Origin of the sequence: Aeromonas sp. INTO2 (genome assembly GCF_049860605.1) — a bacterium.
Taxonomy (GTDB): domain Bacteria; phylum Pseudomonadota; class Gammaproteobacteria; order Enterobacterales; family Aeromonadaceae; genus Aeromonas; species Aeromonas caviae.
Genome location: NZ_CP187588.1, coordinates 1,055,983 through 1,112,160, shown reverse-complemented (window position 1 = coordinate 1,112,160; position 56,178 = coordinate 1,055,983). Strand labels below are relative to the sequence as shown.

The 56,178-nt window shown below is 56.2% G+C and carries 57 protein-coding genes, 1 tRNA gene and 3 pseudogenes (2 of these 61 cut by a window edge); 17 read left to right on the top strand and 44 right to left on the bottom strand.

What is annotated here, in order from left to right; all coding sequences use genetic code 11:
- Positions 1-87: the 5' portion of a dTDP-glucose 4,6-dehydratase gene (rfbB, locus tag ACPW74_RS05340; RefSeq protein WP_425858659.1), read on the bottom strand. The gene continues 999 nt to the left of window position 1, outside the view; 87 of the gene's 1,086 nt are visible here — the first part of the coding sequence; its start codon is at positions 85-87; its stop codon lies off the left edge, out of view.
- A gap of 868 nt (positions 88-955) precedes the next feature.
- Here rfbB and ACPW74_RS05335 point away from each other — a divergent pair.
- Both ACPW74_RS05335 and ACPW74_RS05330 read left to right on the top strand, forming a co-directional pair.
- A complete protein-coding gene (locus tag ACPW74_RS05335) occupies positions 956-1,630 on the top strand; it encodes a response regulator transcription factor (RefSeq protein WP_164882942.1) in 675 nt (224 codons plus the stop codon).
- A gap of 23 nt (positions 1,631-1,653) precedes the next feature.
- Entirely contained in the window at positions 1,654-3,012 is a 1,359-nt protein-coding gene (locus ACPW74_RS05330) for an ATP-binding protein (protein WP_425858657.1), read from the top strand.
- A gap of 363 nt (positions 3,013-3,375) precedes the next feature.
- On the opposite strand, the gene glk is transcribed toward ACPW74_RS05330, so the two are convergent.
- Positions 3,376-4,344 carry a glucokinase gene (gene glk, locus ACPW74_RS05325; protein ID WP_039041241.1) on the bottom strand — a complete coding sequence of 323 codons (969 nt, stop codon included), beginning with the start codon at positions 4,342-4,344 and terminating at the stop codon, positions 3,376-3,378.
- 348 nt (positions 4,345-4,692) lie between these two features.
- On the opposite strand from glk, the gene ACPW74_RS05320 reads away from it, so the two are divergent.
- Both ACPW74_RS05320 and pyk read left to right on the top strand, forming a co-directional pair.
- A complete protein-coding gene (locus ACPW74_RS05320; RefSeq protein WP_223953028.1) occupies positions 4,693-5,547 on the top strand; it encodes a MurR/RpiR family transcriptional regulator in 855 nt (284 codons plus the stop codon).
- 160 nt (positions 5,548-5,707) lie between these two features.
- On the top strand, positions 5,708-7,147 hold the full coding sequence (pyk, locus tag ACPW74_RS05315) for a pyruvate kinase (RefSeq protein ID WP_041214849.1): 1,440 nt from the start codon (positions 5,708-5,710) through the stop codon (positions 7,145-7,147).
- Positions 7,148-7,215: 68 nt separating this feature from the next.
- Here the strand turns inward: pyk and ACPW74_RS05310 are convergent, their stop codons facing one another.
- The 4 genes from ACPW74_RS05310 to ACPW74_RS05295 all read right to left on the bottom strand — a co-directional run bounded on the left by ACPW74_RS05310 (position 7,216) and on the right by ACPW74_RS05295 (position 14,524).
- Positions 7,216-8,259 carry an efflux RND transporter periplasmic adaptor subunit gene (locus tag ACPW74_RS05310; RefSeq protein ID WP_425858654.1) on the bottom strand — a complete coding sequence of 348 codons (1,044 nt, stop codon included), beginning with the start codon at positions 8,257-8,259 and terminating at the stop codon, positions 7,216-7,218.
- A gap of 15 nt (positions 8,260-8,274) precedes the next feature.
- A complete protein-coding gene (locus tag ACPW74_RS05305) occupies positions 8,275-11,337 on the bottom strand; it encodes an efflux RND transporter permease subunit (RefSeq protein WP_425858653.1) in 3,063 nt (1,020 codons plus the stop codon).
- 161 nt (positions 11,338-11,498) lie between these two features.
- A complete protein-coding gene (locus ACPW74_RS05300) occupies positions 11,499-13,823 on the bottom strand; it encodes an acyl-CoA dehydrogenase (RefSeq protein WP_425858651.1) in 2,325 nt (774 codons plus the stop codon).
- A gap of 47 nt (positions 13,824-13,870) precedes the next feature.
- Positions 13,871-14,524 (bottom strand): TetR/AcrR family transcriptional regulator, encoded by a 654-nt coding sequence (locus ACPW74_RS05295; protein ID WP_104454427.1) that lies wholly within the window; start codon positions 14,522-14,524, stop codon positions 13,871-13,873.
- Positions 14,525-14,992: 468 nt separating this feature from the next.
- Here ACPW74_RS05295 and ACPW74_RS05290 point away from each other — a divergent pair, with 468 nt between their 5' ends.
- Together ACPW74_RS05290 and ACPW74_RS05285 are read left to right on the top strand one after the other, a co-directional pair.
- Entirely contained in the window at positions 14,993-15,733 is a 741-nt protein-coding gene (locus tag ACPW74_RS05290) for a phosphatase (protein ID WP_104454428.1), read from the top strand.
- A gap of 87 nt (positions 15,734-15,820) precedes the next feature.
- Positions 15,821-15,896, top strand: a tRNA-Thr gene (locus ACPW74_RS05285).
- Between the two features lie 111 nt (positions 15,897-16,007).
- Here the strand turns inward: ACPW74_RS05285 and umuC are convergent.
- The gene (gene umuC, locus ACPW74_RS05280) at positions 16,008-17,267 is read right to left on the bottom strand and encodes a translesion error-prone DNA polymerase V subunit UmuC (protein ID WP_029303585.1); all 1,260 of its coding nucleotides are present in this window, start codon (positions 17,265-17,267) and stop codon (positions 16,008-16,010) included.
- On the bottom strand, positions 17,248-17,691 hold the full coding sequence (umuD, locus tag ACPW74_RS05275; RefSeq protein ID WP_029303586.1) for a translesion error-prone DNA polymerase V autoproteolytic subunit: 444 nt from the start codon (positions 17,689-17,691) through the stop codon (positions 17,248-17,250). The genes umuC and umuD overlap by 20 nt, the downstream gene beginning before the upstream one ends.
- A gap of 115 nt (positions 17,692-17,806) precedes the next feature.
- Between umuD and ACPW74_RS05270 the strand changes: the two genes are divergently transcribed.
- Positions 17,807-17,995, top strand: coding sequence for a DUF3283 family protein (locus ACPW74_RS05270; protein WP_029303587.1), 189 nt, complete (start codon positions 17,807-17,809; stop codon positions 17,993-17,995).
- Between the two features lie 20 nt (positions 17,996-18,015).
- The gene (locus ACPW74_RS05265; RefSeq protein WP_155270316.1) at positions 18,016-18,450 is read left to right on the top strand and encodes a hypothetical protein; all 435 of its coding nucleotides are present in this window, start codon (positions 18,016-18,018) and stop codon (positions 18,448-18,450) included.
- A gap of 54 nt (positions 18,451-18,504) precedes the next feature.
- On the opposite strand, the gene ACPW74_RS05260 is transcribed toward ACPW74_RS05265, so the two are convergent.
- The 22 genes from ACPW74_RS05260 to ACPW74_RS05155 form a co-directional block, all read right to left on the bottom strand.
- Positions 18,505-21,603 carry a type I restriction endonuclease subunit R gene (locus ACPW74_RS05260; RefSeq protein WP_201976382.1) on the bottom strand — a complete coding sequence of 1,033 codons (3,099 nt, stop codon included), beginning with the start codon at positions 21,601-21,603 and terminating at the stop codon, positions 18,505-18,507.
- A 33-nt stretch (positions 21,604-21,636) separates the two neighbouring features.
- A complete protein-coding gene (locus ACPW74_RS05255; RefSeq protein WP_425858648.1) occupies positions 21,637-22,851 on the bottom strand; it encodes an McrC family protein in 1,215 nt (404 codons plus the stop codon).
- Positions 22,852-22,961: 110 nt separating this feature from the next.
- The gene (locus ACPW74_RS05250; RefSeq protein WP_425858647.1) at positions 22,962-25,253 is read right to left on the bottom strand and encodes an AAA family ATPase; all 2,292 of its coding nucleotides are present in this window, start codon (positions 25,251-25,253) and stop codon (positions 22,962-22,964) included.
- Positions 25,244-26,587 (bottom strand): restriction endonuclease subunit S, encoded by a 1,344-nt coding sequence (locus ACPW74_RS05245; RefSeq protein ID WP_425858645.1) that lies wholly within the window; start codon positions 26,585-26,587, stop codon positions 25,244-25,246. The genes ACPW74_RS05250 and ACPW74_RS05245 overlap by 10 nt, the downstream gene beginning before the upstream one ends.
- Positions 26,577-28,427, bottom strand: coding sequence for a type I restriction-modification system subunit M (locus ACPW74_RS05240; RefSeq protein WP_236766436.1), 1,851 nt, complete (start codon positions 28,425-28,427; stop codon positions 26,577-26,579). Before ACPW74_RS05240 ends, ACPW74_RS05245 begins: the two co-directional genes overlap by 11 nt.
- Positions 28,428-28,864: 437 nt before the next feature.
- Complete coding sequence (locus ACPW74_RS05235) at positions 28,865-29,269, bottom strand: type IV toxin-antitoxin system YeeU family antitoxin (protein WP_425858643.1); 405 nt, start codon at positions 29,267-29,269, stop codon at positions 28,865-28,867.
- A gap of 2 nt (positions 29,270-29,271) precedes the next feature.
- On the bottom strand, positions 29,272-29,586 hold the full coding sequence (locus ACPW74_RS05230) for a hypothetical protein (protein WP_099994252.1): 315 nt from the start codon (positions 29,584-29,586) through the stop codon (positions 29,272-29,274).
- Positions 29,587-29,675: 89 nt separating this feature from the next.
- A complete protein-coding gene (locus ACPW74_RS05225) occupies positions 29,676-29,972 on the bottom strand; it encodes a hypothetical protein (protein WP_425858642.1) in 297 nt (98 codons plus the stop codon).
- Between the two features lie 30 nt (positions 29,973-30,002).
- Positions 30,003-30,344 carry a hypothetical protein gene (locus ACPW74_RS05220; RefSeq protein ID WP_124240609.1) on the bottom strand — a complete coding sequence of 114 codons (342 nt, stop codon included), beginning with the start codon at positions 30,342-30,344 and terminating at the stop codon, positions 30,003-30,005.
- A gap of 1 nt (position 30,345) precedes the next feature.
- On the bottom strand, positions 30,346-30,888 hold the full coding sequence (locus ACPW74_RS05215; protein ID WP_335819701.1) for a hypothetical protein: 543 nt from the start codon (positions 30,886-30,888) through the stop codon (positions 30,346-30,348).
- A gap of 79 nt (positions 30,889-30,967) precedes the next feature.
- Entirely contained in the window at positions 30,968-31,330 is a 363-nt protein-coding gene (locus ACPW74_RS05210) for a hypothetical protein (RefSeq protein ID WP_043170869.1), read from the bottom strand.
- Positions 31,327-31,542, bottom strand: a complete 216-nt coding sequence (locus tag ACPW74_RS05205; protein WP_425858639.1) for a hypothetical protein — start codon at positions 31,540-31,542, stop codon at positions 31,327-31,329. Before ACPW74_RS05205 ends, ACPW74_RS05210 begins: the two co-directional genes overlap by 4 nt.
- Positions 31,542-32,036, bottom strand: coding sequence for a hypothetical protein (locus ACPW74_RS05200; RefSeq protein WP_236766430.1), 495 nt, complete (start codon positions 32,034-32,036; stop codon positions 31,542-31,544). Before ACPW74_RS05200 ends, ACPW74_RS05205 begins: the two co-directional genes overlap by 1 nt.
- A 167-nt stretch (positions 32,037-32,203) precedes the next feature.
- A complete protein-coding gene (locus ACPW74_RS05195) occupies positions 32,204-32,542 on the bottom strand; it encodes a hypothetical protein (RefSeq protein ID WP_029303601.1) in 339 nt (112 codons plus the stop codon).
- A 24-nt stretch (positions 32,543-32,566) separates the two neighbouring features.
- On the bottom strand, positions 32,567-32,758 hold the full coding sequence (locus ACPW74_RS05190) for a hypothetical protein (protein WP_425858637.1): 192 nt from the start codon (positions 32,756-32,758) through the stop codon (positions 32,567-32,569).
- Positions 32,755-33,252 carry a RadC family protein gene (radC, locus tag ACPW74_RS05185; RefSeq protein WP_226031091.1) on the bottom strand — a complete coding sequence of 166 codons (498 nt, stop codon included), beginning with the start codon at positions 33,250-33,252 and terminating at the stop codon, positions 32,755-32,757. The genes ACPW74_RS05190 and radC overlap by 4 nt, the downstream gene beginning before the upstream one ends.
- Before the next feature lie 252 nt (positions 33,253-33,504).
- Positions 33,505-33,651 (bottom strand): hypothetical protein, encoded by a 147-nt coding sequence (locus ACPW74_RS05180; RefSeq protein ID WP_225159555.1) that lies wholly within the window; start codon positions 33,649-33,651, stop codon positions 33,505-33,507.
- Positions 33,626-34,054, bottom strand: a complete 429-nt coding sequence (locus ACPW74_RS05175) for a hypothetical protein (protein ID WP_080706231.1) — start codon at positions 34,052-34,054, stop codon at positions 33,626-33,628. The genes ACPW74_RS05180 and ACPW74_RS05175 overlap by 26 nt, the downstream gene beginning before the upstream one ends.
- Before the next feature lie 10 nt (positions 34,055-34,064).
- On the bottom strand, positions 34,065-34,490 hold the full coding sequence (locus ACPW74_RS05170; RefSeq protein WP_425858634.1) for a DUF2787 domain-containing protein: 426 nt from the start codon (positions 34,488-34,490) through the stop codon (positions 34,065-34,067).
- Positions 34,491-34,527: 37 nt separating this feature from the next.
- Entirely contained in the window at positions 34,528-35,088 is a 561-nt protein-coding gene (locus ACPW74_RS05165; protein WP_029303605.1) for a lecithin retinol acyltransferase family protein, read from the bottom strand.
- Positions 35,089-35,172: 84 nt separating this feature from the next.
- Positions 35,173-35,805 (bottom strand): hypothetical protein, encoded by a 633-nt coding sequence (locus ACPW74_RS05160; RefSeq protein WP_226031092.1) that lies wholly within the window; start codon positions 35,803-35,805, stop codon positions 35,173-35,175.
- 96 nt (positions 35,806-35,901) lie between these two features.
- Positions 35,902-36,126, bottom strand: coding sequence for a hypothetical protein (locus tag ACPW74_RS05155; RefSeq protein WP_259583693.1), 225 nt, complete (start codon positions 36,124-36,126; stop codon positions 35,902-35,904).
- Between the two features lie 210 nt (positions 36,127-36,336).
- On the opposite strand from ACPW74_RS05155, the gene ACPW74_RS05150 reads away from it, so the two are divergent.
- From ACPW74_RS05150 to ACPW74_RS05140, 3 genes are all read left to right on the top strand, one after another.
- Positions 36,337-36,651, top strand: coding sequence for a transposase (locus ACPW74_RS05150; protein WP_039026396.1), 315 nt, complete (start codon positions 36,337-36,339; stop codon positions 36,649-36,651).
- A complete protein-coding gene (locus ACPW74_RS05145) occupies positions 36,648-37,469 on the top strand; it encodes an IS3 family transposase (protein ID WP_039026397.1) in 822 nt (273 codons plus the stop codon). Before ACPW74_RS05150 ends, ACPW74_RS05145 begins: the two co-directional genes overlap by 4 nt.
- A gap of 323 nt (positions 37,470-37,792) precedes the next feature.
- A complete protein-coding gene (locus tag ACPW74_RS05140) occupies positions 37,793-38,140 on the top strand; it encodes a helix-turn-helix domain-containing protein (protein ID WP_029303609.1) in 348 nt (115 codons plus the stop codon).
- A 1-nt stretch (position 38,141) separates the two neighbouring features.
- Here ACPW74_RS05140 and ACPW74_RS05135 read toward each other — a convergent pair whose 3' ends face one another.
- From ACPW74_RS05135 to ACPW74_RS05115, 5 genes and pseudogenes are all read right to left on the bottom strand, one after another.
- Positions 38,142-39,080, bottom strand: a complete 939-nt coding sequence (locus ACPW74_RS05135; protein WP_029303610.1) for a hypothetical protein — start codon at positions 39,078-39,080, stop codon at positions 38,142-38,144.
- Positions 39,077-39,937 (bottom strand): YqaJ viral recombinase family protein, encoded by an 861-nt coding sequence (locus ACPW74_RS05130; protein ID WP_425858631.1) that lies wholly within the window; start codon positions 39,935-39,937, stop codon positions 39,077-39,079. The genes ACPW74_RS05135 and ACPW74_RS05130 overlap by 4 nt, the downstream gene beginning before the upstream one ends.
- Positions 39,918-41,255: an IS4-like element ISAeme15 family transposase gene (locus ACPW74_RS05125; protein WP_425858629.1), complete on the bottom strand. Its 1,338-nt coding sequence runs from the start codon at positions 41,253-41,255 to the stop codon at positions 39,918-39,920. Before ACPW74_RS05125 ends, ACPW74_RS05130 begins: the two co-directional genes overlap by 20 nt.
- A gap of 83 nt (positions 41,256-41,338) precedes the next feature.
- Positions 41,339-41,518, bottom strand: a pseudogene (locus ACPW74_RS05120) (YqaJ viral recombinase family protein); the annotation flags it as partial.
- A gap of 96 nt (positions 41,519-41,614) precedes the next feature.
- A pseudogene (locus ACPW74_RS05115) lies at positions 41,615-42,307 on the bottom strand (DUF932 domain-containing protein); the annotation flags it as partial.
- A gap of 76 nt (positions 42,308-42,383) precedes the next feature.
- Between ACPW74_RS05115 and ACPW74_RS05110 the strand changes: the two are divergent.
- Positions 42,384-43,945 (top strand): IS3-like element ISAs20 family transposase gene (locus ACPW74_RS05110; protein WP_185226687.1). Its coding sequence is split into 2 segments (ribosomal slippage): positions 42,384-42,846 and positions 42,846-43,945, totalling 1,563 coding nucleotides; the frame shifts between segments, so codons are not numbered across the junction.
- Between the two features lie 37 nt (positions 43,946-43,982).
- On the opposite strand, the pseudogene ACPW74_RS05105 reads toward ACPW74_RS05110, so the two are convergent.
- Positions 43,983-44,246: pseudogene (locus ACPW74_RS05105) on the bottom strand (DUF932 domain-containing protein); the annotation flags it as partial.
- A 472-nt stretch (positions 44,247-44,718) separates the two neighbouring features.
- A complete protein-coding gene (locus ACPW74_RS05100; RefSeq protein ID WP_201883654.1) occupies positions 44,719-46,761 on the bottom strand; it encodes a hypothetical protein in 2,043 nt (680 codons plus the stop codon).
- Between the two features lie 292 nt (positions 46,762-47,053).
- On the opposite strand from ACPW74_RS05100, the gene ACPW74_RS05095 reads away from it, so the two are divergent.
- From ACPW74_RS05095 to ACPW74_RS05085, 3 genes are all read left to right on the top strand, one after another.
- Positions 47,054-47,305, top strand: coding sequence for a helix-turn-helix transcriptional regulator (locus tag ACPW74_RS05095; RefSeq protein WP_099994259.1), 252 nt, complete (start codon positions 47,054-47,056; stop codon positions 47,303-47,305).
- The gene (locus ACPW74_RS05090) at positions 47,283-48,866 is read left to right on the top strand and encodes a YfjI family protein (protein WP_425858626.1); all 1,584 of its coding nucleotides are present in this window, start codon (positions 47,283-47,285) and stop codon (positions 48,864-48,866) included. The genes ACPW74_RS05095 and ACPW74_RS05090 overlap by 23 nt, the downstream gene beginning before the upstream one ends.
- Before the next feature lie 446 nt (positions 48,867-49,312).
- Complete coding sequence (locus ACPW74_RS05085; protein ID WP_196246057.1) at positions 49,313-49,984, top strand: inovirus Gp2 family protein; 672 nt, start codon at positions 49,313-49,315, stop codon at positions 49,982-49,984.
- 119 nt (positions 49,985-50,103) lie between these two features.
- Here the strand turns inward: ACPW74_RS05085 and ACPW74_RS05080 are convergent, their stop codons facing one another.
- The 4 genes from ACPW74_RS05080 to tnpA form a co-directional block, all read right to left on the bottom strand.
- Positions 50,104-51,393, bottom strand: coding sequence for an ISL3-like element ISPpu12 family transposase (locus ACPW74_RS05080; protein ID WP_425858625.1), 1,290 nt, complete (start codon positions 51,391-51,393; stop codon positions 50,104-50,106).
- A 21-nt stretch (positions 51,394-51,414) separates the two neighbouring features.
- On the bottom strand, positions 51,415-51,606 hold the full coding sequence (locus tag ACPW74_RS05075) for a signal peptidase II (RefSeq protein ID WP_104765089.1): 192 nt from the start codon (positions 51,604-51,606) through the stop codon (positions 51,415-51,417).
- A 154-nt stretch (positions 51,607-51,760) separates the two neighbouring features.
- Positions 51,761-52,126 (bottom strand): IS66 family insertion sequence element accessory protein TnpB, encoded by a 366-nt coding sequence (gene tnpB, locus ACPW74_RS05070; protein WP_029303615.1) that lies wholly within the window; start codon positions 52,124-52,126, stop codon positions 51,761-51,763.
- Positions 52,126-52,428: an IS66 family insertion sequence element accessory protein TnpA gene (gene tnpA / locus ACPW74_RS05065; protein WP_005325174.1), complete on the bottom strand. Its 303-nt coding sequence runs from the start codon at positions 52,426-52,428 to the stop codon at positions 52,126-52,128. Before tnpA ends, tnpB begins: the two co-directional genes overlap by 1 nt.
- Before the next feature lie 228 nt (positions 52,429-52,656).
- On the opposite strand from tnpA, the gene ACPW74_RS05060 reads away from it, so the two are divergent.
- On the top strand, positions 52,657-53,877 hold the full coding sequence (locus tag ACPW74_RS05060; protein WP_425858623.1) for an ABC transporter substrate-binding protein: 1,221 nt from the start codon (positions 52,657-52,659) through the stop codon (positions 53,875-53,877).
- Between the two features lie 257 nt (positions 53,878-54,134).
- Here the strand turns inward: ACPW74_RS05060 and ACPW74_RS05055 are convergent, their stop codons facing one another.
- From ACPW74_RS05055 to ACPW74_RS05045, 3 genes are all read right to left on the bottom strand, one after another.
- Positions 54,135-54,383 (bottom strand): hypothetical protein, encoded by a 249-nt coding sequence (locus ACPW74_RS05055; protein ID WP_042045363.1) that lies wholly within the window; start codon positions 54,381-54,383, stop codon positions 54,135-54,137.
- Positions 54,384-54,566: 183 nt separating this feature from the next.
- Entirely contained in the window at positions 54,567-54,971 is a 405-nt protein-coding gene (locus ACPW74_RS05050) for a signal peptidase II (RefSeq protein ID WP_425524541.1), read from the bottom strand.
- A 3-nt stretch (positions 54,972-54,974) separates the two neighbouring features.
- Entirely contained in the window at positions 54,975-55,871 is an 897-nt protein-coding gene (locus tag ACPW74_RS05045; protein WP_004364974.1) for a cation transporter, read from the bottom strand.
- Positions 55,872-55,966: 95 nt separating this feature from the next.
- Between ACPW74_RS05045 and cadR the strand changes: the two genes are divergently transcribed.
- Positions 55,967-56,178, top strand: partial view of a Cd(II)/Pb(II)-responsive transcriptional regulator gene (cadR, locus tag ACPW74_RS05040; protein WP_004364961.1) — the 5' portion only. Its footprint extends 196 nt past the window's final position; 212 of the gene's 408 nt are visible here — the first part of the coding sequence; the start codon lies at positions 55,967-55,969; its stop codon lies off the right edge, out of view.

Here is a 56,178-nt window from a genome sequence, read left to right as displayed (position 1 = left end):
GATAACGACGTCTTGGGTGTCACGAATGATGTGGCGAACAACAGCCGAACCGATAAAACCGGCACCGCCGGTTACAAGGATCTTCATTGAAAGGTTCCTGATTGAATCGAACGAAAAGGATAGATTTTTGGTTTGCAGCGGTGCTGCATACTAGTTTAGGGGAGAGTCTTTAACCCCCTCCATGCTCCCCGATGGAAAGGGGATGAGATATTTGAGCTGGTAAATGATTAGGCTACCGCCCCTGAGTTACAGCTCCCAACATGCTGCTTTTAACCTGATTGTGCGCGCTGTTGGTCATCACATCCTCCAGCTTCTTGTTTTGGTTGATGTCTCACAATGGCGTTACATCACATTACTCGGCCAGGGATTCCTGACGGCAGCATTGTACACATCCTAGACAACCGAGAGCCCCAAACCCGATTTTGGGCGAGATTCTATCTCGTTTGGCCCGGGGATGAATAGTCACAATCGCATAAAACCTCTCTTACGGTAGGGATTCAAAATAGACACTCATTCAGCCTTCCGACCTTTCCCGCTCAACATCCCTCTTTGCACATCCCCAGAAGTTGATCCAGATCACCAGCGCCAAGCGATAAAACTGAAATTATTCAGTTGATTACACCCGCATGCCTGTAGTCCAGGATGACCAGAATGCCTTGTGCCAAGTTGTAACGGCGAGCACTGCTGCAACAGCACAGCGAGTCTCCGCCCCCACAGCTGCGATCAGAACAGTCGTAACAAGTCACCAATGGAACTCCAAGAGTCCCCCCCTCTGATTCGATGGATTGATCACGATGACACTCGAAAGGCATGGCTGCCGATGCAAGGACGGGGGATGTAAACAAAGGCAGGCATGATTCAGTCCCAATACAGGGGGATCAGGTAGGATCCGCATTGACTCTCCTTCTTATTGACCCTCTAATTGACAGCCTGGACCCTTATCATCATGCATCTTATGAAAATCCTTTTGGTCGAAGACGACAAGCTGCTCAATCACCACCTCACCACGCTGCTGACCGAGGCCCAGAATCAGGTCCACAGCACGGACAGCGCCCAGGTGGCGCTGCACTATGCAGCCGACTACCCCATCGACGTGGCCATCATCGATCTCGGCCTGCCGGACATGGATGGCCTGCAGCTCATCAGCCGTCTGCGCGAGCAGCAGATCCCCTTCCCCATCATAGTGTTGACCGCGCGTGGCAACTGGCAGGACAAGGTGGAGGGACTGGAAGCCGGTGCCGATGACTATCTGGTCAAACCCTTCCAGAAAGATGAGCTGCTGGCCCGCCTCAATGCCCTGGTACGGCGTAGCGCCGGTTTCATCTCCCCCAGGGTGAAGGCGGGTGACTACGAGCTGGATCTCTCCCGCAAGGAGCTGACCATCGCCGGCGAAGTCACCGTGCTCACCAGCTTCGAGTATCTGATCCTGGAGTACCTGATGCGCAACGCCCGCCAGGTGGTCTCCAAGCAGCAACTGCTGGACCAGCTCTACGGGGATGGCGAAGGGGATCCCAACACCATAGAGGTGATGGTGAGCCGACTGCGCAAGAAACTGGATCCGGAAGGGCTCATCCAGCCCATTTCCACCATCCGCCGCCAGGGTTACATCTTCAACCTCTCCTGCAGTTGATGCCCCTTGCCATGCTGCACCCCATGACACTGATCCGTCGCTCGCTGCACCTCAAGCTGATGCTGAGCGCCATGCTGGTCATCGCGCTCATCATGGCCTTCTCCGTCTATATCCTCTACCTCGGCCACGCCGAGGAGCAGGCCCAGAAAGCCAGCATCCGCATGCAGGAGAACCTCTCCAAGCTGTTCTCCTCCAAGCAGCCGGAGCCCCACGCCATCACGGATCTCGGCGGTCTGACCCCGGATGCCATCGACCCCAATCTCGACACCCTGATCTGCCGCTCCGATGGAGAGTTGAGCTGGTCCAGCCTGCACATGCCCGAGGTAATCACCATCAAGGAGACCATCTGCCGGGATCTGATGAAGTACCTTGGGGGCCTGGATCAGGACTATTTCTTCAAGCTGCACACCATTAAGAATGGCGAGAGCTACTTCATCTACAGCCTGCGCTTCCTGCGCAACCACGGCGACGGCCCCACGACCTACTACGTGGTGATGGTCGATTCCGCCAAGCGCTACCAGGCCCAGACCCGGGACTATCTCTACCGGTGCATTCGCCAGGCCTTGCTCGCCTACAGCCTGCTCGGCGCCCTGCTGCTGCTCACCAGCTTCTGGAGCCTCTCCTCCCTGCGTACCATGGCGCGCCAGATTGACGAGATCCGCGCCGGTAGGCGAGAGGCACTGTCAAACGACTACGAGCGCGAACTGACTCCCCTGACAAGCTCGGTCAACCAGTTGCTGGAGAACGAACGCCAGCAGACCCAGCGCTACCAGCACGCCCTCAACGATCTCGCCCACAGCCTGAAAACCCGGCTGGCGCTCATCCAGATCACCGCCCAGGAGCTCAAGCTCGGCCACGACATCCATGACAACATCAATGAACAGATCACCACCATGGATCAGATCATCCAGTACCAGTTACGCCGCGCCGTCACCGGGCGAAAGCGCCTCGCGAGCAAGGGCACCGAACCGGTTCCCCTCATCGAGAAGCTGCTGGCCAGCCTCGCCAAGGTCTATCGCCACAAGAAGCTGCAGACCGGCTTCCAGTTTGACGACGATGTCTTCTTTCACGGCGAGCAGGGCGATCTGATGGAGCTGATGGGCAACCTGCTGGACAACGCCTGCAAGTTTGCCATCAGCGAGATCCGGGTTCATGTCCGCCACCGGGAGAGCGGCCTGCTCATCGTGGTGGAAGACGACGGCCCCGGCATCGCCCCCGGCAAATCGCAGCAGATCTTCCAGCGCGGCGTGCGGGCTGACAGCTCCCCCGGCCAGGGGATTGGCCTCGCCGTGGTGACCGAAATCGTGCACAGCTACGGCGGCGAGATCCGGGTGGATGACTCCCCGCTCGGCGGCGCGAGATTCCACATCACCCTCCCCTGACAGCGCAGGAGCCAGTACCTGGCTCCTGCCGCATTCGGGCGTTGCCATCCCGGTGCTTTCCATGTCTCACTCCTTATGCCTCGACCAGGCCAATCACATGGCAGCGAGGCTGACGAGCTTGCGCCCCCATCAGAAGCTGGCCTGCCGCTCCCCTCAGCCCCCATGCTCGCGCAGAAACGACAGGCATAAAAAAACCGGCCGCGAGGGCCGGTAAAACAGTTCAGGCTTGTCAGGTGACAATGCGCACCCAGCGGATGAAGACCGGTTTCAATTCCCTATGAAGCCCCGTCCTCTTGAGTACGTAGGTTCACTTTACGCCCTGGTCACTTAATCGGGACTGAACCATGTTCACCCTGGCAAGGCTCAGAGACGGATCCCGAGGGACTGGCGCAGATAGGCTCCCGCCCCGAGCAGCCCCGGCCCTTCATGGGTGATGAGGAAGACCGGAATGTCTTTGAGATAAGGCTTGAAGCGCCCCTTGTCCTCGAAGGCGACCCGAAAGCCCGATCCGATGAAGAACTCCTGAAAGCGCGGCACTATGCCACCGGCGATGTAGACACCGCCGAAGGTGCCCATGTTGAGGGCCAGGTTGCCGGCAAAGCGGCCCATGAGCACGCAGAACAGGCTCAAGGTGCGACGGCAATCGAGGCAATCCCCCGCCAGCGCGCGCTCGGTGATGTCCTTGGGGGCAAAGGGTTCGGGCTCGCGGCCATCGGATTTGACCAGGCCGCGATAGAGATTGACGAGCCCGGGGCCCGAGAGGAAACGCTCCGCCGACACATGGCCCAGCTCGCCGCGCATCACCTGCAGCACCGCATCTTCCTCTTCCGTGTTGGCGGCGAAGTCCACGTGACCGCCCTCACCCGGCAGGCTCAGCCACTGCTCACCGGCCTGCACCAGGTGGGCGACGCCAAGGCCGGTCCCTGCGCCATAGATGGCGATGGGCTTGCCGGCCACCGGGGCCGCGCCCCCGAGCTGGATGCGATCGCTCTCGCCGAGCACGGGCACCGCCATGGAGACGGCAGTGAAATCGTTGATCACCTGCAGGCGTGCCAGGCCGAGGTTGGCCTGCATCTCGCGGATGGAGAACTCCCAGCTGTGGTTGGTCATGGCGACCCAGTCACCATTGATGGGACAGGCGATGGCGATGCACGCCTCGCCCACGGTGGCATCGTGCTCTTCGAGATAGAGGCGCACCACGGCCTCCAGGCTGGGATGGGCCAGCCCCGAATAGGTTTTTGCCTGGGAAATGGCGCCCGTCGCCAGTTCGCACAGGGCCAGCCGGGCATTGGTACCGCCAACGTCGCCCACCAGCGCATGGGTATGCTGCATAACAAACTCCTTCGTTACCGACTCGGGGCGGCCCTTACCGTCCCGACATTATTATTTGGCTGCAATACTACTCGAGCCCGCAGCCGGGCTGTGCGATTTATGCAGACAAGTGTGCACCCGCTCACAGTGTTGTTGCTTTGCAACATTTGTAAGCGTTTTCAAGACGCAAATGGAAGTTTGCAACTAAAAACACGAAATAATTAGACATGAGTCATACTTTGCAGGGCCGAGATTAGTTCCGATAAGCGCTTGTCTTATATAGTCATCGCGGAGACTGGAAACCTGCTTGAGCTGTGAATTTAGTGCACAGACACTGAAGTTAAATTACAAAAATGCCTGGTGGTAATGATGAATACCCTCGATAAAATTACGAACAATCTGGAAAGTTTCAGTAAATCAGAGCGTAAGGTGGCTGAAGTGATCCTGGCCTCACCCCAGACCGCCATTCACTCCAGCATTGCTACCCTGGCCAAGCTGGCCGATGTGAGCGAACCAACCGTCAACCGTTTCTGCCGTCGCCTCGATACCAAGGGTTTTCCCGATTTCAAGCTGCACCTGGCCCAGAGTCTGGCCAACGGCACCCCTTATGTGAACCGCCACGTGGAAGCGGAAGACGGCCCGGATACCTATACCGCCAAGATCTTCGAATCCACCATGGCCTGCCTCGATTCCGCCAAGAACAGCCTGGACATCTCGGCCATCAACCGCTGCGTCGATATTCTGACCCAGTCCAAGAAGATCAGCTTCTTTGGTCTGGGCGCCTCCTCCGCCGTCGCCCGGGATGCCCAGAACAAGTTCTTCCGCTTCAATATCCCCGTCGTGAGCTTCGATGACATCGTCATGATGCGCATGAGCTGCATCAACAGCAGCGAAGGGGACGTGGTGGTCCTCATCTCCCACACCGGCCGCACCAAGGCCCTGGTGGAAATTGCCGCGCTGGCCCGGGAAAACGATGCCACCGTCATCGGCATGACCGCCAAGGACTCTCCTCTGGCCCGCGAATGCAACCTGGTGCTCTCCATGGACGTGCCGGAAGACACCGACGTCTACATGCCCATGGCCTCGCGCATCGCCCAGCTCGCCCTGGTGGACGTGCTGGCCACCGGTTTCACCCTGCGCCGTGGCATGAAATTTCGCGAAAACCTGAAGAAAGTCAAAGAAGGTTTGCGCGAATCCCGCTTTGATACCCCGCACTCCTCCTGATCATTCGGGGGTCCGCCCCCGACTGTCTATGCCAACGGGCTTGGTGTAGTATCGAAATTCAATCAAACAAGGCCACCCAGATGGCCTGCCAGTTGGCGCCATGCCACATGCTTGACGGGGCAGTATTTCAAGTCATATCAACTTCACATTGGAGTCTTTCATGCCAAGACGTACAAAGATTGTTACCACACTCGGTCCGGCGACCGATCGCGACGGCATTCTCGAGGGGATCATTCGCGCCGGTGCCGACATGGTGCGGATGAACTTCTCCCACGGCACTCCTGAAGATCATATCCAGCGCGCCAACCAGGTGCGTGACATCGCCGCCAAGCTGGGCCGCCACGTGGCCATCATGGGCGATCTGCAAGGCCCCAAGATCCGCGTCTCCACCTTCAAGGATGGCAAGATCTACCTCGCCATCGGTGACAAGTTCATTCTCGATGCCGCCCTCGGCAAGGGCGAAGGCTGCCAGGAGCAGGTCGGCATCGACTACAAGAGCCTGCCGCAGGACGTGGTATCCGGTGACATCCTGCTGCTGGACGATGGCCGCGTGCAACTGAAGGTCGAACAGGTCGAAGGCACCCGAATCCACACCACGGTGACCGTGGCCGGCCCGCTCTCCAACAACAAGGGCATCAACAAGAAAGGTGGCGGCCTCTCCGCACCGGCCTTGACCGAGAAGGACAAGGAAGACATCAAGACCGCCGCCCGCATGAACGTGGACTACCTGGCGGTCTCCTTCCCCCGCAGCGGCGATGATCTGCGCTACGCCCGCGAACTGGCCCGCGAAGCCGGCTCCAACGCCAAGATCGTGGCCAAGGTCGAGCGCGCCGAGACCGTCGCCAGCGACGAGGCGATGGAAGACATCATCCTTGGCTCCGATGCCGTCATGGTGGCCCGTGGCGACCTGGGTGTCGAAATCGGCGACCCCGAACTGGTGGGTGTGCAGAAGAAGCTCATTCGCCACTCCCGCCGCCTGAATCGCGTGGTCATCACCGCGACCCAGATGATGGAGTCCATGATCAACGCGCCGCTCCCGACCCGTGCCGAAGTCATGGACGTGGCCAACGCCGTGCTGGACGGTACCGATGCGGTGATGCTCTCCGCCGAGACCGCCGCCGGCCAGTTCCCCATCGAGACCGTGACCTCCATGGCCAGCGTCTGTGTGGGCGCCGAGAAGCACCCGAGCCTGAACGTCTCCAACCACCGCATGAGCTACACCTTCACCTCGGTGGAAGAGGCGGTGGCCATGTCCACCATGTATGCGGCCAACCACCTGGAAGGGGTCAAGGCGATCGTGGCGCTGACCGAGTCGGGCACCACCCCGCTGCTGATGTCCCGCATCAGCTCCGGCCTGCCCATCTTCGCCATGTCTCCTCACAACAAGACCCTGGCCTGGGCCAACCTCTACCGCGGCGTCACCCCCGTGCTGTTTGATGGCGACGAGACCAAGCCGGTCTACGAGGTGTGCCGCGACGCGCTGGACGTGCTCAAGGCCAAGGGACTGCTGCAAAGCGGCGACATGGTATTGCTCACCCACGGCGACAAGATGGAGACCGTCGGCAGCACCAACACCTGCAAGGTGATGATGGTCGAGTAATCGCCCCTTCTCCCTGCAACAATAACGGCTCCCGCGGGAGCCGTTATTTTTATGGGATCTGCCCAGGTTCAACCGCGAAACAGCTCCACCTTGTCCCCATCCTGCAGGCTGCCGGCGCCGCGCACCACCACCTTGTCTCCCTGCTTGAGGGCGCCACTCACCGCCACCTCCCGGCTGTCCCCGAACAGCACGGTGACCGGCACCCGGTTCACCGTGAGCGCCTCGCCGCGCTGCTCCACCTGATAGACCACGCTTCCCTCGGTGCCGAGCACCAGGGCATCCCGTGGCAACAGCATGGTGTGCTGCTCTCCCATCGGCAGCGCCACCCGCACCGGCGAGCCGATGATGAACGTGCCCGCTTCCGGCTTGAGGCGCAGCTCGATGAGCCGGGACTTGGGATCGGCGCTCGCCGCCCGCTGGTAATAAATGCCATGGCCGCTGAGCTGATCACCCTCAACCCGCAACCGGGCCTGGGTGGCCAGTTGCCGGGCCCAGGCAATAGGCGCACGCAACCGGATATCCGGCTGGTCCGGATTGACCAGCTCAAGCGCCTGTTCGCCCGCATCCACATGCTCCCCCGGCTGGATGAAGTGTTCATTCACCACCCCGTCAAACGGGGCAAAGATGCGGCTTCTGCGCAGCTGCTCCTCAATCTGGCGCACCTGCACCCGCGCCAGCTGCTCGGCCAGCTCAGCCTGTTCCACGTCATAGCGCGCCTTGTCATACTGGCTCTGGGAGGCACTCTTTTGCTGGTGCAAACGATCCAGGCGCTGGAACTCGGCGCGAGCGTAACGCAGATTGTTCCCCTCTCTGGCTTGTTCCGCCCTCGCCTGCTCCAGCGAGAGACGCAGGGTCGCGCTGTCCATGCGCAACAACTCGTCCCCCGCCTTCACCCGGCTGCCAAACTCGGCTATCCACTCCACCCGACCGCTCACTTCGGCGCTGAGCGCCGCCTGCTGGCGGCTCGCCACCGTGCCGCTGACCCAGATGCTGGCCCCCGCCTCTCCCTGGGCCACCTCCGCCAGCGTCACCATCTTGCTTTGTGCAAACGCAGGCAGCCCGCCAGCCAGCAGCAGAGCCCCCACCACTATCCTTGTGAAACCTTGTGTCATCGATGAGCTCCTTGCTCAGGCACGCTGCCGAAGGGCGTGCGGTATGTCGGTCTGCTCCCCCAACCGCAGGAAGGCGGGCAACAGGATCAGGGTGAAGAGGGTGCTGCAACTCATGCCGCCGACGATGACGGTGGCCAGCCCCCGGTAGATTTCGCTCCCCTCGCTCGGACTCAGCATCAGGGGCAGCATACCGAAGATGCTGGTGAGGCTGGTCATGGCGATGGGACGCATCCGGCTTTGCAGAGCATCGGTGACTGCCGACTGTCGGCTCATCCCCTCCCGCTCGGCCATCCTGGTCTGGTGCACCAGCAGAATGGCGTTGTTGACCACCAACCCGAGCAGGATGACGAAGCCGATGATGGTGAGCAAGTCCATCGGCAGCGGCGCCACCAGACCGCTCAGGTGCAGCGCCAGCACGCCGCCTACGGTGGCGAGCGGCAAGGTGAGCAGCACCAGCACGGCATCCTTGAGGGAGGCGAAGACCCCCCACAGCAGAATGAGCAGTATCATCACGGCGAACAGGAAGATGCTGCCGAGGTTGCCGAGCGCCTGCTGCAGGCTGTCGGCATTGCCCGCGACCCGCAGCTCTCCCCCGGCCGGCAGCAACGGCCGGATGGCGGCAAAGCTCTTGTGCTGCAGGGTGTCGAGCACCTGCTCCATGCTCATCCCCGCCGGGGGCGATATCTGCAGGCTGATGCTGCGCCGCCCATCGGATCGGAAGATGCTCTCAGGCCCGAGTTGCGGCTCCACCCGCAGCAGTTCCCCAAGGGGAACGATGCGCCCGGACGGGGTAGCAAGCGGCACCGCCTTGAGCTCGTCCGGGTTGGCGGAGGCCTGCCCCATCAGCAGGATGTCGAGCCGCTCATCCCCGTCGAAATATTCGCCGACCCGCAGACCATCGCCAAAGGTCTGGATGATGGCGGGCATGGGGGAGCGATCCCAGCCCACCTCGGCCAGGCGCCTGTCCTGGGGCACCAGCCGAAGCTCGGGAGCGGTGAAATCGAGTCCGGGTTCTGGCCTGACCTGGGCGCCGGGCAAGTCCCGCTGCACTATGATCATGCTCTCCCGGGCCGCCTGATAGAGTTCGGGCAGCCCACCTCCCTGGATCAGCAGGGAGATGCTGTTTTCACTGTCAAAACCGCCAAACAGGGACCCCTGACCGCCAAACACCCGGGTGTCGGGAATGCCCACCAGCAACTGCTTCATCAAGAGCTGCTCCAGTACCTTGATCTGGTTATCCTCCTTTGGCCGCACCCCGATCTGGGCACCGCCCGGGTAGCGCAGGATGTAGTAGTTTTTGAGGACAGGCTCCTTCTCCCCTTTCATATAGGGGTCGAGGCGGGCAATCAGGGTATCGATCACCTCCTCCCGCTGGGCCTTGAGATTGACCCCGGGGGTGAAACTCATCCAGACGTCGATGGCGTCCCGCTTCACATCCGGCAGGTAGTTCATCTTGGGCAACATCAACCAGCTCACCAGCACAGGCCCCGTCATCATCAGGACGATGATGGCCCAGCGCCTGGGGGCGGTGGCCGTCCAGCGGATCACATGGCGGGTGACGCGGCACCACAGGCGCTCAAAGGGATCAATCAGCCGCTCGTGCCCCATCCAGCGCGCCGCCACCGCAGGCAACACCGTGACCGCCACCACCATGGAGACGGTCACCGCGCAGACGATGGTGAGCGCAAGATCGGCAAACAACTGCCCTTCCACGTCGTTGAGCAGGAGCACCGGCAGGAAGATGGCGACCGTGGTCAGGGTGGACGCCACCAGAGCGGTCCACACCCGGCGGGTGCCCTCCAGCGCCGCCTCTCCCTTGCTGATGTCACCCCGCTCATGGCGCCGGTAGATGCTCTCCAGCACCACGATGGCGGCGTCGAGCACCATGCCGACCGCAAACGCAATGCCCGCCAGGGAGATGATATTGAGGGTCCGCCCCATCACCTTGAGCAGGCAGAAGGTGAGCATGATGCTGATGGGAATGGCGATCGCGATCATCAGGGTCGCCTTGAGCTGGCGTAGAAAGACCCAGAGGATGGCGCAGGAGAGCAGCACCCCGAGCCCCAGGTTGGCGGTCACCATGCTCACCGCCCGGTTGATGTAGAGAGAAGCGTCAAACGACTGCTCCATGTGCAGGCCGACCGGCTCCAGCACCTCCCGGTTGAGCTCCCCGACCTTGGCCTTGATCCCCTCGAGCGCCGCCAGGGCATTGGCGCCGCTCTCCTTGAAGATTTGCGCCGCGATGGCGGTGTTGCCGTTCTGGATGCGCAGCACCGGGTTCTCCTCCCGGGCCACTCTGATCTCGGCTACGTCCCGCAGATAGATGGGCAGGCCGTCACGCCAGTCCACCACCTTGTCCCCCAGGGCCGCCACGTCATAGCGACCGGCAAAGCGCAGCTTGTACTCCCAGCGTCCGATGTCGAGGGTGCCGGCCGACACATCCCAGCCCGTCGTTGCCCGGCTGGCGAGCACCGGGATCTCCACCCCCAGCTCGGCGGCGCGGTAAGGGTCGAAACGGATCTGGATCTGGCGCTCGTTGATCCCCTCGATGTCGACCGTGGACACCCCGGGGATCCGCTCCAGCTCGGGCTTGACCCTCGCCTCGATCAGCGCCTGGTGATCGTCTATCTCCCCCTTGGCGCCGGGCAGTTGCTGGATGAAGAAGAAGGTCAGGGTGTCGTTGCTGCTGTAGTTGTTGACGTAAGGGCCACCGATGTTGTCCGGCAGCCCCGAGACCCGGTTCAGGCGGGAGATGACATCAAGCTGGGCCCGCTGCATGTCGGTGCCGAGGGCAAACTCCATGTCGATTTCGGTGAAGCCGGGGTAGCTGTTGCTGCTGAGGCTCTTGAGCCCCTGTACCCCCTGCATCTCCTGCTCGATGGGATCGGTTATCTCCGACTCCATCTCCTGGGGCGAGGCCGAGCGCCAGTCCACCGTGATGTTGAGGTGAGGACGGTCTATGTCGGGAAACAGCTGGACGGGCAGTCCCCGGATGCTGAGCAGGCCCAGCAAAAAAATCAGCACGACCGAGACCGCCACCCAGATGGGGCGTTCGATCGCCGTTTTGGCGAGGTTCATTCACTCTTCCTGAGTTGTTGTTATCGGCCATTCCGATGGCCTTGCTTCCTGCCCCAAGGGTGGGGGCCATTGCATTAAACTGGAATTAATCGACCTTGTAAATGCCTGGTTAAACAACAAAAAACCGGCCACTAGGGCCGGTTGTCGGTTTACGCTCGGGGTCAGGCTGCGTGCTCAACCGGGTTCGTTTGAGACCATCCTTCCAGCTCGCCAGGAGCGAAGTTGTCCACCTGGATAGCCTCGTAGCGCAGGGCATCGGCGGCCAGCAGCTTGTCCGCCTCCTCCTTGCCGAGGATGGACTGGGACAGGGCGGCAGCCACCAGCTCAGGCAGCGCCAGCTTGCGGGGCAGTCTGCCCTCTTTCTGGGCCTGCACCAGCTTCTTCTCGATGGGCTGCACCGAGACCATGGCCTGGAAGGCACGCTCCATCAGCCCCACCGGATCCGCCTCGTCCTTGCCCACATAACAGAGCGCGGTCAGACGATCCCGGAACTCGCCCGGCGTCATCATGGCCAGGCAGATGGCATGGCAGCGATCGTCCGCCGGCATCTTGTAACCGACGCCGAACGGGAACACCACCCGCTTGAGTACGGCACCCACCACCTTGTTCGGGAAGTTCTGGAAGAAGCCCTCGAACGCCTTGCCAATCAGGTAGAGGTTGCGCTCCACCGCGTACTGGACGAACGGCAGGTCAGAGACCATGCGGCCCTGATCCTCGTAATGCTTGAGGGTGGCGGAGGCCAGGTAGAGGTGGCTCAGCACGTCACCCAGACGGGCGGAGATCATCTCCTTGCGCTTGAGATCGCCACCCAGCATCAGCATGGAGACGTCGGCGCACAGGGCCAGCCCTTTACTCATGCGGGAGAGTTGCTTGTAGTAGCGGGCTGTTTCGCCAGCTACCGGCGCGCTGTTGAACTGGCCCAGGGTCAGCCCCTGGAACAGGGCACCGAAGAAGTTGCCGGTACCGAAGGCGATGTGTTTCATCAACAGGGCGTCAAACTTCTCGAGACCGCGCTCCACATCGGTGTCGGCCGCCGCTTCCAGCTCGGCAAACACATACGGATGGCAGCGGGTGGCCCCTTGCCCGAAGATCATCAGGTTGCGGGTCAGTATGTTGGCCCCTTCCACCGTGATGGCTACCGGGATGCCCATGTAGGCGTAGCCGGTGTAGTTTTTCGGGCCCAGCTGGATGGCGCGACCGGCGTGGATGTCCATGGAGTCATCCATCACCTGGCGGGCCATCTCGGTCATGTGGTACTTGGAGATCGCGGTGACGATGGCCGGTGCCTGACCCAAATCCAGGGAACCTGCGGTCATGCGACGAGCCCCTTCCAGCTGATAGGTGAGGCCGCCAATGCGGGCCAGCGCTTCCTGCACCCCTTCAAACTTGCCGATGGACATGCCGAACTGTTTGCGCACGTAGGAGTAGGCGCCCACGGTGCGGCTCGCCATGTGACCACAGGCGGTGCCAAGGGCAGGCAGCGAGATGCCGCGACCGGCGGAGAGGCACTCCACCAGCATGCGCCAGCCGCGGCCGGCGTAATCCGGGCCGCCGATGATCCAGTCGAGCGGAATGAACACATCCTTGCCGAAGGTCGGGCCGTTCAGGAACGCCAGCCCCATGGGGTAGTGGCGATCGCCGACGCGCACGCCTGGGTGACTGGTCGGGATCAGCGCACAGGTGATGCCGATCTCTTCCTTGTCACCCAGCAGTTTTTCCGGGTCATAGAGCTTGAACGCCAGCCCCAGCACGGTGGCACGCGGCGCCAGGGTGATGTAGCGCTTGTTCCAGTTGAGGCGAATGCCCAGCACCTCTTCACCCTTGTGCATCCCCTTGCAGACGATCCCCTTGTCCGGGATGGCGCCCGCATCGGAGCCCGCTTCCGGCCCGGTCAGGGCGAAGCAGGGTACCTCCTTGCCGTTGGCCAGCCCCGGCAGCCAGAAATCTTTCTGGGCCTGGGTGCCGTAATGCATCAGCAACTCGCCCGGGCCGAGGGAGTTGGGCACCATGACGGTGACCGCGACGCTCAGGCTCTTGGTGGCGATACGGGTGACGATGGTGGAGTTGGCAATCGCCGAGAACTCGCGGCCGCCGTAGGATTTCGGGATGATCAGGGAGAAGAAGCCTTCTTTCTTCAGATAGTCCCACACCGGCTCCGGCAGGTCCTTGGTCTCGTTGACGATCTTGAAGTCGTCCACCATGGCGAGCAGGGTTTCGACCTGGTTGTCGATAAAGGCCTGCTCTTCTGCGCTCAGCTCGGCCTTGCCGTAGCCGTGCAGTTTCTTCCAGTCCGGGTTGCCGCGAAACAGCTCCCCGTCCCACCAGACGGAGCCGGCCTCCATGGCCTCCCGCTCGGTGGCCGACAGGGGCGGCAGTATCTTCTTGAAGATGCCGAACACAGGGCGGGTCACCACCTTTTTACGGATGGCGGGGACACCGAGCACCACGGCTATCGCCAGCACCAGCAGGACAAGCAATGTGATCATACCGAAGTTCCTTCTATTTCACTGTTTCCGTTGATTATTGTTAGGTGTTACACGGCCAGGGAGAGCCTGGTCGACTCCACGGGCGCCCCGACACCGGACGCCAGATAAGGAATGACGTTGCGCACCAGCCCTTCCACATCGAGCTGCTGGCCAAAATCGGCCTGGGCGATGTCACGCAGGGCATCCGCAGAGGCCATGGTGAAGACGACGGTGCCCAGGGTGAAGTGCAGGCGCCAGAAGAGATCCGCTGGCGACAAATCCGGATTGGCCTTGGAGATGGCCTGGGTGATCCCGTGCAGGGTCGCCCCATAATGGGTGGTAATAAAGCGGCGCAGGTGGCCCTGACTGTCGATATAGCCGCGCCCCAGCAACTGCATGAAGAGCGCCGGACCATTCGCCCTGACGGCCGACAGTTTCATCAGAGGTTCGACAAAGCTCTCGAACACCTGCAACAGGGTCAGCTGATCCTGCGCCATCAACGTCTGCAACCGCCCGTCCAGTGCCGGTATGAAGAGGCTCAGATAACGGTCGAGCACCGCCTGGATAAGCTCCTTCTTGGAGCCGAAGTGATAATTGACCGAAGCCAGGTTCACATCGGCCTCGCTGGTGATCAGACGCAACGAGGTATCGGCGAACCCTCGCTCGGCAAACAGCACCTCGGCGGCGTCGAGAATACGGTTCTTGGTATCGATTTTACTCACTGGACACCTCACTTAAACGAATGTTTAAAAAGTACGTTTCACGCCCACCCATGTCAAGAGAATGTGAACAAGTGTTGGCTAAATGTTTTTAATCAAAAAAGAGGGAAGATGGCGGGAACTTCGCGGCGAGACGGCACTCTATATCTATGCCACTGCAATTAAACATTAAGTCTCGCCCAACCTGCGTCATGCTAGTTGGGCATTTTTTTGCCCTGCCGTCACCCGATGCGCCGACAGAGAACCAAAAAAAACCGTCGCAGGGGCGACGGCGGGGAAAACGGGTCTGACCATCCAGTGTCGACCCATCGATGGGTGTTCAGGCTTGCATCGATGTCGCCATCCTCGCAGTGAAACGTCATCAGACTTTGTCAGCACAGACCCAAATTGTGACAAAGTATGGCAACCAGCCACATGGCCCGGCTTCGCCAATCTTGCTATGCTGTCGCCTCATGCCAGAGGGGATAGAAGATGAAGTATACGGTCGATACCCACACGCACACCGTCGCCAGCACCCACGCCTACAGCACCATTCACGATTACCTGCCCATCGCCAAAGCCAAGGGGATCAAGCTGTTCGCCACAACGGACCATGGCCCGGACATGGCAGATGCCCCGCATTACTGGCATTTCGTCAATCTGCACGTGTTGCCCAGGGTTGTGGACGGGGTCGGTATCCTGCGCGGCATCGAAGCCAACATCAAGAATATCGACGGTGAAATAGACTTCCCTGAGCGCTACGAGTCCCGGCTCGACATGATCATGGCGGGCTTTCACGAACCGGTGTTCCCCCCCTGCGATCAGGCGACCCACACCCAGGCCATGATCAACGCCATTCGAAGTGGTCGGGTCGACATGATAAGCCACCCCGGCAATCCCGCCTTCCCCATCGATATTCAGGCGGTGGTCAAGACAGCGGCAGAGTATCGCGTGGCACTGGAGGTCAACAACTCCTCGTTCAGTCACTCCCGTGCAGGTAGTGAAAGCAACTGCCGCGCCATCGTCGAGGCGGCGCGCGATCTGGGTGCCTACCTCACTTTCGGCTCCGACTCCCACGTGGCATTCAGCCTCGGCGACTTTGATCACTGCCATCGGCTGGTCACCGAAGCCAACTTCCCACATGAGCGGATCCTGGCCCGCTCCCCCCGCGCACTGCTCGATTTTCTCGAGAGCCGCGGCCGTGCTCACATCCCGGAGTTCATTGACCTCTGATATGCCTTAACATCATGAGCCAACTCATAAAATCGAGTTGGCTCAATTGACTTGTCCGGCTTTTTTCACGACTCTGAACATCAGGCCGCCGGTATAGCTCAGTTGGTAGAGCAGCGCATTCGTAATGCGAAGGTCAGGAGTTCGATTCCCCTTATCGGCACCAGATAAAACAAAGGGTTAGCTTCTTGGTGAAGCTAACCCTTTGTGCATTTTGGCTTGGGGTACCACGTGGGGTACCACATCTAGCAAACGGTAGGCACATTACTGTATCCACTTACCTGGCCACCGGCAGGTCCTCCCAGCGTGTGGTGTAACAGGGGCTCAGGTGCTCTTGTCGCATCATCCACTCAGGCGACCCCGTACCTTGGCTGGCAAAGCCTACTCGCCCCAATCCCTTGGCTTTGATCTGGTCCATCACTGCCATCAGCGCGTCCGATTGAGCGGAGGACGGGGCAAACAGATCTGCCTGTTGTTGCCCCTTGGGGGTGAACTCACTCAGCATGACGCCCCCCTTCTGATAGCGGTAACCGTCGCGCCAAATCTGCGGTAGCAGCACGTTCACTTGCTGCAGCAGCAACCGGGTATCATCGCTAGGGCAGACCAGTCGGACGCCAGCCTGCTCACTGTAGTAAGGAGCTCGTTCGTCAAAGGGGCTGGTTCGCACGAACAGGTGCACCCGTTGGCAACACATCCCCTCGGCCCGCAACTTCTCGGCTGCGCGAGCCATAAAGCCTGACAACGCTTGGGCCATTTCTCCACGGTCAGTCACGCGCTCACCAAAGGAACGGCTCGAGAGGATCTGCTGCTTCGCCGCCGGTTCAACGGTCAGCTCTGCGCAAGGCAGGCCACGCAGCTCCTGTACGATTCGCTCGACCACCACGCCGTATTGGGCGCGTAACCCTTTGGCGTCGCTAGCCACCAGGTCAGCAACGGTGTTGATGCCTTGTGCCACCAACTTGGCTCCCAAGCGCCGTCCTATGCCCCACACCTCGTCCACCGGGGTGATAGCCATCAGCCGTGCGCGGCGCAGCTCGTCACGCAAATCCACGACGCCGCCTGTGGCAGGCCATTTTTTGGCTGCATAGTTGGCCAGCTTAGCAAGGGTCTTGGTGGGGCCGATCCCAACCCCTACCGTTAGGCCGGTCCACTGCCACACTCGCTGCCGGATCTGTTGCCCATAGGCTATGAGGTCCCCGGCAAACGACTCCGACAGTGACAGGAATGCTTCATCGATAGAGTAGACCTCCAGCTCGGGGGCCATGGTCTCCAACGTGCTCATCACCCTGCCAGACATGTCTCCATAGAGCGCGTAGTTGGAGCTGAATGCCACACCGCCATGCGCCTCGAACTGCTCGCGGATCTTGAAGTAGGGCCCGGCCATCTTGATACCCATCGCCTTGGCTTCGGGGCTGCGCGACACCACGCATCCATCGTTGTTGGAGAGCACCACGATCGGGCGGCCACGCAGCTCAGGGCGAAACAACCGCTCACAGCTGGCGTAGAAGTTGTTTACATCAACGAGCGCTATAGCCATCACGCTGCCTCAGATTGCCAATCACATGGGTGACCACTCCGAACAACTCCAGGGAGAGACTCATACAAGGGTCGATAGGCGCGAACGCCGGATTGGCTGGCAACAGCCGCAACCTCGGCTTGAGCTGCAAGGTCTTTACCGTGAAGCCGCCATCGAGTTGTGCAATCACCACATCACCATGGCGCGGGGTGAGGCTCTTATCGACCACCAGCAAGTCACCGGGAAAGATGCCGACCCCGGTCATGCTCTCCCCCTCGGCACGCAGATAGAAGGTTGCTGCAGGGTGGGCCACGCAGTGGGTGTTGAGGTCCAACTTCCCTTCCAGATAGTCGCTGGCTGGGCTGGGAAAGCCGCAAGAGGCGCGGTGCAAGAACAGCGGGATGGTCACCTCGGCGGGTGATGGGTCTGGGGTTAACAGCTTCATGGCAAAATACCTGTGTTTATATACAGGCATTATAGCGCACCACCTTTGAACCAGCGCAAGTCCCGCATGCCAGTGATGGCGTACCATGGCGCCAACAAATAACAAAGAGGTCAGTATGAGTCACAATCTGTGTGCTCTACCGAAAGAGCAGCAAGAACGGGTCGAGGTCGAGAAGGCCGCCGCATATGCGGTATGGAAGGAGCGCAACGGTCACTTGGCCAGCGCAGAAAGCGAAGCGAACCAACATCAAGGTGAACTGGGTCGCTACTTCCTTGAAAAGGTCGCCTACTTCAAGTCGCGCTGACCCTATCAACACGTTCATCGGTGGCTATGCAGGTCACTAGCAACAAACCGCATTCCAAACAACTTAACGAGGTACGTATTGTGACGGCATTGGTAGTCAACTTGGTAGAGACCTACTCCAGCCGAGGTGCTTACAAGGGCGCCATTAGCGCTTGGCGGGTTTCAAGTGATATGGCCAACAAAATCTCCACCGTCATTGGGGTTTACAAGTCTCAAGTCGTGGTTGTCATCGAAGGCTGCCAGCTGAAACTCTCGACACCTGATGCCAATGAACTACACGATGACGGGTGTGATGGTCGTTACTTCGTGGTCGGTGGAGACGTTTACGAAGACACCAAAGCTTGGCTAAAGCCGCATCCGTGGTTATTCAAGTCACTGGCCAGCGTACAAGGCCCACGCTACCTGAGCCTCGAAGAGGCCAACCAGATACCTTCAGGCAGCGTCATACTGAAGTAAGCCATATCTACACATCTTGATAGATAAGGTGAGGGAGGCTCGCGCCTCCCCCACTCAACACCACACCTCACACAAGCTCTCTGCCTGCGCCAGAACCAGCTGAGCAGCCTCTTCCTGCTGGTCTGGCGGGTACTTGTACTTGCGCAGGATGCGCTTGACCATCAGCCGCAGTTTGGCGCGCACGCTTTCGCGGCTGCTCCAATCCACGGTCACGCTACGGCGCAGGTTGGCTGTCAGCTCATGGGCTATCTTGGCCAGTATCTCGTCCCCCAGCTCACGCACTGACGCCTCGTTGTTGGCCAACGCATCATAGAAGGCGAGCTCGTCATCGTTAAGGCCCAAGGCCTGCCCCCGCTTGCTTACGGCGGCAAACTTCTTGGCCATGTCGATCAGCTCCTCGATCACCTGTGCGGTTTCGATGGAGCGGTTCTGATAGCGTGCGATCACCTTGGTCAGCATCTCCGAGAACTTCTTCTCCTGGGAGAGGTTGGTCGCGAACTTCGACTTGATCTCCCCCTCCAGCAGTCGCTCCAGCAACTCCACCGCAAGATTGCGCTCCGGCAGGTTGCGCACCTCGGCCAGAAACTCATCATCGAGCAGGCCGATATTGGGCTTGTCGAGCCCCACCGCTTCAAACACATCGACCACATCGCCCGATACCACCGCATTGCCGATGATCTGGCGAATGGCCAAGTCGCGCTCTTCGTCGGTTTTCTTCTTTTGGGAGATCGCCTTCTTGGTCAACAACACTTTGACCGCCTGCAAGAAGGCCACTTCTTCCCGCACTGCCTTGGCCTCGTCAAGGGTGCAGCAGAGCGTGAACGCCTTGCTCATCGCCAGCGCGTTGTCGGCAAAGCGCTTCTTGCCATCCTCAAGGCCAAGAATAAAGTTGGCGGCCCCGGCGAGCAGCTTGTGGCCACCGGTGAGGTAGTCGCTGTAATCAAAGCCATGCAGCAGGGCGCGCAGGATATCGAGTTTCTCCTCCAACACCGCGTAGGCCTCATGGGCATCGACGGTCGGCTTGCCCCGTCCTTTGCTGGCGGTGTACTCCTTGATGGCGCTCTTGAGCTCGTTGGCGATCCCGATGTAATCGACCACCAGCCCGCCTTGCTTGTCCTTGAACACCCGGTTCACCCGTGCAATCGCCTGCATCAGGTTGTGGCCCTTCATCGGCTTGTCCACATAGAGGGTATGCACGCAGGGCGCATCGAAGCCGGTCAGCCACATATCACGCACGATGACCAGCTTGAGCGGGTCACTCGGGTCTTTGAACCGCTTCTCCAGCCGTTTCTTCACTTGGGTGGCATGGATGTGGGGCCGCAGCAATGCCTTGTCAGAAGCGCTACCGGTCATCACGATCTTGATGGCCCCCTTGTCGGGGTCCGGGTCATGCCAGTCGGGGCGCAGGGCCACGATGGCATCATACAAGTGCACGCAAATCTCGCGGCTCATGGCGACCACCATGGCCTTGCCATGCTGCGCCTGATTGCGCTCTTCGAAGTGGGCCACCAGATCGGCGGCAACCCGCTCAATTCTTGGCTTGCTGCCAACCACCTTCTCCAAGGCTGCCCACCGTGACTTAAGCTTGGCCTGCTCGCTCTCTTCCTCATCCTCGGCCAACTCATCCACTTCGTCGTCGATGTGGGGAAGCTCTTCGTTATTAAGTGACAACTTGGCCAAGCGTGACTCGTAGTAGATGGCAACCGTGGCACCATCGTCCTTGGCCTGCTGCATGTCGTAGACGTGGATGTAGTCGCCAAAGACGGCGCGAGTGTCGCGGTCTTCCGCTGATACGGGCGTACCGGTAAAGGCCACGAACGTCGCGTTGGGCAGCGCGTCGCGCAAGTGCTGTGCATACCCGACCTGATAGCGCGCAGCCCCTTCTGCAACCTTGCCTGGCGCTTTGAGCGAGGCGCTGAAACCGTACTGGGTTCGATGTGCTTCATCCGCGATGACCACGATGTTGGCGCGGTCGCTGAGCACAGGGAACGTGTCCTCATCCTCGCCGGGCATGAACTTCTGGATGGTCGTGAACACGATGCCACCGGAGGGCCTGTTGCCAAGCTTGTCACGCAGGTCACCTCGCGTACTCACTTGCACCGGCTCCTCGCGCAGCAGATCTTGCGAGAGTGAGAAGACCCCGAACAGCTGGCCATCAAGGTCATTGCGGTCAGTGATGACGACGATGGTCGGGTTCTCCATCGCGGCGTCTCGCATCACCCGGGCCGCAAAGCAGGTCATGGTGATGCTCTTGCCACTGCCCTGGGTATGCCACACCACCCCGCCCTTGTGGCTGCCGTCTGGACGCGATGCGAGCACCACCTGCTCGATGGCCGCCCTGACTGCATGGAACTGATGGTAACCGGCGATCTTCTTGACCAACCGGCCATCATCTTCAAACAGCACGAAGAAGCGCAGGTAATCGAGCAACATGGCCGGGGTCAGAATGCCGCGCACCATGGTCTCCAGCTCGCCAAACTCGCCGTAGGGGTCGAGGTTGACCCCATCCACAGTGCGCCACTGCATAAAGCGTTCGGCATCCGCAGACAGCGATCCCATCCGCGCCTCGCTACCATCGGAGGCAATCATGATCTCGTTGTACTGGAACAGGTCGGGGATCTGCTCCTTGTAGGTCTGCAGTTGGTCGAATGCCTTCCAGATGTCGGCATGCACGTCGGCCGGGTTCTTGAGCTCCAGCACCACCAGCGGCAGCCCGTTGATGAAGAGGATGATGTCGGGGCGGCGGGTGTGTTTGGGCCCCTTGATAGAGAACTGGTTGATGGCGAGCCACTCGTTGGCGGTGGGCTGCTCGAAGTCAACGAGGCGGACAAAGTCCCCCACCGTTTCGCCATCGCGCTGGTACTGGACTGGCACTCCATTCACCAGCAAGCGGTGAAATGCCCGGTTGGCCGACAGCAGCGCTGGGGTATCGAGGTTGACCACTTGGGTCAGCGCATCTTCACGCGCCACCAGCGGCACGGAGGGGTTGAGCCGGGCAATCGCCTCCCGCAAGCGCTCGCGCAGCAGCACTTGCTGGAACTGCTCACGCCACGGGTTATCAGAATCGGGGGCAACGTCGTAGCCACACACCACGCGATAGCCCACCTCGGCCAACCACCCCAGCACCTCTTGTTCCAACTGATCTTCGGTCATGCACCATCACTCATCAACAAGGAGAAACGCCCGTCAGGCGGGCTCGGCGGGTCTCAGTGGCAAGCGCAGTTCGCACGCAGAATCCGCCCTCGGCTGGCAAGGCAATATCAGCCGGTGGGACGAACTGGCAGCCAAGTCAAACGGCAAGACCCACAACGTCAGGCGGGCATCATAACAAAAAGGTTCGAGTGGAACTTTGAGCTGGCTCCATGATGGATAAATCAATACCAGATGACCATCATCCTGCTCGGTCAGGTACTTGTGGCCATAGGCAAACAGTTGGTAGAGGTCACCCTGGCTGATGCCGTACTTGCCGTCACGGTCGCTGCTATCGAGCCGCTTCCACTTCACATCCATCACCCAACGCTTGTTGCCGTGCTGCAACAAGAGGTCCGGCTGTAACCGGAACATCTGCTTGCCTTGCTGGGTGCAAAGGTACTGACTGGCCACCTGGGCCTTGAGGTTGGCATCGGGCAACAGCTGTTCACGCAGGCACGACTCTACATAGCGCTCGAACAGCTTCTCCATGGGGAACAGCAGGCTGATGCCGCGCCACTCACCATTCAGGGCACTTGGCATGGCACGATAGAGGATGAGCTCACACCACGGCCGAACACCTTGATAGTGAGCCATCAAGCGGTCATGTCGCCACAGTCTGAAGTCCCCTTCCACATCGCGGCTGGCAGGCACATCCACCAGCAAGTGGCGCAGCTCCTGTGCCAACCGCCAATTGTCCGGGTGCTGAGTCGCATTGGCGACGGTCTCCAGCGCCCGCTTGAGCAGCCGGTTCTCGGCCCGGTCGGGCAAGAAGAGGTCGTAACGTAACGCAAAGTGGTGGCCCCGGCCCGGTGGCTGGCGCATCTGCCGGGCGACATCAAGCTGACCACGCAAGAAGGGCTCGGTCGCCTCAAGGCGCTGATAGTCACTGCGCACGCCGCGTTTGACCAGCTGATCGAGCTCGGCCAGAAAGCGCGCGATAACCCACTCGTTGAGCGGCATATCAAAGCGATCCAACGACGCCTCCGCCGTTTCACGGGGGGGCAGATCCAGGGCTCGCTCCAGCATCCGGCGGATCAACTCACGACCATCCTCGAGTGGGTCATCCTCATTGGCGGTCTTGGGCAGGATCTCTATCACCTGCCCGGTGGGGGTCTCTATCACCCCCACGTAGTTGTCCAGTTGCAAGGTCCGGCTATCTTCCACCTGCGCAAGAGCGGGTGCATGGCTTACCTTGTAGCGCTGGCTCAATTGACATAGCCAATCGAAATCAACCGGGTCTATATGGGCAAGCGCCAGCGTATTAACAGCGTTATCTCTAACGGTTAACCGACCATACTCACGAACCGTGATGGGAGCCTTCACTGCGCCCCCTTGTCACCCTCGATGGTCAAGACATAGGCCTCAATACGCCTAAACGCCTTCTCATTGATGCTCCAACGTTGGCGTTGTCCCCCAACCGCTATATCACCAAGCAGGGTCTTGAGTTCGAGCTTGGGCGCCTCGAGGAACATCGCCTCAGCCTTGCTCTTGCGATGATCATTGAGCACCCAGGCGATGCGCTGCCAGTCCTCAAAGAAGTACTCCTGCAATAGCGGCAGGATCTGATGCTGGAAGATGTATCCCAACTGCACCAAGGTTGGCTTGGCAGCCGCTTTGAGCGGCATAAAGTAGGCATGACCGAGGCAATGGTCGCGGTCCAGCAGCACCTCGATACGCTGGTTCAGCGTATGGAGCAAGCGACCTACGTCTACCTTGTGCCCCTCTTCCTCGATGACCACGCCATCAAGCAGCTCGGCCCTGGGCGGCATCTCTTCAAACACAAAGCGGCGACGCAGCGCGATATCGAGTCCGGCCAAGGAGCGGTCGGCGGTGTTCATGGTGCCGATAAGGTAGAGGTTGTCCGGTACGCTAAAGGGGCGCTTGGAGTAAGGCAGCGTGGTGGTCAGCGCCTCGCTTGCGCCAGCCCGCTTGCTGGGTTCTATCAGGGTGATCAGCTCACCGAAGATGCGCGAAACGTTGCCCCGGTTGATCTCGTCGATGATCAACACATAGGGGGGCTTCTTGAGTGATGGCTGGGTCGTCTCTAATGGTTGTTGACTATGTTCTTGCAGATAGGCCAACAGGTCACCCCAAGTAAAGCGCTCCATTTGGTAAACTGTCTTCAGCGTAAAACGGGTATCGTCATTGAGAGGCAGAATAGATAGCCCAACATCGCGATAGATCCATTTAACAGACCGAACATGGTTGTAATCTCTACGTACTTTCTCTGGGACTCGATCCGGAGCTTCAAAGCAATAATCGCCAGTTACGACACCGACTGCTTCGATTTGCTCAGCTGAGCGGATACATACCAGAACATCACCAACCGCCATATCTTGGGAAAAACTACGGAGCGTACTGCGGTCATTAAAACCTAAGTGTTGATAATCACTATTATCCTGCTCGTCGATGCCATGTAGATCACCTAGATACCCCCATCCGATACGAGCCTCACCATGCTCCAAACAGTAACTCTTGGTTGCTGTTGTGCCCGTACCATCTATAGATATCTTCCATATTCTTGGTTTACTGCGAACACCTGTAGAAATAGAGGTAGTTGATGTTCTTGCCTCATCACATATTCGTTTGAAGACACCAGCCTCAACCTTGTACTCCAGTTGTGACTCTTCGCCAGTTACGGCACGGATCCCCTCCACAAAGTCTTCATAACTGAAGCTCTGGTGGAAGGTCACAAAGTCGATACGCCCCTCCTTTACCAGCTCATCAAAGCGCGCCTTAAGGGCCTTGCGGGCCTCTGGGCTTTCATCCTTGTCGTATAGGGACCAGCACTCAGGGTCGAGAATGGCCAGCGCCTTGTTGATCGTGTTGTAGGTCTTGCCGGTACCGGGCGGGCCGAAGAGGATCTGATTCAGGGGAACTAGGTCATTCATGATGTTCGTCTCTGACTTCTGTGGAACTAAAGGCGCACCGACAGGCCGATTACTGTGTCCGTTTACATTGATATTCTCATTTTTAATTAAGGGCACCACGGTACTATCAAACCAAGCTGAAACACTTTCACTGGTGTCAGCCTGATACCGGAGCTCTCCATGCTTTGGCTCAGGCGTAATGGCAGCATAGCGTTCCCCTTTTAGCAGAACGGTACACCACAATTTTTTTCCTTGGTCTCGAGCGATTCTCAATACTTGCGAAATGGCTTTAGAGGCACCTTTTGGCTTGATTCCCAGAACCCAGCTTGGCCCTCCTCTATTAATCCATTGATCCGCTTCAGGGAAACGCTGAGTCGCCTCGTCAATCACCCATTGAGCCCACTCTCGCTCACGCGCACCAAGGGAGTCCCAAAATGCCTGATATTCGGATGTACCATCCACGTTTTTAACATCCTGCAACTGGCTGACGACATAATCACGCAATTGACGCAGCGCATTACGTGCAGTCCCATTCCCGTAATTGCCCTCCTCAGCCAACTCCCCCCCTAAGTCATAACTGTCAAGCAGTGACTCTAGTTGAACAAGATCGGTGATAGACCAAAGGTCCAGCCCACAGTGCCTGGCAAGGTGGTTAATGCCTGCGCAGTACGAATTCACGGTATTAGCCTTCATCGGCCTCGCTAACAGGTAGTTCCGGTAGCCTTCCTGAGTTACTGACATAGTCCGGCCTCGCTCAGTTGTTCCTCGGCATCCGGCAAACGCAGTTGGCCGGAGATCAGACGGGGTAAAAGGGTATCGCGCAAGGTGGCAAGGGTTTGGGCTTGCTGGTGATTCGCTGCCACCTTGGCAAAAAGTGGGGCCGCAACCGCATGGAAAGCGTTGAGAACATCATAACTCGGTAGGACGCACGGCAAATTGCTTACTACCTCCGGACGAACAGCCGGATAAGCACCACCATCAGCAACATGTGCAAGGTATTCAATGCTGCTATTCGCAGTAGCTGCAAGATAGACATACTCGGTCGCAGCCTTCTGCTTGGGCCGCAGTACCGCAAAACCAGTGCTTCCAGTCAAATTAGGCCGAGGATTGCTGATGAGCGCATAAGAGCGGTTACCCGGCCGGACAGTGCCCACGATCGTGTCACCATCACGCAATACTCGTCTCGCCCGACTAGGTGCATCCTCAAACAGAAACTCAGTGATCTCGGCAATCACGTTCTCTTTGGCATTGGCCAAATCAACATAAGCCACAGAGTCAGGTCGATTCTTAACGGTCCAAGATTCAGGATTGAGTAAAGCAAGATCGTTAAGTGAACCCGTGCTCCACCCCATCGGCACCTGACCAAGCTCGGACTCTTCTAAGCTATCGGGGAACAGGGCCGCGACCTCAGGGGCCAGACCTGCTGGTTGCTCACCACGAGCGCGAGCATGAACTGGCTCAAAGTCAACAAACCACGACTTGAACAGCGCCTGCGCGATGGCCTCCAGCGTGGCATTGGTCTCGCGTAGCAGGTCGATTTGCTCATCCAAACAACCAAGGATATTTGCGATCGACTGCTGCACCGTAAGCTCTGGCAGTAAGATTGGGACTGCAGATAGAATCGACGTATTCAAATTTGGCATAGTTGCGCCAACGGCATGACGAACCAGCCAATCCTTCGTTTCAGGCAACCGTAAGCAGTATGAGATAAATTTTGCGCTTGCTTGCGTTTGGCTACCAAGACGAACCTTGAGACAACCTGTGCCACAGAGCCAACCCGCTTGATGTGCTTCAATTAAGGCATTACGAGTAACGTCCCCGCGACGACTAAATACGACATCACCCACCTGCAATTTGTGCTGTTGCAAGCGGTCTGCATCAAATTGCGTTATTCTGGCGATTCCATCCTCAGAGATACCGCCATCGGAGCCAATATTGGCAGGCATGACAACGGGGATACCTTGTTCTACATAGTCAGAAGCATGTAACTGACTACCAAATGGCCCTGTTTGGATTGAACCTCCCTGTCTATCACAAACACTGCCGAGTGTCGTAGGCTCCCAATCAGAACTCATACCCAAGCCCCCCCAGCTTCTGCTTGATCAACCGATCCAGCTCTGCCCCCTTGACCATCTGGTCGCCAAGTTGCTTGGTCAAGCGAGCCATCTTGTCGGCAAAGGTCTCATCGTCTTCCTCCAGCGCCTCGGCTCCCACATAACGGCCGGGGGTCAGCACATAGCGATGTTCGGCAATCTCGGCCAAGGTTACGCTGCGACAGAAACCCGGTTGGTCTTGATAGGGCAGCTCAGTTTCGCAATCCCCCCTCCATGCGTGGAAGGTATCGGCGATACGGGCAATCGCGCGCTCATCGAGTTCACACTGCACTCGGCTAACCATGGTGCCCAGCTTGCGAGCATCGATAAACAGTACCTCACCAGGACGTCTGGTCTTGTTCTTGGCAAGGAACCAGAGGCAAGCGGGAATCGTAGTGTTGAAGAAGAGCTGACTTGGCAGAGCTACCATGCACTCCACCACGTCAGCCTCCACCATGGCACGTCGAATGTCGCCCTCGCTATTCTGGCTGGAGCTCATCGAGCCATTGGCCAGCACAATACCGGCACGGCCATTGGGCTTGAGGTGGTAGAGCATATGCTGCAGCCAGGCGTAGTTGGCGTTGCCCGCAGGCGGCGTGCCGTAAACCCAGCGCGGATCTCCCTCGAGGCTACCGTGCCACCAGTCGCTGATATTGAACGGCGGGTTGGCCAGCACAAAGTCAGCCCGCAAGTCAGGGTGTTGATTGCGGGTAAAGGTATCACCGTTTTCGCGCCCGAGGTTGTAGTCCATCCCCTGGATGGCGAGGTTCATGGCAGCCAGCCGCCAAGTGGTCGGGTTCGACTCCTGACCGTAGATGGAGACATCACCCAGCTTGCCGCCATGGGCTTCGATAAACCTCTCCGACTGCACGAACATGCCGCCTGAACCGCAGCAAGGGTCGTAAACCTGGCCATGATGGGGAGCAAGCACCGCCACCAGCGTCTTGACGATGCTGGCAGGGGTATAGAACTGGCCCCCCTTCTTGCCCTCGGCACTGGCAAACTCGCCAAGGAAGTACTCGTAGACCTGCCCCAGGATGTCGCGTGCTTCACCGACATCACTGCCAAAGCCAATCTTGGAAACCAGATCCACCAGCTCGCCGAGCTTGCCATCGGGCAACTGGGCTCGGGCGTAGCGCTTGTCGAGGATGCCCTTGAGCCGTGGGTTCTCCTGCTCGATCAGGGTCAGCGCATCGTCAATGCGCTTGCCGATATCGGCCTGCTTGGCATGGGCACGCAGCCCCTCCCAACGGGCCCCTTCCGGTACCCAGAAGGCGTTCACCTCACGGTAGTAGTCGCGATCTTCCAGCTCCTCGGCCAGCAGCTCATCGTCACAGTCGTGGAGGAAGTACTCGTCGCTCTCATCGGCAAAGCGGCGGGTCAGCTCGGCGCGACGGGCGGCGAAGGAGTCGGAGATGTACTTGAGGAAGATAAGGCCCAGCACGATGTGCTTGTACTCGGCGGCGTCCATGTCGGCACGCAGCTTGTCTGCGGCAGCCCACAGGGTCTTCTTCAGCCCCTCGATACCGGTAGCTTGCGGCGCATCCTTGGCCTGCTTAGCCTTGCCACTGGCTTTCGCTTTGCGTGGTGCAGCGACGGCGGCGTCGCCTTCCAACACCCGGAGCACAGCACCGCCCCGCCCGCGCCCCTTGCGCAGTAAGCCCTGTTCCAGCAGGCCCTCGCGTGCGGCGGTAAAGGCTTCATCGGTCAGGTCGCTGAATTGGGCTTTCAAGGTTTCCATCAGGGCTTGGTTGCCGATACTGCTACCATCTTCAGGAACGGCGGCCAGCAGCGCTTGGCTGAGCTCGTTGAGGTCGGTCATGGGGTTCTCCGGTTAATGCGTGTTGCCTTCACAGCCCACCTGCGCGAAAGCCAAGGTGAGGATGCGGGCCAAGTCGTCAGACTGACGGAACGGCGCATGCCGAGTCTTGCGGGCGCAGCAGGGACCTATCCAGGGTGGTGGGTCAACAGAAGGCGATGCCGCCAAGGTGATGCATCGGCGAGAAAAAGTCCGGCCCGTCAGTCGTCTATCCATTATCTGGCGGGCAGTTTATACAAATGAACCCCGCAGCACTATGCGTAATGTCACGCGTAATGGCGATCACGGAGCATCGTTGTTATTGCAGAGATGAGATGATCAACGCCTCAGGTTGAAAGGCGAAAAAACAAAGGGAAGGCCACTAATTGGCCTTCCCCACGACCAATCCCATTAATCACGGATGAGTAGGTGCCAAAATGTAACCACAAGCGGATTGGTGGTCACGTCTTGCGCTTAGGATTGGCGTCCATGTTCGTCGCTGGGTAAATGACTAAGTAGACATAGCCGTGGCTACCCAGGGTATCGGCTTCGCAGGTGAACCCTTCGTGCTGGATAGTGATGCAGTGCTGATGCTGGGCATCCAGCTCGCCGGTCAACAGCTTGGCTTCCAGAGCCTTGATGATCTCCGGGAAAGCCAGGTCGAGCTTGGCTATCTGCATCTGACTCCACTCACCGATCAGACTGGCCCGATCGGGTAGAAAATCGAGCCGGTAGTGACTTTGTATCAGGCGAGCACCAAAGCGTGGCGTCACGGTATGAGGTAAACCCCACTGCGCAAAAATCCGGGTGGGCTGGTCTGGCGCTACGGGGTGTTGGTTGTTGGTGTGGGTGGTTGTCGTGGTCATGATTAGCGATACCTCAGCTGAATGTCGATGATGGTGCCCGGCACGTTGTGGCGCTGACGTAGTCTGGCCAGATGCGCTGGGAGGTCTGTCAGGTTTGCCAGTTGCCCCCGGTAGAGCCGGGAGAGATTGATGTAGTCGGGATGGCTCACGGTGATGGTCACCTGATGCCCCGGCTGCCAGCGGCCAAGCAGGCGTGCCTTGGCTTCCTTGATGGTGGTGATGCCGGGGGCGGGTAACGTCTGCCGGTTGCGCAGATGCAGTTTGTTGAGCTCGGGGGCGTAGCGATGCACCTCGAGCCCGGTGATAAGACGGGTCATGTTCGGTGACTCCAATGATGCAAAGGGCCAGCCTGTGATGGCTGGCCCTTTATGTTGTTTGTTGATGAGCGATGAGATGTTCGCGGTGGCTAGCCGTTGTAAAACAGGATGTAGTTCACACCAGCTTGCTGGGCGGCAGTGAGCAAGGGTTGCAGTGCTGGTGGAATGGCATCGAGCTCCATGGCCAGGTTCAGGGTGAACTCATAGGCGGAGTCATCTTTCACACCGACATGTTCATGGGAGGCCCTTTGCTTGACCCATTGCCATTCCGGCACCAGATCTGCGTCATCGTAATCGCCGATGATGGAACTCATGGCGACATCCAGCATCTGCATCACCGAATGGCCTGCCAGTGGGTTCGTTGTTGCAGGTTGGAGGTTAGTCATTGAGCGGTTCCTTGTTGTCTGGGCTGTGGGTTACATCTGATTGATAACCGGCTTGCAATTAAGGCGGTCAAGCAGGTGCAGTGAGCCGTATTGGGCTACCAGTCGGTCTATGGCCATTTGGGCGCAGTCTGTTCTGCTGGGCTTATTCTCGGGTATGGCGTAACGCGCAGTGAGCCAGCCACCGAGCAGCGCAATGCGATAGCCGCTCGGGATGTGGGTGAGTGAGGTGCCGATGCCCCTCCCGTGAATGAGGAAGGGCACGGCTTGGCCACCGATGTCGATATCCATGCGCTGGCCCTTGAGTTCGAAGGTGGTGAGCTCGCCGGTTTGCGGATGTTTGCCGGGCACCTTGATAGTGATGTGTTTGGCCATTTCACACCTCCGGTTTGGCTTCAAAATGGCGGGTCACCACACCCGCCTCCGGGTCGATGCTGATAAACGCCGGGGCTTGTGGGTGGTACTGGTAGAGCCGCGCCAGTTCGGCTCGAAACGCCTCGACATTCGGCGCAATCACATGACTGGTATCCCCTTCGGCATAGGTAAAGGTCTCGAGCTTCTCGGTGTTAATCCAGATGCCGAAATACCATGCATCTTCCTCGGTGTCGTATTGCTGCCAGCCTTGGGCCAGCAGCGTGCGGTCGTAGTAGTAGCGGTCTGCCTGATGGCTCCCCCGGTCGATACGACAACCCGTCACGGTGAGCTCCAGCGGGATACAGCCAGTCTTGTGAACCTTCTTGACTCGACGCAGCAGCTTGAGGGCCTTGGCTCTGCTGCGGCCATTACCGAACGGATGTGGCTGTCTGGCCCGCAATCCCAGGTGGGTCATTATCTTCGGTGCGGTGTTGTGGTTGAGCTGGCCGATGGCAGTGGTGATCTGCCGAGCGGTCAGGGTGTTGTAATCACGCAGGTCGTGCATGGTTGGGGTTCCTTCAAATGCAAACAGCCCCTCGGTGTGAGGGGCTGTATGGGGTCTTGTGTGTGCTGGTGGCCGTGGCTCAGGTGTGACTACTCCAATCCGGCTTGTCATTACTACCGTGGTTGACGTAGGCCCCGACAATTACCCGTTGCCACTCACCGACCGGCTGGCCCGCTGCATTACAGGCGCAGCGAAAGCGGGCGAAGTTAATCTCTCGTGGCAGGTGCTCACGCATATCCCGTGGACTGACAAAGAGCGTGGTCTTGTGCAACACAGGGTTGGGGGCCACCAGCGGGCCACCAATACGTCGCCCCTCCACATCGTGGGCATAGGCAAAGCCCGGCAGCATCAACTGCTGACTGATGAGCTTGGCAAGCCCTGAGTGAGCACACATGGCCTCCGCTACGGAGGCCTGGCTAAAGCTGTCGTTGAATTCGATCATGGGTGTTTCTCCTTTTCCTCCGGTGAACGGTAAGTAGCTGCCAGCAGCGCAAACTGTTCGACCAGATAGCTGATACTGATGCCCAGTTCATCGCTCACCCCATCCCCTAGACGGTGATGCAGGTGTGCCATGTCATCGGCGACACGTTGGGCTAGGTGGGCCATTGAACTCGGTGGCGAGCTTGCCACTGTCAGGGTGATGTAGAGATCCATCACATCTCTCCCCAGGGTGCTTGCTCCCACAGTGACAGCCGGGTCAGCACGTCTTGTGCGAGAGCCTGTTGCAACTGCTGTAGTACCTTCACAAGCCGAGGTGCCTGCTCAGGGCTCCCGGTCCATTCGCTCGATTGGTACAGGGCGCAGCAGGTGAACTTGTAGAGGGCCACCAGCTCGCTATCGGTGAGTGGAGCCTGGTGGTAACGGTGGGCAGGTTTAAGCGGATTCAGCTTGGTAGAGCGGTGCTGAAGTGGTTGATGACGCCCCAGCTGATAGCGATGCCAGACTGCACGCCGGTTGGCGAGCATCATCAGTCGCACTAACCGATCTACCCGCCACGTCCAGGTACTGGTCGTGTCTGCTGGCGGCAGCCACCAGAGGGTGCGCAGTAGCTCCAGGGTGTAGTGCGGTGGCAACGGGCCATTGCAAAAGCGGTGTAACTGCACGGCAAAGGTCAGGTAAGCCTGGCGATCGATCATGAAAGCAGACATGGGCATAGTTCCTTGAAATGCAAAAGGCCACCTGCAGTGAGGTGGCCTTGTGGGTTGTGTCGGGATATCTGGATCATGGTGTGGGACCTGATGATCCTGGTTTGATGATCCGGGTGATCGGGTGGAAACGTGATCGGCATGCATGTTATTGGGTGATCGACGGTTCGTTATTGGTGATCCTGGAGTGTGTCGGGGATAGCCGCATCAAACAGGATGGTGTAGAGCGCACAATCAATGCCGTTAACGGCGTCGTGATGCGGGTAATAGGGCGGTGCATCTCGGGATCGCTCGAAGTAGTCGCCAAAGCAACTGAGGCACTCGCGGATCTCGATGGTGGATCCTTGCAGCAAGGTCTCTTCAAACAGCTTGGCATAGGCCTTGTCATCATGGGCCTTGGTGACGGCCTTCTCCAGCAACGTCAGCGTACCTTCGTTGCAGGCAGTAGCCAGACGATGGCGCAGCTTCTCGAGGGTTTCCTCCAGGGAATAAGGATTAGGTAATCGCATGGCGTTTGTTCCTTCTTGGCGCGACTAATGGCGTAGCTGGTGGAGCAGTGCATCAATGGCCTCGATGCAATCGCTATGGGTGAGTTGATAGCAGTTAGGCAGGTGAGCCACGATAGCGGGCTCTGCCTGCATTTCGACGTTGTCTGCAAGCCAGCAACGCAGCTCGAGGAGGATGTCGAGGGCGGTGAGGGGGTTTTTACCTGGGGTTAGAGTCATAGCTGACCTCTTTCGGCCATCGAGACTACACCTTCGGCGCCAACCACCAGATGGTCGAGCAATCGCACATCGACCAGCGCCAAGGCTTCTTTGAGGGCCTGGGTAAAGACCCTGTCAGATTGACTGGGTTCCGGGTCACCGCTGGGGTGATTGTGCACCGCGATGATGGCCCCACTGTTGAGCAGTATGGCCCGCTTGACCACTTCCCGTGGGTAGATACTGGCGCTGTCCAAGGTGCCGCGAAACAGCTCCTCAAAGGCCAGTACACGATGTTGGGAGTCGAGGAACAGTGCACCAAACACTTCGTGCTCCCGGTCCTGCAGCAGGGTCTGCAGCCGCTCAGCGGCCTCTGTGGTACTGGTGATGGCGGAGCCTTTGGCAAGACGCTTGCGAGCAATCTGATTGGCGATACGCAACAGGTCTTGCTCGGTCACGGGTTCGGTGACGACATAGGTGCCGGGGCATTCCCCGGCTTTGAGTTTGTGGTAACGCATGTGGGGTTCTCCAAATAAACAAAACCCCGGCACACATAAAGCATGTCAGGGTTAAAGGTAGAGCGGTTGTTGGTTCACTGTGAGGGGTGTTCAGTTGGCCTTGGTGGCGGCTTCTGCTCCTGTTCCGGCTGTAGGGGCGCGCTTCACCGGCATCAGCGGTCCGGGGACCAGTACGTTGAGTAGGATAGCGAGCGCAACGCTCAGCCGTTCCGCCAGTTGGTAGGCCGGTCCTATGGTGTCGTAGTCAGCTACCTAGGTGGCCAGCGCCAACCCACTGCCCTCCACAGCCCGCAGGTAGACGCTGTAGTCCTGCACGGTCAGGCCACTGTCACGCACCACCTGAGTTTCCCCCTCTCGATTGATGGCTTCCAGCTCAACGGCTATCGGTTGTTTGGACATCGTGTGTCTCCTCTTGCGGTAAGGGGTCACTCTCCACGCGATAACCGTGATTAGTGCAGGTACGCTGCAGGTCAGCCAGGAAACTTGCCAACACACGGGGTTGCTCGGTGAGAGAAACCGGTCCTGCCTGGCTGCGCCAAAAACAACGACGCTTAGGGTCAACGCAGATTTCATCCACGGGATGGCTCATGGTGCGCCAGTCCTCGGCATTGGTGAGGGAGAGCAGTTGCCACTGCCCCCCATACCAGCGCAGGTGCAGTGTAACGGTGCGAGCGTTTGGGCTACCAGGAGTCAGATGCAGCAACCAGCGCTCGCCCTGGTGAGTCGGCTGCAGTTTGGCTTTGGCCGCGACCAGGCCCAACCACTGACGTGAGGTATGGGAGAGCGGCAGTTCGTTAGTCATCACACACCTCCTAATCGCCGCTAACCGTGACGCTGAAGCATTCCAACCGGCAGTAGCCAATGAAGATGCGCTGCCAGATATCGAACAGCTCCCGTGCTTCTGCCAGCCGCAGCGGTCCCCAGCCCAACATGCTGTGTTCGCCGTCGAGGAAGTTGAAATCAAGCTCCTTGCAGAGCTCTGCATCCTGACCCAATCCCTGATAGCTGAAATCAGTGACGTAATCGAACAGCCAGTCGTCAAGACCGCGCACCAAGCGTATCTCGACCGGATGTACGCCGCCTTGCTCGGCGCTGTAACCGGGGTTACGGAAGTTGAAGGTCAGCTGGGTGCAGCGCCCCAGATCGAGATCGGTTCGTTCGGCTTCCTGACTGAGCAGAGCCAGCAGGGCGGGGGTGACGGGCAGGGCAAAGCCGTCCCGGTAGAAGGGAATAGTCATAGGTTGTGCTCCTTGTTGTGCGAGGGTAGGCAGTGGCTCAGTCGGTGAGCCAGGACCAGAGGCGGCTGACTGCGTGAACGGCTAATGCGCCGGTTGCCAGGGGGACCCAGCTTGGCGATGTCGCGAGGGTGGTCAGGGTGATAGCAGAGGTGGCGAGCGTTATGTAATCAGACGTTGTGCGCTCGCGGCTCAACACAGTCATAGCTGGGGGAATGATAGTAGTCTGTGGAGTACGAAGGGCCGCTTTCGCCACCGCCGTTGCTACCTGACTAACCTGTGTCGAGTGGTGGATACCGTGGATGCACCACATCACGAAGTGTTCACAGTTACTGAACAACACATCGTATCGATGCTCGCCCAGCCGTGTACGGGCACGTTTGAGGCTCGCTGTTCGGTCATACCGCCTGACAGGGCAAAATTTGCACCAGACCGGCTTACCATCGGAAAACGCATCCAGAGAGGTCATCACGATTTCACCGGGTAGGCCGAGATTAGGCCCCTGGTAGTGGATAACGAGGTCGCCCCCGACATAGAGGCCGTGGTGGGTATAACCGAGGCGAGCGGTCACCAGATGATCGCCTGGGGTGAATCGAGACATGAAGTTAACTCCTTGTGGTCAGGCATAAAAACGAAACAGGGCACCTTGTGGGTGCCCTGTTATCAGTGTGGAAAAGTGACGACGCTATTTGTGCAACGTCAGGGTACGGGAATCCCAGGCCCAGGTTTCGGCAGGGTTGCCTGGCAGGGCCAACGTGAAGCCGTTGGTGTCATGCTTCAGCTTGCCAAGGTCGCTACAGGTGCCGAAGGTGGGAGTGAGCAGGGGAAGTGCATCCGAACGGATGACGGCCAGCTGATAGAGTACTGGGCAGGCGACTCCCCCGGTGTTGAGTTCGAGTAACACGGCTTTTCCCTGAGCCAGTGGTTGCTCATGTTTGATGGTAATGGAATGGTACATGTCAGTGCTCAACAGTACCTGCTCGCCATTGGCTACCTCGATGGTGCCGTCGTCTTGCTGGCTGATGGATAGTCCAGGTGAGGTTGGGGCCGAGAATTTGGGTTCGAAATAGACACTCCCGTTTGAGTAGGTCACCATGGCGCCGTTGAGCGATACCTGTTTCCCTACGAGCTCGATAAGCCCTCCCTCATCGTCGGCATCGGTGAGTAATTCCACATTCCCTTTGCCTGGCACTTCTATCCAATATTGCAGACTGGCATAGCCGAGTGTTCCGCTGAGGGTGGTGGGGATTTTCGATTCAATCTGTAGTGCATTATCGGCAGCAAAGGTTGTGCCCGAGCAACTTAGCAGAGCTACCATCGTTGCCACTCGTAGCATTCGTATTATTTGCATATTTTTGAATCCCATTGGTCGGGGCCATAAAAAGAAAGGGCATCATGACGATACCCTGTGATGTTATATCTTCAGAGAACGCTTCGCGCCTTCTTTGGCAGCTAAAATCTTGATGAATTCAGGAGCCCATTTTCTACCTGCAACAATATCAATAATCGCCTCGTCGCTCATCTTAGGTACTTTATAAATGAGCTTGATAATAAGACCACCTAAGCTATTGCCATTTATTGTTGTGAGTGTTTTAAAAAGACCCATATTGTCAACCTTAATTATTAATCCTTGACGCATAAGCATGTGCATCAGGTGAACGCTATGTCAGTCTTTGCAAATCAACCAGTAAAATAATCCAGCCAAAATTGGGTCGATAAGCAGTCCGAGCATGAACCAACCCCAGAATGAGCGCCCGTTGCCAGAGGCAACAATACCTAGCAGTAGAGCAAGTCCGTGTAATGACCCACTGAAATCCTGCTCAGGTCATAATGAGTGGAGATCACAGACATGAGCATCACGATGGACGAAGAAATCAAACGTTGGACGGCCAAGCGCAAGTCCGCCTTGGTCATGGAAATCATTCAGGGCAAGACCACCGTCGCCGAAGCGGCTCGAGCCTTTGATTTGCCGCCCTCCGAGATTGAAGAATGGGTAGATGACGCCAAACGGGGCATGGAAAACGCCTTACGGGCCAAGCCACTGGATATTCGCGAGCAGTACGAGAAGCAGCTCAAGGAACTCCAGGAAGCTTATGGCGAGGCCATGCTGGAGTTACGCGCCAGAAAAAAGCTGGCCTCCCTGCTGGGCGAGGACGACAGATAGTCGCCGATGTTCAGCAGGGATTACGCGCAGAAGGTATTGATGTCTCCGTCAGCAAGCTCTGCCGCTGGTTTGGCCTGCCGCGTCGTAGTTGGTACTACCGCAGCGTCAAGGCCGCGCCCAAGCTTCAGGAGCATCTGGTCACCCCGATCAAAAACATGATTGAGGAGAACCCATCGTTCGGTTACCGGACGGTTGCAGCCCTGTTGGGGTTCAACAAGAACACGGTACAGCGCATCTTCCAGCTCAAGGGCTGGCAAGTTCGCAAGCGTCCGGTTGGGTTTCGCCCCCGGATCCAGGCCCTGCCTTCGGTGGCCTCAGCGCCTAACCAACGCTGGGCGACGGACCTATGCCGGATCTGGGCTGGTCGCGATGGCTGGTGTTCCTTGGCGCTGGTGATTGATTGCCATACCCGTGAACTACTGGGATGGCATCTCTCGCGCAGTGGTAAATCGAAAACGGCCGAGGCAGCGCTGGAGCAAGCCTTAATTGCTCGCTTCGGCAGCTTGGGACGAGTTGCATCGCCGTTTTTGTTACGTAGCGACAATGGGTTGGTGTTTACCAGCCGCAACTACACAGCACTGGTGAAGAGCTATGGGTTGCAGCAGGAGTTCATCACGCCGTACACGCCGGAACAAAACGGCATGGTCGAGCGGGTGATCAGAACGCTCAAGGAGCAGTGTGCCCATCGGCAGAGGTTCGAGACCTTGCAGCATGCCAGTCGGGTGATTGGCGACTGGATCCAGTTTTACAACCAGAAGCGTCCTCACCAGGCGCTAAAGATGAAAACACCGGCGCAGGCCTATGCCGAAGCCGCTTAGTTGTGCAGGAACGGCTGGGTCATTACATCCGATCCATAGCAGTGGGATTAACATGTTTGTTCTCCATTTCATGATTTTTGGCAATAGGAACCTATCCGACGAGATGGTCGGTTGGTTGAGCGTGATAAACGTGTTGTCAGCAGGCGTGCTGGCAGATGACCAAAGCCATCGTGGGAGAGTCAGGTGTTAGATCGTAGGGAGAGCTCCATTCAATTCAGGTCCATGTATTTCAATGAAAAAGATCTAATAGGTTGATATTCAACCCTACAGGTCCTTCATGTCAATGGGTCTTCATTCAACCATATGGGTTGATTGGAGGACTTATGACGAACATCAAAGTTGAGTTGCTGGCTAAAAGCGTGGGTAAGGCGATTGGGCGGCAGCGCCAGCAGGCAGGACTGACCCAGGAACAGGTGGCAGAGCACCTAAAGATCGGGATGGAAGCCGTCTCTCGGATGGAGCGCGGTATCGTGGTGCCGACCATTGCCCGGCTGGCTGAACTGGCTCAGCTGTTTGGGTGCGAGCTGGCCGATTTCTTGCGCGAAACCAGCCCGCGCCCAACTGAGCAGGGTATCGTCTTGGGGCAGAAACTCGCCCGGCTGGACAGCGACGACCGGGCGTTGCTGCTGGAGACGTTTGAACGGTTGGTCGAGCGCCTGGCCAAATCCTGAGTTAGGGCGCACCGGGTATCGGTGTAGCACCTTTACCCAATTTATTGGTTAACGGGGATGCCCGTGCTCGCGTTCCCCGTGGTTGGGCCACTGTTTGCGGTGCCGGTTCGGCAGTCGAATGTTCCCCTTCCTCCACCTGGGGGTAAAACTCTTCCAGTAGCATTGGCACCTCTTCATCCACATCCTCGAACTGACCATTACGCAGCAAGGCTCGGGCCACCGTTTCCATCTCGCTAATCGTCAGCCCGGCCTCATCGTCCTGCATCGATTCCTGCCGTGCTTGGCCGACTGCCTCCGTCAGAGTCAGCTCGTCCCGCAGAGTCAAATCCACGTAGTAGACCGGGGTGCGGTAGGACTGGGTGGTGCTCTTGGCCCGTAGCCGTAAGGTCAGCGGCAGATAACGGGTCAGGCCGCCACTCACCGCCTCGAAGTACTTGAGGCGTGCCGCCAGGGTCCGTACCGAGTTATAGCCTGTGGTACGAAAGATAAAGCTGCCGAGCTCATCCCCCTGCCCCTCCACAAATAGGTTCAGTCGTCCGTACAACTTGCAGCCCTGTTGCTGGCCGTAGGGACAGCGCTCCGGACCGGGGCAACTGACTTCCTCCATCCCTTGCGCCCCCACCCGTTTTGCCACCTCTCCATTGCCGACACAAAGCGGCCGTCCGGTTTGGCGGTCAAAGGCGCTGTACTCTGCCCGCAGGTTCAGATCGCTGTCATTGAACAGCACCCGTACCGGAATGGCGCGGATCTTGGCCTGCTCATGCCCTTGAGCGAACTGTTGATGCAAGGGATGGAGCAACCATCCCCCTTTCTGCTGTACCTGGGTGGTGAGGGTGAAACTGTCGTCCTTCTCCGGTACCCATTTCCCCTCTTTCTGTACCAGCTTGCCAATACAGATCCGCCCAATCACGGGCGGGGTAATCGCCAGTCCTTTGATCATGGTGTGTGTCTCCTGACAGCGTGAACTGCTTGAATGGTGAAACGGCGTGAGCCGGGCACTGGTTTGACATAGTGGCTGAGCAAATCGGGATGATCCTGACCGAGCCGTTCCAAGTCCGGGGCCAGCCGATCCTTGCTGCGTTTCCAAGTGATCTTGCCATCGGCAAAGAGTCCTGCCGTAGCCGCTCCCAGCGTGGCCTGTAGCCGCTGCTTGATCTGCGATTCACGTAGCTCCACTTCCTCCTTGTGCTCGCGCAGATGCAGCAACTCCCCGAACAGCTGGTTGAACTCGGGCGAATCTGACAAGTCCACCGTCTCGCCATCATCACGGGGAAATAGCCAGGCTAGCGCCGATCCTGCATCCTCCGAGCCATCGGGCTCGGGCTGCTGGTTGCTAGTGACTTGCTGCCAGAACTGCGCCTCACGCTCGGTGAGATCCCGGATCTTCTCCTCGTCGCGCTCGATGCGGTAAATCCGAAAATCTTGACCCCCGATCAGTACCGCCACTTCCGCCCAGGCATGACCGGTGACGGCGAGCTGATGGAGTACCTGACACTGGTAGGCGACCGGTACGCCCTCCTCCCATTGGGGGGCACTGTGATAGCTGGCAGTCTTGATTTCGAGGATGCCGGGGCCGTCGGGGTGGCCCACCACCTCCCGGTCGAGATTGGCGAGCATAAACAGGTGCTCGGGGTGCTGTAGTACCGCATTGACCCGGCGCACCCGATAACCGGTGCGCTTGGCGTAGACCTGCGCCAACACCGGTTCGAGCTCGATACCCCACAGCACAGCTTCTTTGTGGGAGATATCTTCCGGCTCCTTACGCCCGCAATGCTGTTCACTTAAGCGGAGCCGCATTGCGATTTACCGGAAAACGGGTCTTTGATATCTTCACCGCCCTGGGTCTCGATGGCCTGGGGCGTTTTTCTATGAACATGACGCCTATGCAGCCCCGCAACTCCGCCAACCTCCGTGGCGTATGGGCTGGCGATAACGCGCCCGCCATCACTGCCATCTGGTTCGCGATGAACTGACAGGCAAACTTAAAGCTCACCTCATTGGGCGCTCGCTGATGGGCTACGGCGGCCTGGCTGGCCTCCCGCCTGACCAGATTGTATCCAAGCAGCAATCCCCACAGCTCCTGATAGACCAAGTTCACTTTCTTGCTTCTCAGCGTGATGGCGTTGTGCTGCATCGCGCTTTTGATATCCCGGTATCCCAGCTCGATTTCCCAGCGCTCGTGGTACAGGGTCGCCACCTGAGCTGCACTGAATCGCGCCACGGGCAGGGAGGTAAAGACCGTTTTCTCCTTGCCTGCCACCTCATAGGTCACTGCGCGAACTTGCCAGTGTGTCGGCAACGCCGGGTTTTTCTTGCGAGCCTGAGGCGAGACCGTCATTTGCAACAGACGGTCACCGTCGCCATAGCGCTCAAGTTCCGTGTATACCAGCCCCTTGCGTTCCGGGATGAGCCAGTGACGGTCGGTGTCTTCGGCCTGAATACGCAGCAACAGGTCGGCACCGAAGAAGCCTTTATCCAGCAGGGTCACTGACTTGTCCGGCAATGAGTGAATGAACTCGCTGGCCAGGGGGATTTCCCCTTTGCGGTACGGGCTGATGGCCGCGTTGGCAATGACATGCGAGCGGACATTCATGAGCGTGACCAACCGCAGCATCGGGTAGGGTGTCTGCCGGTTGGTTGAGGTGTTACCCGAGCCGAAATGTGCTCTGAGTTCAGGCATATCCTGGGTTCGGAACAGGGCCCCATCGATGGCAAAGACCTGTAAACCGTGCCAATGGTCTTCAGGATAACGTTCCCGCCCCCACACATCGGCGCACTGTTTGAACAGCCACTCGAGCGGCTGTTTGCCGAGTTGCTGACGGGCCTGAGACAGGGCTCTGTCCGCGAGCAAGGCATCATTGGCCAACCCTTCTGCACAGATGTTGAGGCGCCGAGCGACCTCGGAGATGGGCTCATTGCGGAAAAAGGCCATCCCCACGACGAGCCACAAGACCATATCAGAAGGTAAGCGGCGTCGGCGGATAGTGGCCTTTTCAGACAAGGCGGCAGCGGCAGTAATCCATTCGTCGGGAATATGGTCGGCAAAAATGGCCAGCCGAGCCAGCATGTCGCCAGATGCCTCAACAACATCGTTCAGATCGTTTGCAATAGACATAAAAAATCCGGAACTAGTGATTGGTTCCGGATTGTCCTACAGCAGAAGGATCGGTCAATGGATCCTTAACTGATCAGCATTGCCTTACGCCCGGTCTTTTCCAGCCACAGTGACAGCGGGCATTTATAGGGTGAGAGGCCCACCGCAACGGCGGCATCGGATGAACCTAGCCCAAGCTTGCGGATCGCCAACCACTGCTTGCGAGAGAGGTCGGTGGTGGAGGCTAAGCGAATAGCCTGACCGTATTTGGCTTTTGCTTTCATCATTACTCCTTGTCAGCGGCATAAACGTCCCCGCCCGGCCTGATGGCTGGGTAGGGGTCTATGACGGGTAAATGAAATAAATCGGTAGAGCGGGGATTACTGCAGCAGAGTAAGGGCCTGATTGAGGGCCTGAGACTTTAGCTGAGCACCCTGACCAAACCAGGCAGAGTCCAGGCGATAGTCCTGACTTCGGGCACGGCGATGATGGTCCACATATTCCGTCACCGCATTGACCAGCCCCCAGGCGGTATTCTGGGAGCTGGCCAACTCCGAGCCCATACCGGCGCCTTGATATAGCTCGTGGAGCTGTTGGACTGGTCGGGTGAGGATAATTTGATTGTCGGCATCCAATGGCTGGTCCAGCAGGACGCTAAAGAAACGTAGCGCCTCTTCTGGGGCAACAGGACGGGCAGCCAATGCTTTGGTCTGGGTTTTGAATTCATCCCAATGAGCAAGTCCCAACCCTAATTCCTCTTTGACAATAGCCGGGTCAAATGTCGTCGAGTGAGAGACTTTGACTGCCCCAGTGCTATTACGCAACGCCATCTGCAGGGTGTTATTACAGACCACTCGCAATGAGGTAAATTGCGCCGTGGTGCAGAGCGTGCCGTCGCAGCTGGTTGCCAGCAGCAGATAGGACTTCACCAAGTCATTGCCTTTGAGTTTCAAGTCTTGGCCGGTACGGGCCAGCGCCCACAATTTACGGCCGCCCTTAAGTGAGCCAGCGGTTTCTAATTCAAAGCCGCCGATTTCCACTAAATCCTGATAGAAGTGCAGCACCTCATGGGGCCCCCGGTGTCAGAATAGTTGTCGCCTAATCTGAATAATCTAAATGTGAAGACCGGGGGCGGATAAAGAGTGTCGAATGGCTCGTTATTCAAGTGAGCGCAAGGCTGCTTTGCTCAAGAAGCTGCTGCCGCCCATCAATATGTCGGTGGCCGAGTTGGCTCGGCAGGAAAACATCAGCGAGGTCACTCTGTATAATTGGCGCAAACACGCCAAAGACGGAGGGTCTCCTGTGCCCGGGGACAACAAACTGACCGATGAATGGCCCGCCGAGGCCAAGTTCGCCGTCGTGCTGGAAACCGCTGCGCTTTCCGAGATTGAACTCAGTGAGTACTGCCGCCGTAAGGGTCTCTATCCCGAGCAAGTCCAGCAATGGCGCCAAGCCTGTATTCTGGGCCAGCAATCCGCTCGTACCTTACAACAGGCGCAGAAGGCACAGGCCAAAGCGGACAAGAAGCGTATCCGGCAACTGGAGCAAGAGCTGCGGCGCAAAGACAAGGCCCTGGCCGAGGCGGCAGCTCTGCTGATATTGCAAAAAAAGCTCGATGCCTACTGGAGCAACGTCGACGAGGACAACTGACCTCGTTGCCAGAGCGGCAGCAATACGTTGCATGGTGGCGCGAAGCGCTTGAAGCTGGCGCCCGCAAGCATCCTGCGGCCGAGGTGTTGGGGCTGAGTCTGCGCACGCTCCAGCGCTGGTTGGCCGGGCCTGAGCTGAGTGCCGATAGGCGACCGGATGCGGTTCGTTCCATACCTGCTCATGCATTGAGCCCAGAGGAGCGGCAGGCCGTGCTGGACGTCTGCAATAGCCAGGAGTTCGCCTCGTTGCCGCCGAGTCAAATTGTGCCACGGCTGGCCGACCAGGGGCGCTACTTGGCCAGTGAGTCGAGCTTCTATCGCATCTTGCGGGCGGCTGACCAGCAGCACAGGCGTGGCCGGAGCCAGCCACCGCGTCATGTGCCGGTACCAACCAGCCATACCGCGACTGGGCCCAATCAAGTGTGGTCCTGGGATATCACCTACTTGCCGTCACTCGTGCGCGGCCAGTATTACTACCTCTATCTGATAGAGGACATCTACAGCCGCAAAGGGGTGGGCTGGGAAGTGCATGAGCAAGAGTGCGGTGAGCGGGCGGCGGCGTTGCTGCAACGGAGCATCATCCGCGAGCAGTGCTGGAAGCAGCCGCTGGTCTTGCACTCGGACAACGGCGCGCCAATGAAGTCAGTCACGCTGCTGACCAAGATGCATGACCTGGGTGTCACGCCCTCGCGGGGACGGCCTCGGGTCAGCAACGATAATCCGTACTCGGAGTCATTGTTTAGGACGCTGAAGTACTGTCCGCAGTGGCCATCAGACGGCTTTGCCAGTCTGGAAGCGGCCAGGGAGTGGGTGCGCGACTTTATGGCCTGGTATAACGAAGAGCACCGGCATAGCCGTATCCGCTTCGTCACACCCAACGAGCGGCATCGGGGTGACGATAAAGCCCTGCTGGCGAAACGGGATGCTGTGTACCAGGCCGCCCGAGCACAACACCCAGCGAGGTGGAGTGGCAAGACGCGAGACTGGACACCTATCGGTGCCGTGATGCTAAATCCGGAGCGGCCCGAGAAACCCGAGCCGGAGCAAAAAGAGGCTGCTTAAAACAGCTTTGCGCGACAACTATCTTGAAAAACGCCGGGGGCTGTACCACGTTATAGCGTTGGGAGACGACCGACAGGGGTTCGAGCGTGTCGGATCGGTAAAGCACCTTGCTGTCTTTATAGGGGCGAATATGCAAGGCATCGGTAGCAACGTTAAACATCACATTGCTCTGCTCGATGGTCCAGTCCATTCCGGCAGCTTTAAGCCAGATCTCCAAGGATTGTCGTGGGGGTAAGATATTTCCGAGGCCGTGCCAGGGTGTTTGGCCAGTGTAGGCCATGGTATCGATGAGATGAGCCATATATCAATCTCCAATGAAAAAGGGGCTGGCAAAGCAGCTCCAGAGGTAGGTTCATAGAGAGAATATATATCTGAAATTTATTTGATTGAAGGTAATCGGAATGCAAGGTGACAGCACAGCACCATAAAATCAGACGGTGCTATATGAAAATGCCAGACGGCCGCCAGTAATGTTTTGGGGTTCATTTGCAGCTGATATTTTTGATATTCCAGATATTTTTGATATTCGTATCTGAAAGTATCTGGAGGGGCATGCTTGATGGGGTGCAGGGACTTTGACATCAGAGGGAGGAGAAGCGACCAGCGTACCAAGATCAACGCTGTTAGGTCGTGGTGGCACGAAAGTGCATTAACCTACGCTTTGGCAACTTGCTCCACTCCTGAAAACAATACTCTACAATATAAATATATACAATCTATTCTCGCAGGTATATTTGGCATTGATGTGCATCAACTAGTGCTCATTCATTAGGCTAAGGGTGATGATACCTGAACAGTGATTTTACAACTTTAGTTTTTTTACCCAACTCGATGATGTTTTTAACATCATCTCCAGGGGCAGAGAAAAACATCATGATAGCTGAATGGTCCAAGAGGCAAATGCTGAGAGAGGAACCTGTAATACAGTGAATTAGATTTTTAGATAAATCATCAGGTAAGATGACTCCTGCTTCAATTAATTTTTCTACAAATGATGTGTGTTCTACATCAGTGTTAATTTCATCAAGTCCAGTCAATATTTTTCCTGAGATATCATTAAGTTTATCAAGTAGACCGCGGTTAATAAATTCGGAGAAGTGATTAAGATTTAAACCACTATTTTTAGATGTTTGCCTTGAATGTACGCTTTCTTCCAGAACGTGCGAAGCTGTGTGTCGTGCAATGGTATGATTATAAGCGTAGATAGCTTGTGCTATGATCGTATTATACGTATTTCCGCCAGATATAATAGAGTGTTTTATATATTCATCTTCAGAAAGCCATGAGTCCTTGCTGATTCCTATTCCTATAACATGCTGAGATGCACATGTAGGGACAAAAACGATACCTTGATAGTTTATAATGTCATTAACCTGTTGCATTAAAGAACTATTCTTAATCGCCTTCGGCTTTAAATTGTACATTAATCCAATTTTTAGTACAGCTAGCGCATGTTTAATAAATCCGAATATAGATAGATTTTCTCTATCTACACTATCGATTATGTCTAAAGCCATTGTTGGATTTTTATTTTTAATGCAGTTAAGAGCTTCTATTAGTATAGTGTATTGAGTGAAATATTTTTGGTATTGATTGGTCTTTTGTTTCGTTAGCGTGTTGATTTTGGTGACATTGTTTTTGTTAAATTCAGCCACTCTCTGATTGTAGTCCTTCGCTTTAACCGCTTGATAGGCAAGGATGTTTGAGCTGTAAGTTAAGTGGTTAGCAATAGGTGGCAGAGATACCATTTTTGATAGATAAATTAATTGTTCTTCAAGTTGATATAATTGCTTTTCGTTGTCAAATCGATACACTGCTGGGGTTTCAAAAAATGAAATAATTATATCAATGACTCCGTCTAAGTACAGAGTTTTACGTTCATTCAAATCATCAAGGTGCCATGATGTATGAGCAGCAGGTATACCTATTTTTGCTCCTCCAAAATGTGCTTTTTCATTTTTAAGGTCAAGTAAAGTGTAGATGTGTTGTGCAAGCAGGTTAAGTGTTTTGTTGTCAAGGATAAGTTTCCTATAGGTGCTATAAAAATGGCCAAACATACCTGTTTTGTTATCTATATCTTGGAGGATGATTATAGCGGTGTAAGCAGCAGCTATAGGTCTAATGCTAAAAACAGAATTATCAACCTTTGCAGCAGAAAATTTGTGGTTGCAAATTTTAATGATTTGATTCAATTTTGTACAGGTTTGATTTTTTGATCCTGTTAAATAATAAAGGTATTTTAATAAGTCATTAATTAACGACTTATCGCCTTTTAAATTATACTTAATAAGTATGTCTTTATGTATGTCAAAGTAGTTTTGAATATAATTATGCATGTATTGTTTTGCAGCTTCCCTTCCAAATCGCCTCTGTCCGTTATCTTGTATCATTACATTTTCTAATCTTAGAATCTTGTCAAGATGATAATATATAGACATTTCACTTGCTTGTTGCTTAAAAATAGAAATGTCTACGCACATCAACGGAATTAATGCATTTTTAATATAAAGCTTAATTGTATCCTCGGCTGATTCTTTAAGAATATATTCCCTTCGAGCTAATGCAATATACACACTTTCTAATACATCAACATGGTTTGAAATCATGTCGGGCGATAAATTACAGCCAATATGTAAGAGTTCACATATCTCTTCTAGTCTTGGCAGGAGATCATCTTTGTCAGTTTTATTCTGAAAGTGTTCACGGTGCGCATCGAAAGGGCGTTTACTGGTTTGCTCTGTTTTCCGAGCCTCATGCCAAAGGCCAAGGGTGTCTTCTACAGAGTAGATAAATTCAGCAAAAGGATGTGTCTTCATGATTTGTCTGTTGGGTTCGTTGCAGAGTGGTTGTATGTGCATTTTTTGAACACTCAAGATGTGTTTTGTACGAACACAGTTGGATATGGGCGATTAACAATTGATTGGCGCAATTGAGAGTTGGCATGGGTGAGTACGAATCGCTCAATTTGTGCTCGCTTTATGGTTTTTTTGCTCAAAAAATGCTCACAAACTTGCCCTGGAATTGGGGCCGTAGTTTGTCTCCTTTTAACCTACACCATGGTCTCGTCATAATGCGAGCTCATTCAATCAGACGTTAGAAGGATTTCACATGACGCTAGAGACAGTAGATCGCATCATTAGGATGACTGAGCTCACAAAGATGATTAGCCTCGCTAGATCAACAATTTATGACAAGCTGAACGCCAGGTCTTCCCGGCATGATCCCAGCTTTCCCAAGGCGATAAAACTTGGCAAGTCAGCGATCGGCTGGCGTCAGAGCGAGGTCAATCAATGGATCGCAACCAGGTCACAAAGTAGTCAAACAATGGAGGTCAAAAATGAATCAACACAGAGCCATTGAAGCTGTCATTGAGCGGTTAGATCAGTCCCTTTGGGATACACTGGATGTCGTCGCCTATAAAACAAAGGCCCCGAGATTTATGATCTTGACTCAAATGTTGTCTGTAATGGCTATCGCATCGCAGCAGTTGGTAGATATTAGCCCAAAAAGTGAGATGAAAATACCGGCATCACTTTACACTCTAATTCTAGCTGCTTCTGGCGAGAGAAAAAGCACGGTCGATAAGCTACTGATGAAACCAGTCCGTGAATTTGAAAAATGCTTGGCTGAGCAGGTAGATGCTGCACAGCAGAAATATCAGATCGAACTGGAATTGTGGAATATGAAGGAAAAAGTGTTAAGGAGGGAATTAGGTGAGATGTATAAAAAAGGTGATGAGCAGCCCATTATAATAGAGGCATGGCACACTCACCATTCAAATATGCCTATAGCTCCGTTAGTTAAGAGGATTTTAGCTGAGGATATAACAGTCGCAAAACTGAAGTCGATGTTAGCTGAGAAGAATACGTCATTAGCTCTGGTGTCCGATGAAGCTGGGACACTACTGTCCAGTGACTTGATGAAAGATAATGCATTGTTTAACTCACTATGGTCAGGTCAAACTATACGTGTTGACAGAGCCAATGCCCCTGAAGTTCATATTGAAGGTGCTCGTTTGACTTTGAGCATGCAAATCCAGCCTGATATATATAGAATATTCAGAGATAGTAATGGTGATGCGATGAGAAGCTCTGGATTAGACGCTCGAATTCTACTGTGTGAGCCTGAGTCAGAGATTGGCTATCGTCAAGAAGATAGGGATGATAGCGCATCACTAGATGATAAAATTAAATTAGGTAGATTTAGCTCAAGGATTGATGCATTACTGCAAGAAGGGCTCGAGATGAGAGCACAATGCAAGGAACGTCATTGCCTGAATTTAACAGAGAGTGCTAAGAAAATTTGGAATGACAAGTTTAATGACATTGAATACGCAATGAGGGGCGGGGAATATTTGGAACACTATAAAGATTTTGGTTCAAAGTTTATGGAGCAGGCTTCGAGAATCGCGGCGGCACTTCATGTGTTTAAAAATAGAGACTACAGAAACGCACTTGTGACTCATGAGACTATGCAGACTGCCATTGAACTGGCTGAAATTTATTTGCATCAAGCATTAATAATCTTTAGATCGCCCGAGGCTCGGGAGTTCGTGGACGAGACACATGTGAATAAGTTACTGGAGTGGATTATTCATAACTGGGATAATGTGTTGCTTTTAAAAAGTGACATTAGACGAAGTGGCCCGCATTGTGTACGTAATTCGGGTAAGCTAGAAGATGCAATAGAAGTTCTTATTGCTCGAGGAGATATCATTTGCTTTAAAAAGAAACAGTCAATTTATATTTCTTTATCTTGGAAGAAATACCCTAGGATTGTTAGGCGCTCTTTAGTCCGCACCCGTGATAAAATTTATGTTAGCGAGCTAGTAGAATATCAAGGAAGACGCCATTCAGGAATACCATCAGTTGAACTGTTTGAGAGACCGTTGATTGACATGAGAAATAAGCTCCGACACTAATGGTTGCACCATTCCCATACATCAAGGTTCAGTATTAACTGATTGCAGTACTCCGCTTAAGTAACTTAAGAGTGTTGTTATATAGGGCGGTATCATAACTGCATCTGAATCAGGAACCCTATGTTTATATTTTAGTATATATGTCCATTTGATTGAGGAGTGTATGGGTTTATTTAAATAAGCCATGATGCGGTATATGTATTATATATAGCAATACATATAGTAATACATACACTCTTATATACATCTATAGCCATGCACACTACTAACGATGCATATACGCTATGCAATCTAACGATGGGGTAGCGTGAAGACTACATGCCTCTAAGCATGTACCACTATGGATAGCATCCAGAGCATGGTGTATTTACTTAAGCAAAAAATATATCTATTTATTTAATTCAATAACTATACCTCCGTGTCTATTCACCAAGGTAGGGACTCCTATGTTGAATCACTTAAAAAATTCAGTATTGAAGATGAAAGCACTTACTAGTTTATACGCATACAGTTATGGCCCTATGAACAGTACTTATTTGAGGCGTAGCCTGGATGTCGTTTCCGGTACCTTGGCTAGGTATCCTCGTGTTTATGCTCTGCGTGTGGATCTGCGCTTTGCTAGTGAGTCGCCTGAAGATGATACTGATACGCTGACTTGTTTACAGCGTTCAGATTCATCAGTGATCACTCGTTTTATGGAATCACTTAAAAGCCAATTACGTGCAGACCATTACCGTCAAAAACGGCGGGGGTCTCCGTCATTACCAACCGTTATCTGGTGTCGGGAGCAGGAGTCATCGGCATCACCCCATTACCACCTGATGCTGCTATTTAACAAAGACGTCTATGCCTTCCTGGGAGATTATCGGGATTATGATGCCAACAACATGGGGACTCGGATCCAGAAGGCGTGGTGCAGTGCGTTGGACCTCCCATACCCTGATAATGCAACGCTGGTTAACTTCCCTGTAAATCCACAATACAGGTTTGACCGTAATTCAGCGCGAAACTTAGATGAAAATTTCAGTGCATTTTTATTTCGTATGGCTTATCTGAGTAAACAAAGAACGAAGGTTGTTGATGGACAACGCAACTTCGGTTGCAGTCAAGTACGATAAGACGCTTGAGCACGTCAGTGCTCATTAGTATGCTATAGAACAATCCCTGCGTATTTAATTTGGGTATACGGATTTAATGGTTGATGGGGCACCTTCACCCCATCAATCTGATACCACCCTCAGATGGTTGATAGATCGACTCCGTAGTTGAGTTCCTCTGCGAAGTCCGGCAGTCCGTAACCGATGGTTTTCTTGTAGAAAGGAGAGACCTTCGCAGTCGGTGCCTTCTTCTTGTGCTTCGTGGTGTAGAGCATTCGTGCCCGCATCACCTCGAAGGAGTAACCGCGCCCTTCACGGTTCTTGTCCTTGGCCAGTCGGTTGATGGACTCCGTGTAAGCGTTGGTGACGGGCATGTCCGTCTCGAAGTAGGTCATGGTCTCTTCGCGCCAGTTTCCCACTGCCCTGACCAGATCGCTCCAGACTTTCTTTTGGCCCTTCGGGATGGTGGCTATCCACTCGTCCAGGGCGGCTTCTGCCTGGAGCCGTGTGGTGGCGTCCCAGATGCCGTAGAAGCGCTCCTTGTGCTCGTAGGCGGCCAGCAGTTGCGGGAACGCGCCTGTCCAGGTCTCCATGATGAGGCGCTCCCGGTCTGAGACTTCGTGAGCGCGTTTCAGCAGGATTTTCCGGTCTCCCTTGAGAGTCCGGCTCTGGGACGGTTTTAGCTCCTTTCTGAGGCCCTTGCGCACTCTCTCTAGGGCATCGTTGGCCATGCGCACCACATGGAACTTATCGACCACGATACGGGCCTGGGGCAGCACAGCCTTGACCGCTGCCCGGTAGGAGTTCCACATGTCCATGCTGACGATCTCGACCTTCTGCCGGTCTTTCAGCTTCATCAGGTAGTTGGTCACCACGTTCTGGCGGCGGGTGGCCAGCAGGTCGAGCAGGGTTCGCTCCTCAATGTTGGTCAGAATGCAGCGGTAGCGCTTGTTCAGGTATAGCTCGTCAATGCCCAGGATGCGGGGCGTCTCGAAGCGGTGCCAGCGCCCCAGGAACTCGGCGCGGGCGTTGAAGATGTCGCGCACCGTCTTCTCGTCCAGGCCGGTCTGTGCCGCCACAAAGGTGTAGGGGTGGTTGAAGGATTCCTTCTCCACGTACTCATGCAGCCGCAGTGTCATACGGAATCCGTCCACCATCTCCGGTAGCTGGGGCCTGAATGTTGTCTTGCAGGCCCGGCAGGTGTATCGGCGGCGGACCACCCAGAGAGTGACCCGCTTGCCGTGGATGGGCAGATCACGATAGGGAACGTCACGCTTGCCGAACCGTACGAACTCACCCTGCACGCCGCATTCCTCGCAGGCGATGGGATCGGGCACGTCCACCTGGAAGTGCATTTCGTCGTCGGTTGATTTGCAGCCCAGTACTTGGTATTGCGGCAGGTGAAGGATGTTGTCGGGAAGTTCGGTCATGGTGTTGTATAGGCGTAGGTGTCAGTCAGATCCATCCGGCTCGGCATTGGTGTTTGCTTTTTTACCCAACAAGCTGCTGGAAACGAAAAGTAAGGCACCGAGGACAATTGCAATATCAGCCAGGTTGAAGGCCGGCCAATGCCAGTCTCGCCAATAGAAATCAAAGGAATCCACAACATAGCCGCGAAAGACCCGGTCAATCAGGTTGCCCATGGCGCCACCGAGGATAAGACTGTAAGCGATGGCTTCTCCTTTATGACGATTTTCAAGGATCACTGAGATCAGGTGATGGGGTGAGGTTTTTCAGCGTCATTTTCATGAGGAAATTATAACAAAAACAAGGCGGTAAAGTACGAGGTTGGCGGTATTAAAGCGTCTCATAATGCAGTGTTTTATGGCCCTGCATCAAGGAGATATCGTAGCCATCGAGCAACCAGTTTATCTGCTCGGAAGAGAGGGAGAGTAGCTCATCGGCAGACGATGGCCACTTGAATTTCTCCTCGGCCAGCGCCTTGTAATAGAGCACAAAGCCGTTGTCCTCCCACATCAGACACTTGATCTTGTTGCGGCGGCGATTGGTAAAGGCATTGAGGGCACCGGTGAATGGGTTGTGCCCCAGTTGCTGCTCGACCAGCGCCGCCAGGCCGTGGGCCTGTTTACGAAAATCGATAGGAGCCCGATAGAGGTAGATCTGCGGCATGGTCAGTGCCGGACGCAAGTAACGAGGGCGCATTACAACTGCCTCATGATAGCGCCGAGCAAATCGATATTGCCCGGATGTAACCCGGAGAGAGTGATCCCGTTGGGTAAGGTGAGCGTCAAGCCAACTTCGGTCCCGACAGGAGCAGGCATGGCTACTCTGACAAAGCCAGGAAGAGAGTCCGAGTCTACAGGCTGTTCGAGCTTTTTACGCCAGTAAGCAAACTGGTGATAGACCAGTGCCTGGCTTTTGCAAAAGGCGTGGCCGGAGAGGCCGGAGTCAAGCCAGGCAGTGATCTGCTGCTGCCAAAAATCAGCACGTTCTTGAGTGGTCATAGTGAAAATCCAGCGAAGAGGTAATGGATTTCAAGTGTGACGAGCTGATTTTGGGAAAAAAAGATGCCGATTCAAGGGCGCTTACCCAACACAGCGAAAATCCGTGTGCTAGACTCAATGTTTGGCCTTCTTCGGATCACTACCATGTCCAGGCAGTTGATAAGGGCGTTAGCTCTACTGGTTTGCAGTTTCCCCTTTTGCCAGAGTGGAGCGCTGGAGCTGGCCGTGATGCATGGCAACAAACAGAAGCGGGATAATTTTGTGGCCGTGCTACGGGATTTCCACACCGAAACCGGTATCCGGGTACAACTGCGGACCTACACAGACCGCGAGTACAAGGCCCGCTTTCCTCGCTGGCTGGAGGCGGATACCTCACCGGATCTGCTCAACTGGCAAGGCGGGGAGCGCCTGCTGGCCTATGTCCGTCAAGGCGCCTTGAGACCCATGGATGAACTGTGGCAACAGCAGGACTGGCAAACCAGTTTCGGCAAGGCCATGCAGGCCGCCGTCTCCTGGCAGGGACACACCTACGCCCTGCCCTACAGCTACTACCACTGGGGCCTCTTCTACTCCAAAAGCACCCTGCAACGCGCCGGGCTCACCCCACCGACCACCTGGGCACAACTGCTGCAAAGCTGCCCCCTGTTACGCAACAAGGGGATAGTGCCGCTGATGTTGGGCACAAAAGAAAGCTGGCCAGCCCTGGCCTGGTTTGACTATCTGAACCTGCGGCTCAACGGCTTGGCCTTTCACCAGCAGGTGACACGAGGAGAAGTAGATTACCGGGATCCGCGCATCCGGCAGGTATTCAGTCATTGGCAGCAACTGATCGCGGCCCGCTGCTTCAATGACAACATGATCCGGCTGGATTGGAACGACAGCATCCCCTACCTCTACTACGGCAAGGGGGCCATGACACTGATGGGCAGTTTTACCATCCCCAAGCAGCGCATTGACGACATCCAGACCCTGCCCTTTCCCACCCTGCGCGCCGATATGCCGCGCTATGAAGATGCCCCGCTGGATCTCTTCGTGCTACCGGCCCGCGCCAATCCGCGCATGATGGAGGTCAAGCTCCTGCTGGCCTATCTGGGCCGCCCCGAGGTGCAGCTCCGGCTCAATCACCAGCTCGGCACCTTCTCCCCCCACCGGCAAAGCCAGCAACAGCTCTCCGCCATTCAAGCGGCCAGCAAGCAGGTGCTGCAGGGCGCCGCCGGTTTTGCCCAATACTTCGATCGGGATGTGCCGCCGGACTTTGACCGGGCCGCCACCCCCATCATGGCCCGATTTGCCAGCCACCCCGATATAGAGCACACCCTCACCCAACTGGAGGCGCTGCGCCAGCAACACTACACCACCAGCCCCTCTAACCACACCACCCACCGGCGTCCCCCCGCCTTGATAACCCCAGACGCCGCCCAGCGCCTGCCCAAGCCACAGCGCCAGTGAAACAGCAATAAAATACCTAATAAAATCAATATATTATATCTTGTTGATTTTATTAGGTATTTTATATCTATCTGATTTAGTTGATGTTTTTTAATGAGCATCCGAGATCACCAAAGGACAGCCATGCATCCGGCAAAAACCGTTGTAGGCTGGTGCTGAGCCTGCGAAGCCCAGCGTTTACCGCGAGCAAAACACAAAGATGGCGCCAAAGGAGATTCAAGCACTGAGAGTTGGGAATTCGTTGCCTGTCTCTTTCATCACAACAGCTCCCACCGACCACGCTTGCGCGGCCCGACAAAACGTAAGCGACCGGCTTTGACCAGACCAGAGGCGGCCCGCTCTATGGTACTGGTTGCTTTATCAAGCCGAAGTGCCACCTCTTTTAGCGTCAAATCAGGCTCCGTCGACAACAGAGCCAGTACCAGCTCCGGTGTCTTGGGTTTGGGTTCTACCCGCGCTTCTACCCGCGTTTCTACCTGCGCATTTGACCATTCCAGCCTCGTCATCTGTATCTCTAGTGAGATAAGAGATTCGGTAGCACAGATAGGCCCGTTCATGGTGTCGAAACATGAACGGGTTAATAGATTGACATTATTTTCGGCAATCTCGGGGGAACTGAGTGTACGTGAGCCAGGGTTTGCGTTGCGCGTTGAAGCAGGGCAGCAGCGATTATCCCGCCACCGTCCAGTTCATTTCAGGCTTGAGTGAACGCTGATCAACCACACAATGGTATTACCTGATTTAGTGATATACCGTTTTTCTAATTGGTAACGGTCTATCTCGTCATCGATTAACTGTCGTAACAGGTATAAATCCGAGTCCAAATCGTCTGGATGCTTGATCAGAAAAATCGAGACCACTACCGCGATTCCGATAAAAAAGTAGCGCTGCCAGCCTCCACCATTCGCAAAAAGACTGAATGCGGCACCGGTGTTCCATAGGTGCACCCAGTTAAAGAACGGGGTCACCGAAACATACTCGCCATAGGCCATTGATTGCTGCACCAGCCACTTTACAGCCTGATCAGACGCTGCCAGCAGGCCCGATATGGACAATAGGGCATACGGCGAGAGCTTTTTGCCAATAATGAGCATTATTTAACCCTTCAACGCCAAAATGCGTCTGGCACCGTTAAGTACAATGCCCCCCGCGATGGTGCCGATAATCAGATCCGGATAATTGGAACCGGTCCACGCGACCAGGGCGCCGGCGGTGATGACCCCCAGGTTGATCACCACGTCGTTGGCCGAGAATATCCAGCTTGCCTTCATGTGCGCCCCGCCTTCCCGATGTTTGGATATGAGCAGCAGACAACTGGTATTGGCAATCAATGCGACGAATGCGATAGCCATCATCACCAGCGATTCAGGCTCACTACCGAATACAAAGCGTCTCACCACCTCTACGAGCACGCCCACAGCCAAGATCAGTTGCAGTACACCAGCAAGATGCGCGGCACGTACCTGCATTTTCACGCTATGTCCAACCGCATAAAGGGCAAGCCCGTACACCGCCGCATCGGCAAAATTGTCCAGGGATTCTCCAATCAGGCCGGTGGACCGGGCGATCAGACCGGCAGTCATTTCCACCACGAACAGAAGTGCATTGATGCCGAGCAACCAGCGCAGGGTCCCGGATTCTTGCTTAGCAGAAGCTGCCGAAAACTCGGCGGCCTTGATGGTCTCCGGATTTGCAGCGACGGTTTCCTGAAGCGAGGCGCCTAGCCCCAAGGTCTTCAGTTTCGAGGTGACGGGCTCGACCTCGCCGTCATGCACGACCTTCAGCCGGCGGTTCGACAAGTCGAAGGACAGCGCCCGAATCTCCTCAAAGCCGTTCAGGGCTAGGCGAATCATTCGTTCTTCTGATGGACAGTCCATCTTCGGCACGGCATAAACACTGACCCATCTCCCTGGCGCCTCGGAGGAGGCCTGTATATCGGTATCCGCTGCGGACGTTGCATCACCGCCACAGGCGCCACCACAGGATTTGCTCATGATACGACTCCACTTGAACAATGTTGTGGTACCATTTAAAACTATAAAGCTACTATAAGGTCAATAGAGTAAAGAATCCGTTGGGGAGGAGGCTGATGCGCATTGGTCAGTTGGCGCAGTTGGTAGGGGTCGAAACACAGACGATCCGCTTCTATGAACAGCAGGGCTTGTTGCCGCCGCCTGATCGGCAGGACAACGGTTACCGTGTCTATACCGAGAAGCATGGTGAGGGGCTGGCCTTCATCCGTCGCTGCAGAATCCTGGGCCTGTCACTGGCTGAGATTCACGAACTACAGAGCTATCAGGA

Coding starts and splice junctions, on each gene's coding strand:
- ACPW74_RS05055 (WP_042045363.1), bottom strand. CDS start 54,383: ATGACGAGGCTGGAATGGTCAAATGCGCAGGTAGAAACGCGGGTAGAA.
- ACPW74_RS05300 (WP_425858651.1), bottom strand. CDS start 13,823: ATGATCACATTGCTTGTCCTGCTGGTGCTGGCGATAGCCGTGGTGCTC.
- ACPW74_RS05135 (WP_029303610.1), bottom strand. CDS start 39,080: ATGATCAAAGGACTGGCGATTACCCCGCCCGTGATTGGGCGGATCTGT.
- ACPW74_RS05250 (WP_425858647.1), bottom strand. CDS start 25,253: ATGTCAGTAACTCAGGAAGGCTACCGGAACTACCTGTTAGCGAGGCCG.
- ACPW74_RS05225 (WP_425858642.1), bottom strand. CDS start 29,972: ATGACTAACCTCCAACCTGCAACAACGAACCCACTGGCAGGCCATTCG.
- ACPW74_RS05080 (WP_425858625.1), bottom strand. CDS start 51,393: ATGACCGAACTTCCCGACAACATCCTTCACCTGCCGCAATACCAAGTA.
- ACPW74_RS05330 (WP_425858657.1), top strand. CDS start 1,654: ATGACACTGATCCGTCGCTCGCTGCACCTCAAGCTGATGCTGAGCGCC.
- ACPW74_RS05305 (WP_425858653.1), bottom strand. CDS start 11,337: ATGAACCTCGCCAAAACGGCGATCGAACGCCCCATCTGGGTGGCGGTC.
- ACPW74_RS05220 (WP_124240609.1), bottom strand. CDS start 30,344: ATGGCCAAACACATCACTATCAAGGTGCCCGGCAAACATCCGCAAACC.
- ACPW74_RS05215 (WP_335819701.1), bottom strand. CDS start 30,888: ATGCACGACCTGCGTGATTACAACACCCTGACCGCTCGGCAGATCACC.
- ACPW74_RS05085 (WP_196246057.1), top strand. CDS start 49,313: ATGTTGAATCACTTAAAAAATTCAGTATTGAAGATGAAAGCACTTACT.
- ACPW74_RS05205 (WP_425858639.1), bottom strand. CDS start 31,542: ATGGATCTCTACATCACCCTGACAGTGGCAAGCTCGCCACCGAGTTCA.
- ACPW74_RS05195 (WP_029303601.1), bottom strand. CDS start 32,542: ATGCGATTACCTAATCCTTATTCCCTGGAGGAAACCCTCGAGAAGCTG.
- ACPW74_RS05180 (WP_225159555.1), bottom strand. CDS start 33,651: ATGTCCAAACAACCGATAGCCGTTGAGCTGGAAGCCATCAATCGAGAG.
- ACPW74_RS05140 (WP_029303609.1), top strand. CDS start 37,793: ATGACGAACATCAAAGTTGAGTTGCTGGCTAAAAGCGTGGGTAAGGCG.
- ACPW74_RS05290 (WP_104454428.1), top strand. CDS start 14,993: ATGAAGTATACGGTCGATACCCACACGCACACCGTCGCCAGCACCCAC.
- pyk (WP_041214849.1), top strand. CDS start 5,708: ATGCCAAGACGTACAAAGATTGTTACCACACTCGGTCCGGCGACCGAT.
- ACPW74_RS05310 (WP_425858654.1), bottom strand. CDS start 8,259: ATGACACAAGGTTTCACAAGGATAGTGGTGGGGGCTCTGCTGCTGGCT.
- ACPW74_RS05270 (WP_029303587.1), top strand. CDS start 17,807: ATGAGTCACAATCTGTGTGCTCTACCGAAAGAGCAGCAAGAACGGGTC.
- radC (WP_226031091.1), bottom strand. CDS start 33,252: ATGCGTTACCACAAACTCAAAGCCGGGGAATGCCCCGGCACCTATGTC.
- ACPW74_RS05165 (WP_029303605.1), bottom strand. CDS start 35,088: ATGTCTCGATTCACCCCAGGCGATCATCTGGTGACCGCTCGCCTCGGT.
- ACPW74_RS05150 (WP_039026396.1), top strand. CDS start 36,337: ATGAGCATCACGATGGACGAAGAAATCAAACGTTGGACGGCCAAGCGC.
- ACPW74_RS05175 (WP_080706231.1), bottom strand. CDS start 34,054: ATGACTAACGAACTGCCGCTCTCCCATACCTCACGTCAGTGGTTGGGC.
- ACPW74_RS05155 (WP_259583693.1), bottom strand. CDS start 36,126: ATGCGTCAAGGATTAATAATTAAGGTTGACAATATGGGTCTTTTTAAA.
- ACPW74_RS05130 (WP_425858631.1), bottom strand. CDS start 39,937: ATGCGGCTCCGCTTAAGTGAACAGCATTGCGGGCGTAAGGAGCCGGAA.
- ACPW74_RS05190 (WP_425858637.1), bottom strand. CDS start 32,758: ATGACTCTAACCCCAGGTAAAAACCCCCTCACCGCCCTCGACATCCTC.
- ACPW74_RS05075 (WP_104765089.1), bottom strand. CDS start 51,606: ATGGGCAACCTGATTGACCGGGTCTTTCGCGGCTATGTTGTGGATTCC.
- ACPW74_RS05060 (WP_425858623.1), top strand. CDS start 52,657: ATGCATGGCAACAAACAGAAGCGGGATAATTTTGTGGCCGTGCTACGG.
- glk (WP_039041241.1), bottom strand. CDS start 4,344: ATGCAGCATACCCATGCGCTGGTGGGCGACGTTGGCGGTACCAATGCC.
- umuD (WP_029303586.1), bottom strand. CDS start 17,691: ATGAAGCTGTTAACCCCAGACCCATCACCCGCCGAGGTGACCATCCCG.
- ACPW74_RS05335 (WP_164882942.1), top strand. CDS start 956: ATGAAAATCCTTTTGGTCGAAGACGACAAGCTGCTCAATCACCACCTC.
- ACPW74_RS05100 (WP_201883654.1), bottom strand. CDS start 46,761: ATGAAGACACATCCTTTTGCTGAATTTATCTACTCTGTAGAAGACACC.
- ACPW74_RS05170 (WP_425858634.1), bottom strand. CDS start 34,490: ATGACTATTCCCTTCTACCGGGACGGCTTTGCCCTGCCCGTCACCCCC.
- ACPW74_RS05090 (WP_425858626.1), top strand. CDS start 47,283: ATGAATCAACACAGAGCCATTGAAGCTGTCATTGAGCGGTTAGATCAG.
- ACPW74_RS05200 (WP_236766430.1), bottom strand. CDS start 32,036: ATGTCTGCTTTCATGATCGATCGCCAGGCTTACCTGACCTTTGCCGTG.
- ACPW74_RS05235 (WP_425858643.1), bottom strand. CDS start 29,269: ATGACCACGACAACCACCCACACCAACAACCAACACCCCGTAGCGCCA.
- ACPW74_RS05125 (WP_425858629.1), bottom strand. CDS start 41,255: ATGTCTATTGCAAACGATCTGAACGATGTTGTTGAGGCATCTGGCGAC.
- ACPW74_RS05240 (WP_236766436.1), bottom strand. CDS start 28,427: ATGACCGACCTCAACGAGCTCAGCCAAGCGCTGCTGGCCGCCGTTCCT.
- tnpB (WP_029303615.1), bottom strand. CDS start 52,126: ATGCGCCCTCGTTACTTGCGTCCGGCACTGACCATGCCGCAGATCTAC.
- ACPW74_RS05050 (WP_425524541.1), bottom strand. CDS start 54,971: ATGCTCATTATTGGCAAAAAGCTCTCGCCGTATGCCCTATTGTCCATA.
- ACPW74_RS05230 (WP_099994252.1), bottom strand. CDS start 29,586: ATGACCCGTCTTATCACCGGGCTCGAGGTGCATCGCTACGCCCCCGAG.
- ACPW74_RS05045 (WP_004364974.1), bottom strand. CDS start 55,871: ATGAGCAAATCCTGTGGTGGCGCCTGTGGCGGTGATGCAACGTCCGCA.
- ACPW74_RS05320 (WP_223953028.1), top strand. CDS start 4,693: ATGAATACCCTCGATAAAATTACGAACAATCTGGAAAGTTTCAGTAAA.
- tnpA (WP_005325174.1), bottom strand. CDS start 52,428: ATGACCACTCAAGAACGTGCTGATTTTTGGCAGCAGCAGATCACTGCC.
- ACPW74_RS05245 (WP_425858645.1), bottom strand. CDS start 26,587: ATGAGTTCTGATTGGGAGCCTACGACACTCGGCAGTGTTTGTGATAGA.
- ACPW74_RS05210 (WP_043170869.1), bottom strand. CDS start 31,330: ATGATCGAATTCAACGACAGCTTTAGCCAGGCCTCCGTAGCGGAGGCC.
- ACPW74_RS05095 (WP_099994259.1), top strand. CDS start 47,054: ATGACGCTAGAGACAGTAGATCGCATCATTAGGATGACTGAGCTCACA.
- umuC (WP_029303585.1), bottom strand. CDS start 17,267: ATGGCTATAGCGCTCGTTGATGTAAACAACTTCTACGCCAGCTGTGAG.
- ACPW74_RS05160 (WP_226031092.1), bottom strand. CDS start 35,805: ATGGTAGCTCTGCTAAGTTGCTCGGGCACAACCTTTGCTGCCGATAAT.
- ACPW74_RS05260 (WP_201976382.1), bottom strand. CDS start 21,603: ATGACCGAAGATCAGTTGGAACAAGAGGTGCTGGGGTGGTTGGCCGAG.